Consider the following 57,510-nt stretch of genomic DNA (forward strand, 5'->3'; position numbering starts at 1 on the left):
GATTGGCTATTGCTTTGCCAGAATCAACCAGCTCCACATGCTTCTGTAAGCAATTCTTGATATCGTGAGCTATCAACGGAAAATGTGTACATCCCAACACTAGCCTATCAACAGTGGCTGGAATGTAAAGCCGGTCTATTTCCGCGCAAAGTGCCTCTTTATCCAACTCGTTATGCCAATAAAAGTGCTCAGCGATCCTTACAAGCTCCGTTGAATGCAAAGTTTCAACTTTACAACCTGAGGTAAAATCCATGATGAGCTTATGTGTATAAGCATTATTTGACGTTGCCGGTGTTGCCAATAGTGCGATGTGCTTGGTCTTTGAACTAGACGCAGCAGGCTTAACAGCAGGAACAACACCTATAATTGGAATCTGGGTATGTTTTCTGGCTTCTTCCAACGCGTATGTTGAAGCGGTATTACATGCAATAACGATAAGATCAACATTGCCCAAGTATTGCTGTTGCCAACGAATAAGTCCCTTGATACGTGATTTGATTAGCTCTTGAGGCTGAAGGCCATATGGGAGAAAAGCGTTGTCCATAACATAACTAAATGAAACCCCCTGCAAACATGCCTTTAAGTGCGACAGCACACTGGTGCCACCGATCCCCGAATCGAAAACCAAAATATGCGACAAACTTCATACCTCAAATCAATGAAGTATGAAGTTTGCCATGAGTCCTCGCGAAAATAAACTGGCTTAGCTTGTTTGTTTTTGCTCAACTTGCTCTTTATTTAGTTCATTCAGTTTACTAAAAAAGCTACTAGCATAATCCAAAAATTCATTTAGTCTCGACTGACCTTCATTCATCCAAGCAAGCAGGTTTGGCAACTCATTATCGGCATTGAGTCCCTTAGCTTGCTCTTGCACATCTGCTAACTGCTTATTCAGTGGCATAAATGCCTTCTCTAAGTCTTTCATTGGATTGCCTTGCTGATATTGAGCAATCGCAGCAGATGTTTTACTTTGTCTTAAATCCATCGTGAAATTAGTGATCTGATCTGAGTTTAAGCTAAGCGACTTTGCCAAATCGAAAGCTTCATCGTATTCACCACCGAAAAAAGAATCACTGACATTACGGATATCTTCCATCATATCGTTAATTGCCTGCTGCTCCTCTTCGTTCAGCTCACCATTTACCTTAATTGAGAAACTGACTTCGTGAGAGGACTTAGTGCCATATGCCATGCCATAATCATTACCTTTTTGCGCAACACTCGCAGCGGCTCCCTGAGCATACGCATCGGAGAATGAAATAACGACTTCATCCCCTTCAGCTGTAGTAAATGCATATTCAGCCTGATTAGAAAGACTCGCAAACTGTGCGGCACTGATCGCTAATGCCTTTGACGACTTTTCTTCAAATAATTCTTTTTCAAAATCATCTAAACCTTTAAAAATCCCTTCTCGTGATTTTTCAATACCATCTTCGATGTCGGAATTGAAAGCGCCCATGCCTTTTAACTCTTCGCTGGCTTCATCAATACCCTGCAGCACGCCCTTACGTGCCCCATCTAGCATGGATTTCAATTCGTCATCATTTTTGCCGTCGACTTTGGCTTTCTTCACTGCACCCTGAACAAAATCGAGTACATTTTTGACAATAGATTCAAAATCAAATAGTGGCTTGTCTTTTTTATCTTGTGTCGGCTTCTCAATCCCCAACGCTTCTGCAAGCTTATCATCAAGAATTTTAGCTGCTAGCTTAGATTTATTCCCCGCATAGCTGTCCGAATTAATTTGGATATTTGGTCCTATCCCTTTGCTCTTTCCAGGCTTATGCTGCATCGCTGGATTGAGCAACTGATTTAATTGCCCGATTTTCATGGTATGCCCTCCAATATATTAGTTAGATTATCGGCATATTTGCGCAAAGCTAAAGTATAATGATTAAAAAAACAGCAAACCAGACGCATCAGTGATGCTAGACTGGACAAATTAGCAACGCTCCCTAAAATAGCGCCTCTTAATTCAACATAGATGGTTTTAGCATGGCAGTAATAAAAATTGATGATTCAGCATACGAGCAACAGTTAGCAGATAAAGCTGAGCGTATCACAACACAATTTGCACAGTTTGATGCACCTGCACTTGAAGTGTATGAATCTGCAACTCGCCATTACCGCCAGCGCTGTGAATTTAGAGTATGGCATGAGGGTGAAGATCTGTTTCACATCATGTTTGACCAGCAAACAAAAGAAAAGATCCGTGTTGATAGCTTTGATCCTGGTGCGCCGCTTGTCAATGAAATGATGCAGGTGATGATACATCAGCTGAAAGGCAACGAAATATTGCGTCGTAAACTGTTTCAGATCGACTACCTCACGACACTGAGTGGTGAAGTACTGATCAGCTTGCTTTATCACAAGCAGTTAGATGAAGCGTGGCAAACCGCGATGCAGACATTGAGAGCCGAGTTGCAACAAACCTATAAAGTTGATTTTATCGGTCGTGCTAGAAAACAAAAGGTTGTGTTTGGCAACGACTATGTAACTGAAAAACTAAGCGTTAACGGTAAAGAGTATATTTATCAGCAGGTTGAGAACAGCTTTACGCAACCGAATGCGGAAGTGAATCAGAAAATGCTAGCTTGGGCGCAGTCCATCAGTGAACCGCTAAGCAACGATCTACTTGAGCTTTATTGTGGTAACGGTAACTTTTCAATTGCGTTGGCTGGTTCATTCAATAAAGTGCTGGCTACGGAGATCTCTAAATCATCAGTAAAGTCTGCACAATTTAATATTGCAGCAAACAAAGTCGATAACTTAGATATTATTCGCATGTCGAGTGAAGAGTTTACACAAGCCATGAAAGGGCAGAAGTTTTCTCGATTAGATGGTATTGATTTACAGTCCTATGATTGCCAAACGATTCTTGTCGACCCGCCTCGTGCTGGTATGGATGAATTAACCTGTCGCTTAGTCAGCAACTACGACAACATTATTTATATCTCATGTAATCCAGACACATTAGAGCGTGATTTAGCCTTGTTATGTGAAACACATAAAATCGCACGCATGGCAATTTTCGATCAGTTCCCTTATACCCATCATATTGAATCTGGCGTTTACTTAGTGAGAAAGTGATCTCTAACGATTAACGACTGGCTGCCATCGCTGTGATAAGTGCTGGCAGTTGAGTTTCGCTAAAGACTTGAATACCGGATTGCTGTAATAAAGACGCCGTTAGCCCCTGCCCTACTATTTTTTTACCTGTATGACTACCATCGTAAATCAGATTGCTGCCGCAAGACGGACTGGACTCTTTTAACAACGCAAACTTTATATCGTGCTGAAGACAAGCCGCTAGCGCTTTTTTAGCACCGAGTTCAAACGCGGTGGTAAAATCATCCCCTTGTTTACTCAAAACTTTACCATCTGCTATTTCAGCCGATGGGCGAGGTGTTGGTAAACCACCAGATACTTCGGGGCACAGCGGTAAGACCCAATTTTTTTGCCGCCAATACTGCAAGGTATTATCTTGAAGGCTTTGTGAAGAGGCGTCATACCTCACCGGATAACCTAATAAACAGCTAGAAACTAAAATTTTAAACATAAAAAAGCCCCGCAATAATTGCAGGGCTAGTCTAATACAAATTAGATTTTATTTCTTTGCTAAATAATTCACCAAAGCAGCAATTTGCTCAGGCTTAGTCGTACCAGATTCACGAAGTAATAGCTTGTATTTACCGTTCACCACGAACATTGGTACCCCTGTTAGCGCGCCTTTATCAGAAAGTGTCTTCTGCATTCGTTGCATTTTTGAAGCTTTAGTACGAACAGAGAAACTGGCATAAAGTTTATCAAACTTCTCTTCTTCAACACCTTGTGCAATAAAGATATCTTTTACATCAGCAAGTTCATTGATTTTTGCGCGCTTGCCATGGATATGATTAAACATGGCTGCAACTATCTTGTCTTTTTGTGGCAGCACTTCAGCAGTTGCAAGTGCTTGTGCCAACACCTGTTGGATCTCAGGCTCTCTTGGACCAACAAAATCTATATGGCTCTTTTTAAACTTAACGCCCTCGTCCAGCTTTGGTTTAACGTCAACGATTAAATTTTCCATTGCGTTACAGGCTGGACAATAAAAAGAAAAATACTCCATTACCTCAGGCTTTTTCGTGCCACGCTCGGCAATAACTTCATAATGCACACCTTCTTCAAATGGCGCAGCCTGAGCAAGAAGAGGAAGCATTAGTGCAACCGCTAAGCCTTTTAATACTTTCAACATACTAACTTTCTCCAGTCCTTATTTTTTTAATAGATATGCGATCAATTCATCAAGCTGCTCTTGGCTCTTGATACCTTTCATTTCGATTCTGTATTTGTCATTTACGATAAAAGTTGGAACGCCTGTTAGTGCACCCGCGTCAGAAAACTTATTTTGTGCTTTAAGCATGTTATTTTCAGCACTCACGACAGGCATACTCGTTACAGCCTGCTCAAACTTTTCAGCAGAAATCCCATTTAACTCCATTAGCGTTTTCAAATCTTTAATGTCTAACAGTTTGTTTCTTTCAACATGAATAGTATTGAAAATCTTCTCAGCAATCACATCCGCTTTGCCTTCTTGCTCGGCAATAATATAGGCATAGCTAAGATTACTTTGCGTCTCTGTAGGAATACCTCGTAGGAAGTTTACATGGCTTTTTTCAAAGCGAGCTTCCTTTGGTAAATTCTTTTCAATCGCTTTTGCAATTGGCTCAAAGCGGAAACAGTGAGGACAGTAAAAAGAGAAAAACTCGGTAACTTTCTCTGATTTACTCTGTTCGGTTGTTAAGGTCGTGTAGTGCTCACCTTCGGTAAAGTCTGAAGCCATTGCTGCAATAGGCAAAAATAGTGCGACTAATGCGATTCTGAATTTCTTTAGCATGTTACTCTCTCTAATTTTAAGGAAATAGGCTCAAACTTGGTTCATCTAATGCGGCAAATTGCTCTTTTAACGCTAGGATCTGTTGTTCCCAGTATTTGTCTGTCGCAAACCAAGAAAAGTTCCGTTCGAATGCAGGATCCTGCCAGCGCTGTGCCAACCAAGCCATATAATTCACCATTCTCATGGCACGTAGCGGCTCAATTAACGCAAGCTCTTTTGAATCAAACGGCATAAATTCTTCGTAACCCATAAGCAGGGTGTCTAACTGTACCAATTGCTCGTTGCGGTCGCCATTTAACATCATCCACAAGTCTTGTATTGCAGGGCCTTGCTGACAATCATCAAGATCCACCAACATCAATTGATCTCTAGACCACAATAAATTTCCAGCATGACAATCCCCATGAAGCCGAAGTGTTTTAGTAACTTGATACTTTGAGGTTGCTTTGTTAATAACTTGCTCAAGAATAGTAACAAATGGAGTATGTAGATGACTAGGTACTAGCTGGCTTTTTAGCAGTGTTTGTTGCGCATCAACCAAAAAACGCTGGGTATTGAGCTGTGGTCTATGCTCGAATGCTCGCTCAGCCGACAGACAATGCAAGCGCCCTAGATAGCGACCTAAAATTTCTAAGTGGTCTAGATTATCGAGTTCGAACTGGCGTCCACCAACGCTTGGAAACAACGTATAGCGGTAACCTTCATGAAAGTGCAGACTACGCCCAGCAATAATTAAAGGTGCCACAACTGGCACTTCAGCTTCTTTCGCTGCCAGCGCGAACTCATGCTCTTCAAGAATTTGTTCATCCGTCCAACGCGCTGGACGGTAAAACTTCACTACATAACGCTTGCCGTCCTCAGCACCAAATTGATAAACACGGTTTTCATAGCTGTTCAGGGCCAATAACCCCGTTGTAGGATATATCTCAAGTGCCTCAATCGCATCTAAAATAAGATCCGGTGTCAGTGCGTTAAAACTAAAATCGTTCATAATGTTTATAAAAAAGCGAGGTTTTATACCTCGCTTTTACCTTACTCTATTATCTTCCTTTGAAGAAATTGGTCGGCTGCGCCAGCCGCTCTTCTGGATCTTCTTGGTTAATAAGCACAAACTCAAATTCGGTTACTGGCTTTTTCAAATCATATGGATCAATCACAACAGAGAGTGGCACATCTAATGTCGTGCCTGCAGCTAAGTGCACCTCATGCTTACCGATCACCTGATAATTACTTAGACCCGTTATTGCAATAGAAAATTTCTGCTCAACTTGCGCTTTGTTTATCACTTTCAAGGTATAGGTATTTTCTACCAATCCCTCAATATTGACACGATAAAGTTGATTTCTATCCCGAATAATATCAAGATCCATCGGCTTACGCATCGCAATATTCGCAACTAATGCACCAGTGATAACGACCAGGATCATTAAATAACCGATTAATTTACCACGTACTGGTTTGGTCTTTTCGCTAGATGATTCTAAATTGCGCTCTGTAGTGTAAGCAATTAATCCGCGCGGGTAGTTCATCTTATCCATAACACCATCACAGGCATCAATACACGCACCACAGTTGATGCATTCATATTGCAAACCATTACGAATATCGATACCGGTAGGACACACCTGAACACACAGGTTACAATCAATACAATCTCCTAGACCTAGCTCTTTTGGATCTTGCTTGCGTCCTCGAGGACCGCGACTTTCACCTCGTTCGCTATCATAAGCGACGGTAAACGTATCCTTATCAAACATGGCTGATTGGAAGCGAGAGTAAGGACAGATGTGTAAACACATAATTTCCCTCATCCAACCGGCATTACCATAAGTACAAATGGTAAACACGATGATGCTAATGACGGAATAAAAACCTGCTGAAAAAGTAAGTAAATCAGGGAGCAATGAGCGGATCGGGGTAAAGTAACCAACAAAAGTGATTGCGGTATACAGTGAAAAGAGTATCCAGCTACCGTGTTTTGCCGTTTTTCGCCAAAACTTGTCAAAATCCATCGGTCTCTGATCTAGTTTTTTCCGTTGGTTTGCTGTTCCTTCAAATTTTTCTTCAAACCAAATAAAAATAAACGTCCAAACGGTTTGCGGACAGGTGTAGCCGCACCATACCCGGCCATAGAAGGTGGTCACCAAGAACAGAGCAAATGCCGCTATCATCAGAATAAAAGCAAAGATAGTCAGATCTTGTGGCCATAGTGTCATGCCAAAAATATTGAACTTCTGCTCAAAAATATCGAACAACACCGCTTGATGGCCGTGAAAGTTTAACCAAGGTAAAGCCATAAATGCCAACATACCAATAAAGCCGATACGCCTTCTTAGCAGTTGATGTAGGCCAGACACCGCCCGGACATATATGCGATTACGAGGATTAAAACGATCGGGCGTAGAGCTATTGAGCGATTTCCCTTCAGTGCCACCTATTGGCTTTTGAATTTTTACTTCAGACGGTATGTTTTTAACCTTGATTCTTTCGTTCTCCATGGAAGCTCCTTAGTGCTTTGGAACGAGATGCACTTGCTACAGTGACCTTGAAAAATACAGGCTAAACTATTGCAATGTGCCCCATGACATAGTTTAGCGCTTACTATTATACGCTTTGAAACCCTATGATTAATAGTAAGTTGAGCTAAAACCCACCATAAATGATGAGAGACCTGTTGCGACCTGACAGACAAGTTTATTACACTAGGAACAAGATTTTTGTTAGCTAGATCAAATCAGCGTCAGATTATGAAAAAATTCTTAGTATTAGCCATTATAGTCGTTGCTCTGTTTACTGTGGATCATCCATTGATTAAAGAGCCAAGAGATAGGTTACTCGGTCAAGGCGTTGAAGTGCTAAGCGAGTCCAGCAAAGTACAACGCAGTACGGCTGCAAGAATCGCCAGAGCCAACGTAGTAAAAGCAATTACCATGACAGATGACGAAAAGCGCTATATTGATGAAGCCCTTGCAACAGATGAAAAAGTAAGGCTTTTCCACCTCAAGTATTGTAAAGAAAACGACTATAACTTGTATTTTTACGGCCCCGATCTCGTCAAAATCTGTGAAATTGCAGAGCAAGCCATTCATGAAGCAAAGGGATTATAATGGACTTTAGTCAATTAAATAAAAAGTCGGCAAAATCCTTTAATGATCAAAAAGCACTCATCAAAAAGCTTAGTCAGGGACGTGTTGTCAATTGCCCAAGCTGTCAGCAACCCATAGCACTCAGTTTAAGCCAATCAACGTCAAATAGAGCTGTGGCGCAATGCCAGCAGGGTTGCACATTTATCGAGTTAGATCTCGCATAAAGGTTATTCAAATAGTCCACTATTCACTGCGGCAACTTCGACTAACTCAGCATAAGATGCGGCAAACTCGTCAGCCAATTGCGCTTGAGTTAGTTGAAACTCGACCAGTGACTGTCCTATTTTGTCACAGTAAATCGTTAACTGTTGCTCACCAAGTGCAAAGAGCCCTAGTTGTTCTGTGCTCACTTGCAAAGCTTGTTTAATATCGTCGGCGAGCGGACTGGACATCAATTGCTCGTAAAAGGGCGTTGCCGCCATTAAAAATCCTTCGGCCCAATTAATTTTTTGCTCAAGTGGTGTTTCACTATTCCAAGGCAATTGAAATTCAGTTTCGTATACCTGCTCAGAAATCTCATGATGTAAGGCCATCAATGCAAACGCAATACTCTCATCTAATTCTGGATCCGCATTGGTTAAAGTCTTAAGCCACTTATCAACCTCAATACCGTTCGGGTCTATGCAGGTAGCAAATAAATATCCTTGTAAAAAAGCGATATCAATAGAAAGCTTGCGCGCAGAAAAGTAGTTTTCTAAATTCAGCTGATCAGCTGCAGTAAAAGAGAAGTCGTGCATAGTGTTGCCTTGAACTTAGGCGCCGTATCAGCGCCTACAAAAATACTTTTATATTAATAACTAACCTGAGATTAGATTAACTAAAGTCTGATATGACAGAAGTATATTATAAATTTACCGGGTAACGACCTTCGCCATCCGGTCTACCCAAAAACTTAACCGCATCGTGTACTTCTTTTGGTAGACTTGCATCTGGCTTAATATTACCAGATACGCGAAACTGGAAATTGGCAGCAAGTGTCGCATCAGCCTGTAAGCCCAGACGATTTTCAGGGTCAACAAGCACGGCAATATCTCCTGATTTACAATCGAGCTGGCCACTAAGGTCGCCGATACTAAACCAACCATTCATGCCTTTAACATCAATATTTGGACTACTTATCTCACCATTTAGCCCTTCACAGTATGGTGCACCACTTTGGTACTTTTTCACATTGACGATAACACGCCCTTTGGCATCAACCGGCAATGGCAGGGTTACTTGATCCATAGCCTGCTCAACACTGAAACGAAGTGAGGCATTATTTACCATCACTGATTTACTGACTAAATTCGATGAGAAATTAGCTTTTCCTGAGATCTCATTTTTATCTCTCGCATTACCAAACTGTACATTGCCTGCCAGATCACCGAGTAGTAAAGCCGACGGTTCAAGCTCCCACTGAACCTGATTCAATTGAATGTTATTGAATCTCACACCGCTCACTTGACCATGCCAAACAGAACCATTTACTGCACCTAGCTGCAAATTAGCTGGCAATTGACCTTTAAAAACTTGCAGCAACACCGCTGCTGGCATAGTAAAAGCACTAAAAATAATAAATGCGAGTAAAAATATAATGAGTAGAGATAGTGTTTTTTTCATAATTATTTCTCTAAAACCAAGCGACTAACACGCACAAAGCCAGGTAAATTCCCTTGTGTAAGGTCTAGGTTTTCTACTTTTACTCCATGCTTATTTGTCAGTTCATCTATCCAAGCAACAAGTTTATTAAATTCCACATCATCGATGGTTAAACGCAGGCTTTCGCCACTAGGTTGCATTTTACTGATATCGATTTGAAAGCGGCCACGGGTGTTATTGACTATCTGGCTGATATTACCGCCGCTAATCACCTGTGCAGGGCTGTTAGATTTCAGCTTATTCACGCTTTGACCAACCCAATTTACGAGCTCGTGATTACGTTTTAGCTTAGCTTCGGCATCGCTGACAGCCTGATTTAAAGGTTTGAATATACCCATTATCAGAACAAAAACGACAAAAATAACGCCGGCAACGATCAGCAGTTTTTGTTCTTGCTCTTTTAAACCACGCCAATAGTTAACTGCTTGCTGCTTCATGCTGCACCTCGAATACGAATTTCACCCACCACAAAGTCACCATCATTGTTCAGGGCCCCCTGTTCAACGCTTACACCGCGTTGCTCTAAAATTGCTTTGACCTGACCAAATATCTGGAACTCTTTTGCGCGCGCTCTAATTCTGAGTTCATTCCTACGTTTGTCGTAACGTAGCGTTTCAGGAGCGAAAGCATCAACCTCTTCATAAATGGCCACAAAATGATTTGTTAATTCGAGCAAGCCGCCTTGCTCCGTACCAGATAAAGCATCAAGCTCATTTTGGATCTGTTTTTTCAATAAATGCGGACGCACTACTTTATTTGGAAATGCCTGTTGATACATAGCAACCGCTTGGGTTTCTAGCTGATTAGCTTGATGACTTATTACATACAGTTGAGTGCCTTTAATTGCGATAAAGCTCACTACTGCCACGCTCGCCGCTATTAAGCCACTGCGCCAATCACGCCACCACTGCGGTTGCTTTTTCTTCGCAGCGAACCGACCTTGACGCAAATTAAAATCAATATTTGATAATGATTTCGCGAAGATGGCTAAAGGTAAATCGTAATCTTGTTGTTGCGCAGTGAGCGCTATCGTTTCTGAGAAATCACTTGCAGGGCTAAAATGCGCCAGCTGCTCAACACCCGCAATGGCGAGGTACTCGTTAACCCAGCTAAGTTCAGCAGTGCCAACTTGCCAAGCATTGTGTTTGAATAGCCATTGCTGCCCTAACTGCACGGCACTAGTCATCTCTTCATGAAGCGGCAGACATAAGGCGTCTGGTAGCGCTTTACTTACACTGATCCCTGCGTCATCGAAGGCACTAAACCAGCTTTGTAGCCAACTGCTATCACAAATCGCAACATCGATAGTATGTGTGTCGGCTTTCATACCCGGTTTACCAATTGCGATAAATAGCGCATCGATGTCGGTCGCGACATGTTCCTCAAGCATAAATGGTAAGGCTTGCTCTAGTTTCCTATTCCATTTTGCTGGTAATTCTAGCGTGCGTAACTGCACCGCTGTCGCTGGTAGTAACAAAACAACTGGTCTCGTTTGCGCTTTTTCGGCAAGGCTACCAAGCTGTTCACTCCCTTCTAATTCACCACTGGCAATAATTTGTTGTTGTTCTGTTGACCACACTAACCAGTGTATTGTCGCCTGGTGTGACTGATCCACACGGATCAATAATTGTTCTGTCACTCTACGCCTCCAAATTTACGAGCAAGCACGTACGCTTTACCATCTTTTGTTTCTATAATTGATGTGAGAGAAAAGCGTCGCTCATCAAACACAGCTGTTGCTCGCAACTGAAAATAATTGCTGTTAATCGTAAAAATTTTGGAAGTCTTGTTAGGGTCTTTGACCCCTTGATTCGCGACTTCCGTGTAAAATTCATTAATATCGGTAAAACCTTTTTTTGGTCTTGCAGAAATAATAGCTTCAGCACCTGACTTCGATAAACCAGGTATAAGCGCACTGAGTAAAAGCGCTTGTTCTGGCAATATCGTATTGACGTTTACCGCAAGCTCCTCACTTCCGGGGATCACGCAAACATAAGGCTTAATCTTTTCCATCACCAGCGGGTTAAAGCCCTTAATCACGCGTAGCTCACTAACAGACGCCATCAAATTATTAGCCGTTAAATAAGGCGTCTGATTAGACATATACTCGTCTTCTTCTGCCCCTGAGCGGTAAGTAATGCTATCTTCGTCAAGCCAATCGTAGACACTATCAGCAAGGGCTTCCTCGCTTTCGTTACTCGGCAAATCCTCAATATTCTTCAAAAGCTCCAATAGCGCAGCATGGGCTGGGTTAGTATTCTTTCCACCAATCTGCTGACCACCTTGGTCATTTCCATTTGTTTGTGACTTTGCTCTCAAAGCATTCAGGTTTAGGCATGCCTGTAAGTCTGTAACTTTACCGCTCAACGTACCATGGTCAACAGGGTAAGGCACTTCTTCACGAGCCCAAGGCTGGTCTAGATTAACGGTATCAGGATCATCTTTTTTCGCTTGTATCAACGCTCTTTTGACTAATTCCTCAGCACCATAGCTATACCACTTGGCTTGTTGCTGAGTTTGAATATTCGAGGCCTTTTGTACCTGCACCATTAAACTACTCGCCATTTCAGCGGCAATTGTCGCTGCCAATGCAACGATGAAAAGTACGATAACAAGCGCTGCACCTTGCTGCTTCATGGCTGTTGCCCCTTATCATCAGCAACACCACTGCCTGGCGTTAAAAATAAACGGCTTATTGGATCCGAGTCTTTTCTTTGCAACGTCACTTTAATCGCTTTAGGTAACGATTTCGACTTCCAATCAGCTTGCCATTTTAGTTTGTCGTCCAAAAATTCAAACTTTAATTCTTCGACATCTTCCAAGATGACCTGCGCGCGTGGCTCTGTTCCATCTAGCTGATCAACGTATATTCGATAAATACGCTCAAGCTTGTCATCGATAACCCGATAGCCCACTGCCTGCAGTTCAGAGCGAGGCAATAAACTAATAGGGTTAGTCCAACCATCACGAACAAAAGCGATACCATCATATTGGCTCTCAAGCTCATACCGGCCATGGATGATATAAGTTGGGCTAAAATCCCCTGCTTCATTTCTGACTTCTCGCTTAGTGATCTGATTAAAATCCTGATCCATCAAGCGGAAAGTCGTTTGTAGACCTTCAATTTCGGCAATTTTTTCCGCTGATGCAGCTTGGGCCTTCAGCGTTGAATCTAAAATTTGGTGAGTCGCCGTCACCACCACCGCTAAAATAGCCAGTGCCAACAATACTTCTATTAGCGTGAAACCACGCTGAGGTGTATGCACTGTCACTACTTACTCCGGTACATAAAAGTGGTGATGTCATACACTGAGTTTTTGAGTTCAGGTTCGCGGAAAACGTGCACGGTGAGCTTTACAAAGCTAGGATCTGCGGTTTGTTGGATATGCTGTTGCCAATACCAAGTGACCCCGGCCATTTCCTCTTCGCCTTTGTTACCATTCTTCCCATGCCAGTCATCGCCTTGCGCACGCAAAAATACCAAGCGATTTTCTGCCACCCACGACGCATAGGTCTGCTCTTCAAGCGAGCCGATATGGTTTATATGTTCGCTTGTTGCTTGCATTGCAGCAATACCAGCGACAGCACAAATACTGAGCGCAACCATGACTTCAAGTAAGGTAAAGCCCAAGCTTTTTCTAGCGTTCATTCTTCAGGTTCCCGCTTCAGCCCTACTGGTGCCATAAATTCACCTTCGACAAAAAATATTGGCTCTTGAAGCTCTTTATTTTCCACACTTAATCTAAATGCGCTGACTTCACCGGAAGATAAAATAAGTACTTGCGGGATCTTGAGCTTTTTAAGTTCAAGCAAATTGTCGTCGTCGCCGCCACTCATCAACTCTCGCCAATTTGCTTGCTCAAGTAAGTTATCTTGAGACCAAGGCAGATCTTCTAATATTAATTCCACTTTGTACTGCTCAGGCAGCTCAATTGGTTTGTAGATATCGTCGGCTTCGAAAGTTCGCCACTTCTCACCGTCAAAAACCAAAAACTCAATCACACCTTTATCTAAGTGAAAACCAAGTTCAACCTGATTTAGTACTGCAAATTCTGATGCAAGATTAATCGTCCCCTGCACACGCATAGCCATGGTTTCGAGCTCTTCCTCATCACTATCACTGACGGTATAAGTAATGAGGTTTACTGAAAAAGCAATGATCACCAAGACAATAAGGACTTCTAGTAAACTGAAGCCCTTTACCTTAGCTAATGCCGGTTTATGCAGAGGTGCTAACATAGATTAACGTTCGTCTTCCGTATCCCAGTTACCGATATCATCATCAGTTCCAACTTCGCCATCCGGACCCATTGAAAAGATATCGATTTGGCTCATTTCGCCAGGACTTACTAATTGGTAAGGATTACCCCATGGATCTTCTGGAAGCTTAGAAATAAAGCCACCTTCAGGGAAACGTTTTGGTACCGGGTCAATATTGGTTTGCGTTACCAAAGCTTCCAAGCCTTGCTCTGTAGTTGGATAGCGTTTGTTTTTTAGTTTGTACATCTTCATTGCGTCTTCAATCTGACGAATATCTAGACGTGCCTTTTCTTTTGCTGCTTCTTCTTGTTGACCCATCACGTTAGGCGCAACGATAGATAAGATCATACCGATGATAACAAGTACCACCATCACTTCTAGTAGTGAGAAACCTGATTGTTTTTTCACAATGTTTACCTCAATGCTGTTATTGATGACCATGCAAAAACATGCGATGGCCTTTCCTTTTTGACTACAATCCTACGGCTTTGTTCATCGCCATAATCGGCTGAAGAATCGCCATAACTATAAACAGTACAATAATTGCCATCGTCGCTATCATCGCAGGTTCTAGCAACTTCAGCGAGACATTTACCATACTTTCAAATTCTCTTTCTTGGTTATTCGCTGCACGCTCAAGCATCTGTTCTAATTCACCCGACTTTTCACCGCTGGCAATCATGTGCAGCATCATAGGTGGGAACATTTTGGTCTGTTGCAACGACGCTCTAAGGCTTGCACCTTCACTCACACGAGTCGCCGCTTCTGCAACGGAGGCTTTGATTTTTTCGTTCTCAAGTACTTGGCCTGAGATTTTCATGCCCTCAAGTAGCGGAACAGAACTCGATGAGAGAATACTTAAGGTACGCGCAAATCGTGCAGTATTGACACTGCGAGTTACCTTACCAAGACCTGGTAAACTCAGCAGCTTACTATCATACCAAAAGCGGATCTTAGGTTTTTGTAATGCTTTTTTAATCGCGTAGGTGCCAATGACAACCACTGCCAATGTGATCATCCAGTAGTTTTGTACAAAATTACTGGCAGCCATAACCCACTCTGTTGTCCAAGGCAGTGCTTGCTTAGATTTCTCAAAGGTCTTCAAGATCTTTGGTACTACCGTTCCCAATAGAATGGAAACAATCGCGATAGCAAAAATGACCAAAATAATGGGATACACCATCGCTTGCGTAATTTGGCTGCGCATATGCTGGCGCTGTTCAGTGTAATCGGCCAAGCGATTTAGTACTTCATCTAAGTGCCCTGACTTTTCTCCAGCGGCAACCATTGAGCGGTACAAGTGATCAAATACGTGAGGAAACTCCGACATACCATCTGCAAGTGTATAACCTTCAACGACTTTTGATCTTACCGCCATCAGCATACGCTTTAGTCTTGGCTTTTCGCATTGCTCAGCTACAGCCATCACCGCAGCTTCAACAGGTAAAGAGGATTGGATCAAGGTTGCCAACTGGCGCGTGATCAAGGCAAGATCTGATACCGAGGGACGGTAGCCTTTAAAAAGCGTAAAACCACCACTACTTTGGTTTTTATCTTTCTCCGCAGCAGGCAAAACTTCAAGTGGCATCATGGCTTTTTCTCTTAGCATCTGCCTAACTTGCTTCGCCGTGTCTGCTTCTAAAATTCCTTTCTTCTCTTTGCCTTTATCATCTAAGGCGCGGTATTCAAACGCTGCCATTAGCCTTCCTCACGTGTTACACGCATTACTTCTTCTAAGGTTGTTTGACCAGCAAGTACTCGCGAACAGCCATCTTGTCGGATGCTTGGCGTACGCTTACGAATATACTTCTCAACCGCCTGCTCACCTTTACCGTTATGAATAAGTTCACGGATGGGCTCATCAACGATGAGAAGCTCATGAATACCTGTACGGCCTTTGTAACCATTGAAGTTACACTCTTCACAGCCGACTGCACGGAAGATTTGCGTGCCACTGTCTTTGGCCACACCCAGTAGTTCACATTCTCGTTCATCCGCCAAATGCGCTTCTTTACAGTTAGGGCAAAGCGTTCTTACCAATCGCTGTGACAGCACGCCTAGCAGTGATGAACTCAAAAGAAACGGCTCAACACCCATGTCTTCCATACGCGTGATAGCACCGGCGGCTGTATTCGTGTGTAGTGTGGATAATACCAAGTGACCGGTCAAAGATGCTTGAACACCAATTTGCGCGGTTTCTAAATCTCGGATCTCACCGACCATCACTACATCGGGATCTTGACGTAGGATTGCACGTAAACCTCGAGCGAATGTCATATCCACTTTTGGATTCACTTGTGTTTGGCCAATGCCTGGGATCTCATATTCAATCGGATCTTCAACCGTTAAAATATTGCGATCCTTAGAATTGATTTGTGTCATGCCTGCGTACAGGGTCGTACTCTTACCTGAACCCGTTGGACCAGTAACCAGTATAATACCGTGAGGCTTGGCTATGATCTCTGCAAACGCATCGCGGTTTGCTTGGGTCATGCCCAAATCTTCGAGATCTAATCGCGCATTATTTTTGTCTAGTAGACGCAGCACCACTCGTTCACCAAAGCTTGATGGCATCGTTGATACACGCACATCCACGGCTCGTCCCGCGATCCGCAGACTAATACGACCATCTTGCGGCACACGTTTTTCTGCGATGTCGAGCTTAGCCATTACTTTGATACGAGAAACTAATAATGAAGACAATTTACGGTTTGGCTTCAAGACTTCTTTCAGTACACCATCAACCCTAAAGCGAATAACTAGTTCTTGCTCGAATGTTTCGATATGAATATCCGATGCACCTTCTTTTATCGCTTCACTCAACATGGCATTAATTAGCTTGATGATAGGCGCATCATCATCCGCTGCAAGCAGGTCTTCTGTTTGTGGCAATTCTTCAGCAAGCGAGAACAAGTCCATCTCGTTGCCGATGTCTTCCATCATCTGTTGTGTTTCAGAGCTGTCTCTTTGATAAGACGCCTCAAGCATATGCTCAAAGCGTTCTTCATCTAAAGCTTCGAGATGTAATGTCTTTCCTGCAACTCGGCGTACCTCCATCAACGTTTCAAGATCGAGCGTACCTTTGTGAAAGAGCTTAGCCTGATCGCCATCAGGGCTGAGTAACACCCCTTTGCGACGTGCAAACGAAAATGGCAAACGTAAAGTGATTGCTGGGACGGGCGGCATTTCAGCCACCTCACCTAGTATTGGCTCAGCGCTTTGCAGCTGCGCTGCCATCTCTTCAGCTTCAGCTCCTAAATCCGGCGTGACTTTCTCATCAATCATTTTCACGCTCTTTTTTGTTTTGTTCTTTTAAGAACTCTTCATACGTAGGAGGCAGAGTAAGCTTATCATCCCACTTAGGTAAGATTGGCGTGTCTTCAAATGGCATTAGCTCAATGCCATCTTCTCTTTGTTTATGCTGCTCACCACGGATAAAGTTATATTTTGAATGGCTAATTTCATTCATACTGCGGCTATCACGTACAATAGTCGGACGAATGAATACTAATAGATTGCGTTTTTCCTTTTTAGTCCCTGTTGATCTAAATAGGTGACCTAATATTGGAATGTCACCCAATAGTGGTACTTTAGATACACTTTCTTGAACGGTTTCATCAATCAGACCACCTAAGATAACCATGCCGCCATCATCAGCGATAACCGTGGTATTGATAGCACGTTTAGCCACTCGAATATCCACCGACGTCGCACCTTTCACGCTTGATACTTCTTGTTCTATCGTCAGTTGAACCGCTGTGCCATCGTTAATCTGAGGGGTTACTTTTAATTTAATACCCACTTCTTGGCGGTCTACCGTTTGGAACGGGTTTGAATTATTGTCGTTCGCCGTTGAACCCGTAACAATTGGCACTTCTTCACCGACGATCATGGACGCTTCTTCGTTATCCATAGTCGTAACCGATGGCGTGGCAAGAATATTTGAGTTGGTATCAGTAGTTACCGCTTGAATGATTGCACCCCAATCATTCTTGACAATACCTGCGGCTAACCCATTAATACCGCCTAGAACTTTGGCAAGCCCAGTCAAATCGCCCTTAACAGTCTCATCATATTCTGTTGTTTTTCCAGATTCTGTACCTGTTATATTTTTAGTGACTGTTTTGTCACGAGCTTGCTCAGCAGCAACCGCTATGGATCCAATTGGTGCAGTTGTACCGTCATTAAACTGTAGCATACCGCCTTTTTCAGAGATCCATTGTAAGCCAAGGTTAATACCATCGGCTTCAGAAACCTCAACAACAATCGCTTCAACCAATACTTGGGCACGACGGATATCCAGTTTTTTAATAACTTGACTCAGTGAACGCATAGTGTCTGGCTGCGCCGTTATCACCAATGAGTTTGAGTCTTCATGCGCCTCAATGCTGGTTTCATTTTTGCTACTACTGCGAGTTCTTGCTTGCTGACCTGCGGCTTGCTCTTCTTCAATCGATTTACTCACGCCTTGAAGAACCTTAACCAGATCTTCAGCTTTTGCGTAATTCAGATAGAAGACCTGAGTATTGCCTTGGGATTGCAACTCGTCGTCTAAACGCTTTATAAGCTCAGCAGCTCGGCTACGCGCCTGTGACTCGCCGCTGACAATGACGCTATTAGTGCGGGTATCTGACACAATTTTCGGGATAAGGAAGTCTGGTACACCGCCTTTCCCTGAGTCTTGAAAAATCTTTTCAACGACTTTAACAACATCTTCAGCAGTGGCATGCTTCAGCTTAACGATATCAACACGTTTATCACCTGCTTGGTCAACCGTTTTGATTATATCAACTAGACGATTCACCGAGGACGCGTGGCCAGTTAGCATCATCACGTTTGCTGAATTTAGATTGGTTACGTGACCACCATCTTTTTGGTCACTGAACTGACGAATAAGTGGACCAAGCTCTTGCACGCTAACGTTCTTCACGCGAACAACGCGTGTTACCATTACGTCACCATTACCTAGCTCTTCACCAGATACCAAAGGTACATTTGACTTTTTACCATCAGAACTACGAACTACCTTAAGCACACCGCTATCCATTTCAATAACAGAATAACCGTACACTTCCAGCACGTTTAAAAAGAACTGATAATAAAGCTTTTCATCCATCAGCTCATAACTGCGAACATTGATATTACCGCGCACGTTAGGGTCTATGATGATAGTTTTATTCAGCTTATCACTAACGATATTAATGAATTCATTAATATCAGTGCCTTTGAAGTTCGCGGCATATTCAACCGCAGAAACAGAAAGTGAAATACCAGCAGCAATCAAGAGCGTTGCATACTTAGCTAACCCTTTTTTGGTTTTTGTGAGGTGTAGCTTTTTACCCATTATTCTAAAACTCCAAAATTAGTAACTTTACAGGCTAAACTGCACATCCATCACTTGACCGTCTCGCTCAATCGTGATGTTCGCATCTGTGCTCGTTCTAAGTTCATTAATAGCTGACATAGCCTGTTTCATATCCGTGAGCTGAAACCCATTAATTGCGATTGCTAAATCATTAGCTTTAAGCCCCACCTGTTCGAACAATTCAGGATCCTTTCCAGGTGAGAGACGATAGCCAATAACTTCGCCGTTACGCTGTTCCGGAGCAATCTTAATATAATCAAATAATTTACCTGGATCGCTGAGCAATTCCTGGCGACGATTTGCTAGTTCATTTCGAGATGGGGTTGGTGAAGCTGTGCTGTTGACGATTTTCTTTGACTTTGTTGGCATCGCCACAGTGCGACTAAACTCTATACCATCTAACATCAGCGTTTCAAAACGCCCACTGACATCCAAAATCACACGATCAGGTAACACTCGGGCAAGCTTAGCGCGAGTGCCTGTGATTGGTGCATCAACTGAGTAGGTCTCCTGGCGACCCTGAGACTCGATAATAGCAAGACCCGCACCATCATCTTGGCTTACCGCTACGATACCGGTTAGCCTAACGTTAAGCGTTGTTTCTGGTGCATCAGAAACCACGGGCTGTGGTTTGGTATCAGGCTTAGCATTTGCCTCACCAAACAAATTTTGAGCGACAATTCCTTGGCTTGTGATACCGCTACTTGATTGACTATACAGTTGTGATGCTGGAAGCAAGGGTTGTGTTTGTGGCACTGGCCATAACAACCAAAATAATTGCGAAAAGAGAAACGCAACGTAAACAACCGACAGGACAACAATGATACGACTCAATTTTGCGTGAGGCAAACCAAGCCAAAACTTCTGAAGCTGTTGTAACTGTAATTCCATATAATACTTTTCTTATTTTCTTGAACGCCCCAGTGTACCGCCTCGAAATTTTTTCAACAAGCGTGCATTTGTTAAACTTTTAATTAAATAGGTACACCGTAGGCCAATTAACTGAATCTAAACTTAACCTTGGAACATAGACACTCATATTAGTTCATTTTTTAGGTAAAGTGCGATTAACTCACAAGTTTAGTGCCTGTCATCTACTTTGTTTGCATAACGAAATATGCTAAATTTGTTAGGTTAAATTTCACACTAGCAAATAGTTAACGAATTGTGACAAAACTCCAACAGGAAAACAACCAATCTGAACAGAAAGTTCGTATTGATAAGTGGTTATGGGCTGCTCGCTTTTACAAAACACGAGCGCTTGCTCGCGATATGGTCCAAGGTGGCAAAGTACATTACAACGGTCAACGCTGTAAACCAAGTAAAACGGTTGAAGTCGGCGCGGTAGTGAAATTAGCCCAAGGATATGAAGAGAAAGAAGTAACCATACTCAAAATCATGGAAAAGCGACAAGCGGCTCCAATTGCTCAAACTCTTTATGAAGAGTCTGAAGCAAGCATTGAAAAACGAACGCAAAACGCGTTGGCGCGCCAAAACAATAGCTTGTTTGCGCCTCGTCCTGCCACTAAGCCGGACAAGAAACAACGCCGTGAATTACTTAAATTGAAATCAAACTAGGATTTTCATTGATGCAGACTGATTTACTTCATCGTTATATTTTTGACAAGCTAGACGTACGTGGTGAGCTTGTACAAATAGAACAGACTTTTACTGACATCATTAGCGGTCACAACTACCCAGAGCCTGTGCAACACCTATTAGGCGAGTTATTGGTTGCAACCAGTTTACTGACCGCTACGTTAAAATTTGAAGGTGACATTGCGGTTCAGCTCCAAGGTGATGGTCCAGTAAAATATGCGGTGATCAATGGTAATCACAAACAACAGATGCGTGGCGTGGCAAGGCTGCAATCTGAGGTTTTGGGATCATCTATACCTGAGCTCATGGGCAAAGGGTATATGGTTATCACCATTACACCGACAAAAGGCGAACGCTATCAAGGCATAGTTCCCCTTTCTAAAGAATCACTTGCCGAATGTTTAGAAGAATACTTCGAGCAATCTGAGCAATTGAAAACCCGTTTATGGTTCGCAACAAGCCTAGTCGGCGATAAAGTGAAAGCGGCAGGTCTGTTTTTACAAGTACTGCCCGTCAATAAAGAAAAGTCTGTTGCCGATTTCCAACATCTTGAAGCACTAAGCGACACGATTAAAGATGAAGAGCTACTAGATTTAGACGCCAATACCGTACTAACTAGACTGTATCACGAAGACAATCCTCAACTTTTTGAACCGCAAGCTATCTCGTTTGTATGTGGATGTAGCCGAGAGAAAACCGAGAATGCGCTGGCCAATGTCGGACTAGAAGCCTTGATGGAAGACTTGCAAAAACACGGCGAGGTCAATATTAGCTGTCATTACTGCTTGAAAAACTACGTTTTTAACGAGCAAGATATTAAGTCGTTATTTAATTAAGTTGCGCTTTAGCCCTTAATTACAAAATGAAACCGCCATTTTTGGCGGTTTTTTTATGGCTATTGGGTGATACCGGTGTCATAAAACATACAAAAGTTATGACACCGGTATCATTGAAATTATTCAAGTTTTTTGACGTTTTTATGTAATTTTAAGCACTCTAAAGGCTCGAATATCTCAATTTCATCTGTTACTATAAATTTAGCTAAGGGCAAGAGTACCCCAGAGCTATCCCGTTCAACTCTCACTTTTTAGGTATAAACATGACTTCAAGCGCTACTCGTTTTGTCGATTTAACCGCAGCTGAACTTGTCGAACACGCTATCCGTCGTGGCGAGGGCACTTTAGCCGCAAATGGAGCTTTTGTTGCAAAAACTGGTCGTCGTACTGGACGTTCACCAAACGACCGTTTCATCGTAAAAGAATCAAGCACAGAAAATGACATCCAATGGGGTAACGTAAACCGCCCATTCGAAGGTGCTAAGTTTGATGCTTTATGGGCTCGCGTAGAAGCGCACGTTCTTGAAAATGACCACTTCGTCTCTCACTTAGAAGTCGGTGCGGATCCAGAGCACTATTTACCAGTCGTTGTAACGACTGAAACTGCTTGGCACCACATTTTCGCTAAAAACATGTTTATCGAACCTAACTCTTATAACAAAACTGATTTACCTGAATGGCAGGTGATGAACGTTCCTTCTTTTGTTTGTGATCCTGAGCGTGATGGTACAAACAGCGATGGTACCGTTATCATCAACTTTGCACAGCGCAAAGTGCTTATCGCAGGTATGCATTACGCCGGTGAAATGAAGAAGTCGATGTTCTCTGTACAGAACTTCTTACTACCAGCAAAAGGTGTGCTACCTATGCACTGTAGTGCAAACGTTGGCGAAGCTGGTGACACAACGTTATTCTTTGGTCTATCAGGAACAGGTAAAACTACGCTTTCTGCGGATCCTAAGCGTTTTCTTATCGGTGATGATGAGCACGGTTGGGCACCTGGTAGCGTATTCAACATTGAAGGCGGTTGTTATGCGAAATGTATCGACCTGTCACAAAAGAACGAGCCTGTTATTTGGGATGCAATCCGTTTTGGTACTATTTTAGAAAACGTCGTGCTAGATGAAACGCGTACTCCTGATTATACCGATTCAAGCTTAACGCAAAATACGCGTGCAGCTTACCCTCTTGAGCATGTTGAAAAGCGTAAAGTTGAAAACCGCGCGGGCGAGCCTCGTGCAGTTGTATTCTTAACTTGTGACGTGAGCGGCGTATTACCTCCAGTTTCAATCCTAAGCGAAGAAGCTGCAGCTTATCACTTCCTTAGTGGCTACACAGCGAAAGTAGGCTCAACTGAGATTGGTTCAACTTCTGATATCGAATCAACTTTCTCAACTTGTTTTGGTGCTCCTTTCTTCCCGCGTCCAGCAGGCGTGTACGCTGAGCTACTAATGAAACGCGTGCGTGAGTTTGGCGCTAAAGTTTACCTAGTAAACACAGGTTGGACTGGTGGTCCTTATGGCATTGGTAAGCGTTTTGACATTCCAACAACTCGCGCCATGATTGATGCAATCGTAAACGATACATTAGAGGGCGTTGAGACACAGCACATTGAGGCACTAAATTTAGATGTACCAGTGGCAGTGGAAGGTGTTGATAGCAAGCTACTTAATCCGGTAAATACATGGCAAGATCAGGCTAAGTATGCGGAATATGCAGCTAAACTTGCGGCTGACTTCAAAGAAAACTTCGCTAAATACGATGTTTCTGAAGCAATCAAAGCAGCAGGCCCTCGCGGCTAACCTAAGAAAGATTCCTTTATCAAAAGCGCCCCTTGTTTGGGCGTTTTTTTGTGCCTGATTTTTTACACATGAATATCTTTCAACAAACTTATTATTAACATTTAGGTACATACATGCTTATATATTGCTGATTATTTAAACAGCACGTATAAGGAAAACCATGAAATTACAATTAAAAAAGAAACAACTAAAATCGCTGCAAGCGAAAGATCTAAACAATCAGGCGACCAGAAAAATTGCTGCCGCGGGCGCGACTTTTGGCTCTAGAGTTGATTGTGGCAGTTGGCAAATTTGTGATACTCACGTTGCGATTTGTGAGTCAATGGGACTTTGTCGTTCAGTAGATATCTGCTAATAACGCGATAACCAAGTCCTTTAATAGGGCGAAAACTCGCCCTATTACGACGTACTCCAAAGCTTATTTAGCACCAACTTTTTAAAGGTTAATACAAATTGTTTCATTGTGATTGGAATGATAGCCACAAGCGCAATTCCCTTATCAAAGTCAGGGTTAACACAACAGTAAAGTGCAATCTCAGTTTTGCTGCTTTCTCTAAAGCGTGCGATTTCAGCCTCGCTGTAATTGGTTTTGCGTCCAACAGCCTTCAAACACCTTAGGCCATTATAAGGGCTTACCAAGCCAACTGGATTGATGGTGTCATAGAGCGTTGCTATCGCGCTATTTTGAGGCAAGTTATTTGGATAAACTTCGGCGATATTTTTTGCCATGGCCCTGAACATGGCGGGACTGAGCATGGTATCTGCATATAACAGTTGTCTACGTGGGTTACGTATATAACGTTTTAATACTTCTATAAGAGAAAACCTAAAGGTGCTGTTTTTCCCTCTAAAGGCAGGTAAAAAAGCAGCTGAAGCGCCAACAATACAAACATCCTTGTTGCTATCATCAAAGGTCAATAAGCAATAGCCGACAATGTCACCGCCTGATAAAAACAACCGAAGCCTGCGCTTTGTACTTTCACCTTTTTCAAAGTACAGTGCAAAGTAATGCTCTACCTCTACATTAGAAAAGCTTGTCGCTATCACTCGCTTCAATTGGTTTAAATACGGTGTATCTAACATTCCCTTTTGATAGCTTAAATCCCTATGCTTTATTGTGCTCAATTTGCTCGCCTACTCTTTTGAAAATCATGCTTCCTCAAGCTTTCCCCGATAAGCTGGCAAAGAAACCTCCGCGATCAGACCACCACCATCTCGATTTCGTAGTCTTACTTTACCGCCGTGTGTGGTCACGATACGTTTGATAATGGCAAGCCCTAAGCCACTCCCCTCACTCCCTCTAGCCTGATCTCCCTGTTTAAATGGTTCGAATACAGACTCTAACTCTGACTCAGGAATACCTGGCCCTCTGTCCATTACTTTTACGATAACAGCACGGTGCTTGGGGCTATACTCTGTCGTCACCTCAATATCTTGTTCAGAATAACGGATCGCATTTTCAATCATGTTAGTAAACACTCGCTTTAACGCGACGGCATTCATCATTACCGCTGGTAAGTATTCCTCTGCTTGCAGGTGAATTGGTCGCTGATGCTGCTGCTCTGCATGAACAACTTCTTCAATAACCGTGTTAACATCGTCTGGCGACATTTCCGCACCGTTGTGATGACGGAGATATTCAATGAATTGGTCAATAATCGCATTCATATCTTCAATATCGTCGATTATCCCCTCGCGCAGGTAGTCTTCTTCATCCGACATCATTTCAGTTGCTAGACGAATTCGGGTTAAAGGCGTACGTAAATCGTGCGATACACCAGCCATTAACAGTCGTCTATCACTTTCTAGGTCTGCGATCCCTTTAGACATTTTATTAAACGCCCGAGTCACCTCTATGACTTCCGTGGACCCTTCTTCAACAAGCCGGGTTGAAAAGTCCCCGACCCCTACTCGACTAGCAGCAATTTGTAGTGATTTTAGCGGTTTATTTAGATGCCGAGCAAAAAGCCAACCCCCTAACACACTTAAGAAACCAATACTGGAGAGGTAGAAAACTAAAAACTCCATTTTTGTTTCACTGAGTCCGCTAAGCGGCACTCTTACCCAATATCCTGGCGCTTGTGGTGGCTCAACCCAATAAACAACCGGATCTCCTTGGCTTATCCTGACTCGCGCAGAGCCATTAAGTTGCTCCGACATACTACGAGACAGCAATGTATATTCTTTGGCCTGCCCCAGCCCATTTACATACGCCTCTCTTTGTGTCATCACCTCAATGCCGGTTATCTCAAAAAATTTTCGAGATAGTGTATTGTCCACTTCAACACCATCTTCCCAATCAATGAAGACCGTTTTAACCTGCTTAGCGAGCATCAGATTCACTTGTTCAAAGGTTGGTTTGAAGACGTATAAGGTAACGGTAATGTAAGACACGACTTGATTTATCAATAGTAACGCGCCGACAAAGAAGACGGTTTGCCCAAATGCACTACGAGGTAACATGCTGGCTACTTCACGCCGTCAGGCACAAATACATACCCAAGACCCCACACCGTTTGTATATAGCGAGGATTAGAGGCGTCATCTTCAATCATACGACGTAAGCGCGAAACCTGAACGTCAATGCTACGCTCAAGTGCGCTATAATCACGCCCTCTAGCAAGGTTCATTAACTTATCTCGACTAAGCGGCTCGCGAGGGTGACTCACCAGTGCTTTAAGTACCGCAAACTCACCTGAGGTAAGTGAAATTGTCGCTTCTCCATGTTGCATCTCTCGCGTCGCTAAATTAAGGGTAAAGTTACCAAAGCTCACTTCATTTTCTTCTGCCGCAGGCGCACCTGGTACTTCTTTGGCACGACGACGAAGAATGGCTTTTATTCGCGCCAGCAGTTCTCTTGGGTTGAATGGTTTTGGAATGTAATCATCCGCGCCAAGCTCAAGGCCAATAATACGGTCAACTTCGTCACCTTTCGCCGTCAACATAACAATTGGGATCTCATTCTCTTTTTGTCTTAAACGACGACAGATGGAAAGGCCATCTTCTCCAGGAAGCATCAAATCTAACACCATTAAGTGAAAGTTTTCGCGTTCAAGTAGTCTATCCATTTGTTCAGAATTGGCTGCGCTGCGGACGATAAATCCCTGCTCAACGAGATAACGCTCTAAAAGACTGCGTAAACGCATATCGTCATCAACTACGAGCACTTTGGTGGTTTCATTTCCCATTTATATTTCTTCTATTTATTAATTTACTAAAGCTTGCTGATCTGCGACATTTCGTGCACAAATCATCATCCTGTTCATTTAACGCTCATGGCGATAATGGACCATGATATTATTATGCTTAAATATAATTGAATTTGGTGCTTTTCGACACCATACATTGATACTAGATTGTTACCGAACATTACAAGGGTTTAACCCAAAATACCTGAGAAACATGAAAACGAATTTGATCACGCCCGAAGGATACCGCCAACTGCAGCAAGAACATGATCATCTGTGGTTTGAAAAGCGCCCAGAGATCACCAAAATTGTGAATTGGGCAGCGAGTTTAGGCGATCGCTCCGAAAATGCCGACTACACCTTCAATAAACGTTTATTAAGGCAAATAGATAGACGGGTGCGCTTTTTACGAAAGCGTATGCCCGAACTAAAAGTCGTGGAATATAGTCCCGAACAAGAAGGTAAAGTATTTTTTGGCGCTTGGGTAGAAGTAGAAAGCGAAGAAGGCGAGGTTCGTGCATTTCGGATTGTTGGACCTGATGAAATATACGAACGCAATGACTACATCTCCATCGATGCGCCAATGGCTAGGGCATTGCTAAGCAAACAAGTCAATGATGAAATTACGGTCACCACACCGCACGGCCGAAGACTTTGGTATATCAACCAAATCGAATATCGCAGAAACACCGAACAATGATAACATTGAGCTAAATTTTGTTTGCCCGAGATGAGTATTATCTAGGCAACACAGACCGATTAAGAAGAGTATAAGGATTTTGCATGAGCAATATCACACAACGTTTAGCAACTGAGCTTAACGCCAGAGAACAGCAAGTTAATGCTGCTATTAGTTTGCTAGACGAAGGGGCAACCGTTCCATTTATTGCACGTTACCGTAAAGAGGTAACGGGTGGCTTAGATGACACTCAACTGCGTTTGCTTGAGCAAAGGTTAGGTTACTTACGAGAACTTGATGAACGTCGCGAGTTTATTTTAAAAACCATCGATGAACAGGGTAAACTCTCTGCTGAGCTAAGTGCAGAAATACAAGCCGCCGACAGTAAAACCGTACTCGAAGATTTATATCTCCCATACAAACCAAAGCGCAGAACAAAAGGCCAAATCGCGATAGAAGCAGGTTTGGAACCCTTAGCTGACGCTTTATTTGCAGATCCAACGTTAGACCCAGAACAACAAGCGACTCCTTTCATTGATGAAAGCAAAGGCGTTGCTGACAGCAAAGCGGCTTTAGATGGCGCTAAATTCATTCTCATGGAGCGTTTTGCAGAAGACGCTAAACTACTTGCTAAGCTCCGAGCACACCTTAAAGACAACGCGCAAATCGAAGCAAGAGTCATCGCAGGTAAAGAAGAAGCAGGAAGCAAATACCGTGACTACTTTGAACATAATGAGCTACTAAATAAAATTCCATCACACCGTGCGCTGGCGATGCTAAGAGCACGTAACGAAGGCTTTTTGCAGTTATCTATCAACCCGGAACCAAGTGCAGAAGACGCCGCTCAATTTTGTGCGCAGATCATTGCCGATCATTACCGCCTAGCCGTCTCTGGTAAAGCTGCCAGTGATTGGTTGATGGGTGTAGTCCAGTGGGCATGGAAGATTAAAATCGCCCTGCACTTGGAAAACGAATTCTTAGGGTCAATGCGTGAAAAGTCAGAGCTAGATGCTATCGAAGTTTTTGCGAAAAACCTAAAAGATCTGCTGATGGCTGCGCCTGCAGGTGCAAAAGTGACAATGGGTATCGATCCGGGGTTACGTACCGGATGTAAAGTCGCTATTGTCGATGCCACAGGCAAACTGATTGCAACGAGTACTATCCACCCTCATGCCCCTCAAAACCAGTGGGATAAGTCGCTGAAGACACTAGAGCAAATGTGTCGCCAATACAAAGTTGAGCTTATTGCTATCGGTAACGGAACCGCGTCTCGCGAGACCGACAAACTGGCCGCAGAACTGCTAAAAAGCGCCACCGAATTAAAACTTAATAAAATCATGGTGAGTGAAGCTGGCGCATCGGTGTACTCTGCCTCTGAATTTGCCGCAAACGAATTTCCAGATCTTGATGTATCTCTACGTGGCGCAGTTTCTATTGCAAGAAGATTACAAGATCCGTTAGCAGAGCTTGTAAAAATCGAACCAAAATCAATCGGTGTTGGCCAATATCAGCATGATGTTTCTCAAAGCCAGTTAGGGCAAACGCTAACTGCTGTGGTCGAAGACTGCGTAAACTCAGTGGGTGTCGATGTGAACACGGCATCGATACCATTACTAACGCGCGTCTCGGGCTTGAATAAAACATTAGCCAGTAACATCGTAAAATACCGCGACGAAAATGGCTCTTTCACGGATCGCAAAGCGCTTAAAAAAGTTGAGCGATTAGGACCTAAAGCATTTGAACAAGCAGCCGGTTTCTTACGTATCGCCAATGGCGACGATCCACTGGATGCATCAGCAGTGCATCCTGAAGCTTACCCTGTTGTCAAAGCGATTTGTAAAAAACAAAATCTAGAAGTGAATACCCTTATCGGTAATCGCGAAGTCTTGAATGGCCTTGTGGCAAATGACTATGTAGATGATAAGTTTGGGGTACCAACGGTCACTGATATTATCAAAGAATTAGATAAGCCAGGCCGAGATCCTCGCCCAGAATTTAAAACGGCGCAGTTTAAAGCTGGTGTTGAGACAATCACAGATCTTAAAGTCGGTATGATTTTAGAAGGTGTGGTCTCTAATGTTGCCAATTTTGGGGCTTTTGTGGATGTAGGTGTACATCAAGATGGACTTGTTCACATTTCAGCACTCACGGATAAGTTTATTTCCGATCCACGTGAAGTCGTTAAAGCGGGAGATATCGTTAAGGTCAAAGTGATTGAGGTTGATGTGCCTCGTAAACGCATTAGCTTTACCATGCGCTTAAACGATGAAATATCTCAAGCTCCAGCGCAAAAACAAAACGCTAAGCCGCACAAAGGAAAACCGGTGCCTAAGTCTTCTAAGCCAAAGTCACGAGATGCAGGTAACGCCGCGATGGGTAATGCGTTTGCTGAAGCCTTCGCAAAGCTGAAGAAGTAATCTCAACAGAACAGTGAACAAAGAAAAGCGCGGCCTTGGTCGCGCTTTTCGTTTGTCGGGGGTTTTAACTCGTTTTCACTGCAATGACCCGCGGAGGAGAAGGCCAATACCTACGGTTAAATTTGCACTGATAGCGATGCGGGTTGGTTAGGCATCGCTACATGTTGATAAAAATTTGAGATCCTGAGCGATCTTGCTTGGATTTCAGGGTCAGCTTCAATTGGCATCGCAACAGCGTAAGGATCTGCATCCTGCTTAAGCTTGGCTTGCTCCTCTTCACTCTCTGCTTTTGCCTGCTCACCACTCAAGCGGCGAGTTTGAATGTTTTGTACCCGCTTGCTATCACTTTGCTCTTCACCACTGATAGAAGCTTTTGCCAACTCAGCCTGCGCCGCCGAGAGTTTTTGAGTCGCATCTGCTGCGATGGCTCTGTCAGCGCCAGATGGTTCTGCTGGTGCTAACGCTGCCGCTCTCACCGTTTGCATTTTTTCAATCGTGCCCTGCGGATCACCTTCCAGCGGCGCAACGTCGATCATCACCTCGCCGCCAATAGCATAGTTATTGCCATCAGGACCGCGCTGATATTCATAACTCGGTGAGCCGGCATATTGCCCGCCTACTCTGGCATGAGCCTGCTCATGTAATCTTACTTCTCTATCTCGAGATTTTAATTCTTGAACGATCTGCTCATCTTGCTCGGTTTGTTGCTGCTCTTGTTCATTCTTTTCTTTTTCTTGGCCTTCGCCTTTTTCACCTTGCTCTTTGCCTTGAATGGTTTTGCTTTGCTCTGTTTTACCATCAGAGCCGTAAACTTTTGCATCGTCTACGTTAGAAGAGCGGCCTTTTTCAGAATCGGAAAGGTTGCGGTTTTCAGTAAATGAAGAGTTAGTTGGTGCAGGTTTTGGGATCGCTTCACGCAGCTGATTATCGCGTACAACCGTTTCGGTGTACACGTTGGCAGTGTTTAAATTCATCGCCGGTGGTGGCGTTACTATGTTCATTACACTTTAATATCAATCAACGTACCTAACACTTCATCTGCAGTGCGAATAGTTTGCACATTGGCTTTCGCGTTAAACTCTTCAACTTTTAAGGCTACCACTGATTCGGTCAAGCTTGGCGTCTCACTCACTGGAGCCGTCACAGCTTCACCGGCACTAGCACCTTGCAACTGCCGCCCAGCTGCACGTTCAGAATCACTTTGTTGATCGATGGCAGCGCGGTTAATATCAGCACTTGCTTGGGCAATCCCCTGAGCAGCGCGGTTATAACCGTCAATTCCATTATTTAACACATCACCTATTGGCATATTCGCACCTAGATAAACCTTTTCTTACTGACTAATTATTGCGCAAAATATCAACAAAGAAAAGTAAAAGCGGCAATTTTTTGCCGCTTTATTACTCCAAATATTTAAACAATTGATTTAAGGCGTGATAAAAAGGCTTCTTTATGAGAGATAAAAGGCGCATGAGAGGCCTTTGCAAGCGTATGAGCCTTAAAATTTGGATTTAATGCCTGCATTTTCTCGACTGCCGCTTGTGGAACAAGAGAGTCTAAACGGCCGAATATACCTATTATGGGAAGTTTCAGCTGTGAAAATTCACCACGTAAATCCTGCGATTTCAATATCTCCAACCCACCAGCTAGAGCTTTCGCCTCCGCTTCTGGCAGAGTACCCAGTAACGCTTTAAGTTGTTTGATGTCTTCTCTGGCATGTTCACTGCCCATCGCTTGAATCGCTAAAAACCTTTCTATCGTTTTTGCGCTATTGGTTTGCAGTTGAGTCTCAAAGTTGTTTAGCACCTTAGGGGCTATTCCGGGCCAATCAGCTTGCTCACAAAAAAATGGCGTTGAAGCGACCAAAATAACCTTGCTAACTTTGTCTGGAAAATGAGTAGCTAAATACAATGCAAATAACCCCCCCAAAGACCAGCCTATCAACACGCTTTGTGGCATCAGCTGCTCAGCAATAAGTAAAGCGTTACGCTCAAGAGAATAATCGCCCTCGGCGCTTGGTGTACCACCAAACCCAGGAAGATTGACCGCTTTAATTGGTGTTGTAGGTGCTAAAGCTTCCTCGCATAACTGCCACACCGCTTTGTTCATCCCCCAACCATGGAGCAGCACAACTTCATTTTGCATTTATCTGTTCTCTATACCAAACTTGACGCCATGATAGCTAACCCGGGATGGAAAGCAATGATCCAACTTAATCGGTTATTACCTAAAAAGTGGTGTCAGCCTTGTGTATGTTGTGAACAACGCACAACAGAAGCCTTGCTTTGTCCACACTGCTTACAAGCCTGCTTAGACTTTATGGAACAAGAGATTAATCTACTTAATTACCCTAATATCCAACGCATGGTCAGCCTTGAAGACTGCGATGGGTTAACCGTGGCGAGTTGGTACCGCACGCCTATAAATACATGGTTGCAAGGAGTAAAGTTTAACCACAGCAAAGCCTATCAATGTGCCTTGAATCTGCTGGCTCAAACACTATGGCAGCGCTTCAGTGAAGAAAATGGCTTCCCTGTAGACCTAGTTTGTTGTTTGCCACTACACCGAAGACGGTTAATCCGACGAGGTTACAATCAAGTTGAGCAAATTTGGCAAGGGCTACCAATCACCCAGACAATACTCAAAAGAACAAAGCACACCAAGCCGCAATCTGAGCTGACCAAAGCTAAACGAAAACGTAATTTAAACAATGCCTTTGTGCTCAACCAATCTGTTGAGGGAAAAAATATCATATTGCTTGAGGATGTGATCACAACGGGCGCGACCATGAATGCAGCGGCAAAAGTGTGTAAACAAAACGGGGCGAAAATGGTGTGGGCAATGGCTATCAGCCTCACACCATTCGACGCTTAAAAGCGTATTATTTGCTTGATATCACGACAATAGATATCAATCAAATTGCTAAAAATCTCATTGCACAGATAAACTGTTCTGGACCTTATATGCCGTGTGCAAAAAACAGCGCGTTATTTAGCAGTCGGCTAGAACCGAACCAAAAGCCACGAAATACCGGGTTGTCAGTCATTCCAACAGCCACCCCACGTCCAGACTTTGACGCAATCAAGACAGAGGAACCTGCGATCTGCTCAACGTTGATATTATCAGTATACCCTGCCAATAAAGGCTTTTGAGTGTACGTCAACGACTCGATAAATGGCTTATTATTACGATGCATCACCCAAGTACTATTTTTAAAGACAGGTAATTCCCGGTTCTCGAAGCCAAAAGACAAGGGATGACTTAAATCCAAACGCGCATCAAAAATCGCGCCGGCGATCCGCTGCTTTGCCGAAAGGCTATCTTGATCTGCAAAGGTGAGATTTTTGCTGTCAAACTGGGCTCGCATTTCTTTGCTTGAAACCATTTTAGCGTCTAGTAGTTGCTGTTCGATTAGCCACTGTGCACCACGCTTTTGACCCCAAATCACACCGCCTTTAGCAACCCAACTCAAGAGCTTGGCTTTGCTCTTGTCACTTAAATCTCCATATTTACCATCAGCCAATAAAATATGGGTGTAGCGTGTAAGATCGAGTTTCTCGATATGCTGCTTTTCCACAATCGACGGGGCTAGTTTTAAATGCCTATCCAAATGATACCAAAGCTCACCCGCTTCATATTGACTTACACCCGCACCACCTATGATGAGGACTTCTGGCTTTTGCAGCTGCAGCATTTGTCTTGACCCAAAATCGACGCCACTTTGTGTCATGCCTGTAGTCACACTATATACTGGAAGTGAAAGCTCTCTGGCGATTGTTTCAAGCTCAGTAAACCAGTCCGCTTGCTGTTGAATACCACTTGCTATCACCAATGTACCGGCCTGAAAGTCATGAGAGCCTGAGGTGGTTGATGCTGAAAATGGTGACATTGCAGCTGCTACTTTCACTCCAGCCCGTAAGAGGCGATTTGCTAATTGTGGCGCCAGGTAATGATGCCATTCTATGGTGTAAGCATAACTTCCTGCAACGGGAGCCAATATATTTGAGTCAGTGCTCGATTCACCTTGAAGCTTTAAACCCCAGCCACTTTTTACTGCGGCAAAATCTAAATCATAAGCATACGACATCGTCCAACCTGAAACATCGTAGAACGTGTTGTCCTTAAAATGCGTCTGTGTGCTAAATAGTGCTTTTATCAAGCGATATTGCGGCTGAGCTAGTGGAATGTATAAATCCCCTTGCTGATATTCGGTGTTATCAACTTCTTTGGCTTTTGAGAGGTATTTCACCTCTATCTGATGCTGTTTCAATAAATCCACAAACGCTTGAAAACGGTAGTTATCTTTGCCGCGAGCAACAACGTAACCGTTAATTTCATCTTTACTCGCAAGCTCGTTCGCTTGTTGATAAAACTGCTGCTGATAATCAAGTAAAGCGCGTCGATGCGTTATGCTGGCTTGGAATGTCGAGAGACTCGTCGTGACTTGATTTTTAATCGTTTCAGGAAAACTCAACACGCCATACTGAGTTTCTTGTGCATGCCCTCTACTACTAGCTTGTTCGAATAAAATGCCAACCGCACCATTTACGTCGGGGTACGTAGAACCTTTGCCATAATAAAAGTCATCAAAACTCTCTTGAGTAAAATATAACTCCCCTTGCGCATCAAGAGCTTTGGCATGAAACTTACCAATCTCGTTGGTTAGCGCTACGTTTTGTAATGGGGTAATTGGGTGAGTTCTTGATGGGATCCCTGGTTGGAAAAAATACGTACTATTTGGTCCCATTTCATGAAAATCGGTCAGTACGTTTGGTTTCCAACGATGGAACGCTTTGATCCGTGCTTTTGACTCAGGATGTTGTAGTAGTAACCAGTCACGATTGAGGTCAAACCAATAATGGTTAGTGCGACTAGAAGGCCAAGACTCATTATGCTCACGATGTGCAGGATCGGTTGATAGAGACATGCTCTTATTGGCGTTTGCCCATGTAGCAAAACGTGATAAGCCATCAGGGTTCAAAGCTGGATCTAACAATATCACCGCATTATCAAGGAGCTGCGTAACAGACTCGCCCTGCGCCGCAGCTAAATAATATGCCATGAGTACCGCGGCATTGCTTCCTGAAGACTCATTACCGTGCACGCTATAGCCCATCCACATCACAACTGGCTGGTCTGAACGGCTTTGGCTACTGCTCAATGAAGCAATATGATCTTGCTGAATACGCGCCAAGTTTTGTTGGTTTTGTGGCGAGCTCGCTTTTAGGAGTAACAAAGGACGTCGCTCATGGCTAAACCCGATTGTTTCGACACTCAGTCTTGGACTTTCGCTTGCAAGGGTATGTAGATAATTAACGATTTGATCGTGGCGCAAATGCCACTGCCCAACTTCATATCCAAATGCTTGTTTTGGCGTAGTTATTGTGGGATCAAATTTTACTTCATCGCCAAAATAATAGGCAATGGGCTTGGCCTGCAAGCTAAAGCTCAACAGCACGATAATACAGCTTATTAACCGCATGATAATGTCCTTTAATTCCGATTACTTTTCAAGCTAACAAGCACACCGCCGATTGCCAAATTTTTACGCCGAACACTAGCGACAACACGACGAGGAGAGTATGATACGTATTAACCGAGTAATTTAGTCAAGTATAGAGCGAATTATGATCCATATTTCAGATTCTGCCCAAAGCCATTTCGCGAAACTATTAGCCGATCAGGCTGAAGGCACCAATATTAGGGTTTTCGTGGTTAATCCAGGCACCTCTCAAGCTGAGTGTGGCGTGTCATATTGCCCAGCAGATGCCGTTGAACAAAGCGATATCCGCTTACCGTTTAATGGTTTTGAAGCCATCGTTGATGAAGAAAGTGCACCATTTTTAGAAGAAGCCGATATCGATTTCGTTACCGATAAAATGGGGAGTCAGTTAACGCTTAAGGCACCAAATGCCAAAGCTAAACGATTACGTGACGATGCGAGCCTAGCTGAACGCGTAGAGCACATGCTTGTGACAGAAGTAAATCCACAGTTGGCCAATCATGGTGGTCAAGTTAGCCTAGTAGAAATTACCGCAGATGGTATTGCAGTACTTCAATTCGGCGGTGGTTGTAACGGCTGCTCAATGATTGATGTCACATTGAAAGAGGGCATCGAAAAAGAGATGATCGCTAAGTTTGAAGAAATCAATGGCGTACGTGACATCACAGAGCACGCGCGTGGCGAACACTCTTACTATTAATGAGCAAAACCCTCATTTATCGCTTAGGGTCTCACCCTAAGCGAAGCCTCAAATTTTTCCTTTTTGGCCTTGTTATTGTGTTACTCGCGGGTGCTTTTATAGCACTGGGTTATTATCAAGATCATCGCTTTCAAATCGCAGGTTTAGTGCTTTTACTTCCTGGTTTGTGCTGTGCCTTTTACGGTTATATTGGTATTTTTGCTAACCGCTTTTCTCAAGTGATAGAAGCCAGAGAAAAACGCCGCCAAGCCCTAAAAGATAACGACCCATTTGCTTAACGCAGCTCCATTATTCGAGTAAAGCAGCTTCTCGAGAGAGCTGATGGTATTTATATGCCAAAGTCAATCCACGCAACCCCATAAAACAACTCATCGCAAGCCAGAGCGCATGATTACCGAGTGGCAATGCAATTAAAAACGGCAAGAAGAAACCGAATACCGCAGAAACTAACATGCTGTTTCGCATTTCTTTAGCACGAGTAAGCCCCACAAAGATACCGTCAAATAAAAAGCAACTCATGGCAATCAAAGGTAATAGCACCAACCAAGGTAAGTAAGTGCCTGCTAACGTTATCACTTCGGGGATATTGGTTAATAAGCTAATGATCCAGCCACCAGCTAGATAAAAAATAGCGCTGTATAAAAGCGCAAATGCGGCCCCCCAAAACAGGCTTACTTTTACCCATAATTGCAATTGCCCTAACGAGCTTTGTCCTTTTGCTCTGCCGACCTTAGCCTCCGCAGCATAAGCAATACCGTCCATCGCAAAGCTGACTAACATCAAAAAATTCAGTAAGACAGCGTTGGCCGCTAGTGTGATCTCACCAAGCCTTGCGCCATAGAAAGTCATGAAACTAAAGCAGAGTTGTAAGATCAAGGAACGAATAAAAATATCACGATTCAAGGTGAGTAAACTGATCCACTGTGCGCGCTTTGGTAGAGTGAATTTCAACGTAATACCGTGACGCTTTGCGACCAATGCGCTCAAAAACAAGGATAAGCCTAATGCCGAATAGTCTGCAATCAGTGAAGCCCAAGCTGCGCCTGCTACTCCCCACTCAAATCCGACAACAAATAAAATGTCCAAAGCTATATTCACTATGTTTGTGAACAACACCAGATAGAATGGCCCTCGCCCGTAATGCATCCCAAGCATAAAGCCCAGCAGCACAAGGTTTAACATTGCTGCAGGCGCACTAAATACACGGATTTGAAAATATAATTTTGCTTGCTCAAATACTTCACTAGAAGCATTTGAAAGCTGAGCAATAACTTGGATCAGCAGAGGAGATAACACAATCAAACTCATGGCGAAGAGCAGCGCAATGAGCATACTGGTATATAGTGAACGTGTTAGCTTGTCATGGTCTTGCTGGCCGCTTGATTGAGCGATCACTCCTGTTGTACTCATTCGCAGAAAACTTGCAAGCCAAAATAGTACCGAGATAGCGCTAGAGCCAAGCGCAATCCCAGCCAAAAAATGCGCATCCCCCATATGACCAATTACTGCTGTATCGACTAATCCTAACAGTGGCACCGTAATATTTGATAGTATCATCGGACCTGCAAGTAGTAAGAGGCTCAGATGTTGCGCTTTATGGCATTTAAGAAATTGATACAACATATTATTTTTGGTTTGGCCCTATTTTCAGCAAATAGTTGGAGTGCGGTTATCTTACAGTATCATCACGTGAGTGAGAAACTCCCAGCGGTCACCAGCGTGAGTGAAGAAACCTTTAAATCTCATCTTAACCACATTAAAGAACATGGTTTTTCGGTGATACCTTTACCACATTTGTTAGATAGCCTGAAGTCGGGTAAGTCTCTACCAGAAAAAACGTTGGCTATCACCTTTGATGATGGCTATGAAAACAATATCACTGCGGCGGCCCCGATCCTGGAATCTTTTGGCTTTCCCTATACGATTTTCGTCAACCCTCAACTTATTGACGAAAAGAAAAGCTATGTCATGACGTGGGATGAACTGAGGGCATTAGCAAAACGCGGGGCTATTATCGCAAATCATAGTGCTAAGCACGATTACCTCCATCTCAAACTAAAAAATGAAACAGTGGCACAGTGGCGTGCGCGTGTTGAGCACGATATCACATGGTCACAACAGCGAATTAAAGAAGAAATTGGCCACGATTACCCCTACCTCGCATACCCGTACGGCGAATTTAATCATGAATTACAAAAGCTAGTAGCAGAGCTTGGACTTATTGGTATTGGGCAACACTCTGGTGCGGTTGGTATTTCTTCAGATTTTACACGTATCGCTCGCTTTCCCGCATCGGGAAACTACAGCAACTTAGAAACATTAAAAACTAAGCTCGAGACCAAAGCGTTCTCTCTACAAAAATTAGATTACCTTGATAGCGTCACGAACAATAAATCCCCAGCAATCACGTTGCATTTTAACAATAAGGATTTTCATCAGAGTCAATTTGCATGCTACGTTTCAGGTGTTGGGCAAGCTGAGCTGACATGGCTATCAGAAACCAGCGTACGTATCCAAACCCCGAAAGCACTATCCATAGGACGGTCACGATATAACTGTACTGCGCCTTCAATCAAAGACACAGGACGATATTATTGGTTTTCACAACCTTGGGTTATTGAAAAATAACAGCTTTGGGTAGGAACAAATTAGCTCTTACCCTTACTTTTTAACCGCGCTCAACATGGTTTCGGTCACTTTACTCAAAGGTACCAGACTTTGCACTGCACCAAGCTCGTACGCTGCTCTAGGCATTCCCCATACTACACAGCTTAGTTCATCTTGTGCAAACGTCTTGGCACCAGCGACTTTCAAAGCTAGCATTGCTTTTGCTCCATCACTACCCATTCCCGTGAGCATAGCAGCACAAACATGCTTCCCCATTGGCACAAGGGAGTTAAATAACACTTCAACTGAGGGTTTATGACGATTAACAGGCTCAGTATCATCTAATCGGCAGACATATCCGGTTGCAGTGTGTGCCACCTGAAGATGTTTGTCTCCCGGTGCTATGAATACATGACCTGGTAATAAAACATCTCCATCTTCCGCTTCTTTGACTGATACCGCACAGGTGCGATCCATTCTTTGCGCAAATGAAGTGCTAAAAACTGGTGGGATATGTTGGGTGATAACAACAGGGGGCGCGTGTGTTGGTAATCGCATAAGCACTTCTCTGATCGCTTCAGTTCCTCCAGTTGAGGCGCCTATGGCTAAAATAGTATTACGCGAAAATGTATAATTACGGCCAATTTCTAATTCGCTTTCCTGTTTTGGTGCTTTAAAAGCCCTCACTCTTGCACCAGCCGCTACTCTAATCTTCTTAACCAGTAAATCGGAATAAGACATTAAGGTATCAGCAACATTGCTAGTGGGCTTAGAAATAAAATCAACTGCACCTAACTCTAGTGCTTCTATCGTGGCGGGTGAGCCCTCTTGGGTCAACGTAGAGATCATCACAACAGGCATAGGCCTTAAACGCATTAAGTTTTTAAGAAAATTAATGCCATTCATTTTTGGCATTTCTATATCCAAAGTTAATACGTCAGGCGAAGTAGATTTAATGAGCTCTCTAGCTTCATAAGGGTCTTCCGCGGTGCCAACGACTTTAATACCATCCGCCTGACCTAGTATTTCTTTTAACAACCCACGAATTAACGGCGAGTCGTCAACAATCAGAACTTTGATCATATTTCACACCTAAAATAGCTCAATATCCGTTTTATTGTCTTGAGCCTCAATGTCATGTAAGTAACGCACTTCACGTTGTTCAATTGTGTTATTGTGCATGGTTCGTAACTTTTTCACTTGCGCTTTGCCACTTTGAGGATGAAAGATAACTTTTCTTGGCCAGGGGCCACCTACATCCTGTGAAATTAAATTCAAACTTTCCTCTTCCACATAGGCTTGAGCAAACCTGATGTTCCCTTCCCCAATATCAGTCATTGCGCTAATAATTTTTCCACCGCCAAAAAGTTTGATTTTTAAATTGCTTCTAGACGCCCCATTTTTGAGTACTTCATTTATCAGATACTCCATCGCCCAGTTACCATAACGACAATTTAGGTCATCCGCATGCACTTCTCGTAGCGCTTTCGCTCCGGGTAACATAAAGTGATTCATACCACCTATCCCCAATTTCTCGTCATATACGCAAGCTGCAATACAAGACCCTAATACCGTCGAAATCAATTCGTCCTGCTTAGATACATAAAACTCCCCAGGTAGTACTTTTGCAACGACTTTAGAACGTCCTGAATCCCAGAAGCGTTTTACATGTTCGAATCCTCTGAGAACAGGACTAAACTCTCTCATTCAACTGGCCTTTTTGATAAATGGTTTTACCTAGATTTTTAAATTCCAGATGCTCTTTTCCCATCGTCTCGGAGTGCCCGATAAGTAAGTAACCATTGGGAGCTAACATGTCATGATATTGCTCAAACAACTTATCTTTGGTTTCTTTATCAAAATAAATCAAAACATTACGACAGAAAATAACATCAAAGGGTCCTTTCATTGGCCATGGCTCTAGAAGATTAAGTCGTTTAAAATGGATGAAAGATTGCAATTTAGGCTTCACTTTATACATTGCTCCATCTGCACTTCTAAGAAACCATTTTTTGAGCTTATCTTCATCTAAACCCGTGACGTTATTTGCCGTATATTCTCCGAGACTCGCTTTGCCCAAGACGTTGGAATCTAGATCTGTTGCTAGCACTTTGACGTCCCAACCACTTGGAAAAGCATTCGCAATGGTCATCGCGATACTATAAGGCTCTTCACCTGTAGAGCATCCAGCAGACCAGATTCGGACTCTTCTGTCGTGTTTGTGCCTGGCAATAATTTCAGGAACTATTCTTTTCGTTAAGAACTCGAAGTGATGATTTTCTCGAAAGAAAGAAGTTAAGTTAGTTGTTATTGCATTAATAAAATGGCTAAACTCAACATCTTGATTTTCTTCCAAAAAAGACAAATACGCCTCAAATGATTTTAGCCCGTTGGCTCTTATGCGCCTTGCCAACCTTGAGTAAACCATTTCCCTTTTATGCGGCCCGAGTACTATGCCGCATGTGTCATAGACCCGAGCCGAAATTTCGGAGAAATCCTTATCGGTCAACAGAAACTCTCGCATCGTCGTATTCCTTCAGCCAACCCCACTAAGGAATTGGTCTATTACCAAACCCTAAAACTCTTCCCACTCTTCCGAGTCATCAGCAAACTGATTACTTCTCGTGTTTTGCTGCGGGGGCTTATTGGAATTCATTGTCCGTTTTGGTAATTGTTTTTCTGGCGCTTTATAGTTCTTCGGTGACTCAGATATTTCTAAGCTACGGTGTGAAGATTCATCAAGAGTGAAGAAGTTTAATAATCTTCTCATATCATTTGCTTGCTCAGCCATCGACTCCCCTGCGGCTGACGCTTCTTCAACTAAGGCAGCATTTTGCTGCGTCATTTCATCCATTTGTGACACTGCTTTATTAACCTGCTCAATACCTGAACTCTGCTCAATCGACGCTTCAGCAATGTCAGAAATCATGTTTGTCACCCGCTTAACGGACTCAACTATTTCTTTTAGTGTTTCACCTGACTCATTAACCAGTAACGTACCATCTTCAACCTTACTTACACTGTCTCTGATCAGGTCCTTAATTTCTTTAGCTGCTGCGGCAGAACGCTGAGCTAGATTACGAACTTCACCAGCAACCACAGCAAATCCTCGACCTTGCTCTCCAGCCCGAGCTGCTTCAACGGCTGCATTTAATGCCAATAGGTTTGTCTGGAAAGCAATTTCATCAATAACACCTATAATGTCAGCAATTTTCTTACTTGAATCATTAATTTCAGACATGCTTTCAACTGCGCGTGTGACTACTTCACCGCCTTTGGTCGCCTTGTCACAAGTATCTTCAGCCAACTCATTAGCTACTTTCGCGTTATCTGCATTTTGTCTAACTGTGCTCGTCATTTCTTCCATGCTAGAAGCAGTTTCTTCTAGCGAGGAAGCTTGCTCCTCGGTCCGCTGACTCAAATCTGCGTTTCCTTGAGATATTTCATCTGCACCACTGGCAACTAGATTTGCAGATGTACGTATGCGACCAAGCATTTCGGTTAACTTCTCAGCAGTGGTGTTTGCGTCTTTTTTGAGCTTTTCATAAGCCCCGCGATAATCGCCTTCAATACGCCTAGTCAAATTACCAGTCGCCAATGCGTCTAACATATCTCCCATGTCTGTAACAGTCTCATCGACAGTAGACACTAAACTATTTAACCCTTTGGTTAGTCTTAAATAGAAGCCATCTTTCCCATCTTCTGATAAACGAACACTAAGGTTACCAGCGTTAGCCGACTGAACGAGGCCATTCACCTCTTTCTCAATCGTAACTTCTTTGGTTCTATCTTCCCATTCGACAACGGTGCCCACGCGTTCATTATTGCCATCAAATATCGGATTGGCGACTAGACCAAAGGTTCTTCCGCCGACAACGATTTCCGTTTTATACTCAGTTTCGAGCCGAGAAAGCATACTGCGTTGATGACTTGGGTTGCGGTGGAATACATCAATATTCGCCCCCATAAGATGGTTACTGTCAAAATTAGGCAGGTCACGCCTTAGATCGCTCTCAGCATTTCTCATCATATCTTTCACTGCGCGATTCAAGTAAACGATCTCAAACTGCTCATTTGCTATCATCGTATTCGTTGAAACGTTGTCTAATGCTCTTCGGACGCGTAAGTTTTCAGCTGCGGCAGTTTTCTCTTCTTCTTCACGAACTAAACGCTCTGTTTTGTCGTCCCACTCTACAACGGTACCAATCCGCTTTTTCTCTTCATCAAACACCGGGGTCGCAATTAAACCAAAGGTGAAGCCAGCAACTTTGATATCTGTACTGTATACATCACTCAGTTTCTCAAGCAGATTTCTTTGATGGCTAGGGTTCGCATGAAACACATCAATACATTGCCCTACAAGCGTATCCACATCAAAGTTCGGTAATGATTTTCTAAGCTGCGTTTGATTGTCTCTCAACATTCGCACAACCGAATCATTAACATAAATAATATTCAATCCTTCGTCCGCTAGCATCACGTTTGCCTGACAAACGTCCAGCGCGCTCGATATACGAGCATTGTGACTCGCCAAGTCCGCCTGCTTTTTCTCTAGCGCTAATTCTCTTGTAAGGTCTTTCCACTCAACTAAAGTCGCGATCCTTTGCCCTTCATCATCGAAAACAGGCGTGGCAATAAGATCAAAGGTCAAACCTGCCACTTTGATTTGTGTGACATATGGACGGGTCAAATTAGCTAGGATGCCTCTCTGATGGCTGGGGTTTTTATGAAATGTATCAATGTTTGCACCAATCAAATTATCAACATTAAAGCCAGGCAATTCTTGCTGTAACTTAGCCTGATTTTTACGCAGCATGCTGGTTACGGAATCGTTCAAATACACAATATTGAGAGAAGCATCTGCAAGCATAACATTGGCCTGACAGACCTTTAAAGCTAGCAACAAACTATGGCTATGATCTTGACTATCTACTGCGTCACCATTTAATAAATTAGCAACCGCTTTGTATAAAGATGATTGACGTGACGCATTACTTGCATTGAGTAAACTAGCATCTTTACTCTCTATCGCGGGAACAATTTCCTCAACATCTTGTAACTTAGAAAGCAGAATGTTTGCGCTTTGCTTAAGTAGTAAAATTGCCAGCACCACACTGACAGCTGCTATAACCATCGCCACATAGGCTTGTGTAGACATATTAATATTCAACATTTGAACACTAATTGCCAAGCCCACAAATATTATGGCACCCGCAATCAGAACCCTATTGTTGAGTTGACTTGCTAATGCTTGATCGCTCATGTTATCCCCCGACAACCAATTGCTCATTCTGCTTGACTTCAAGATCTAATATCTTCTTCAAATTTAAAAGTACGACCATTTTTTCACCAACATTTACAAGTCCCTGTACAAATTGACTATTTTCCGAGTCTTGAAAATCTGGCACATCCTTCGCTGTTTCTTCGTTGATGCTGTATACGTCAGAAACAGCATCAACAACTAACCCCATAATTTTTGTTGCCTCTTTTATTACAACGGAGACAACGATAACCACAGTTAGAGCTCCATATTCGATTTGCGGTAAGCCGAATCGAATCCTTAAATCTATGATTGGTACTATCGTGCCACGTAAATTAATCGCACCGTTCACATACTTAGGAGCATTTGGAATTGCAGTGACTTCTTCCCACCCTCTGATTTCCTGTACGGCCAGAATATCCATGCCATACTCTTCGCCCGCCATCATAAAGGTGAGAAATTGTGTATCGTCATCTCTGTCTGCAAGCATGACTTGTTCATTAATCGAGGCTTTTTCAGTGATCATGACACCACCTCATCTAACTCTTGTTCTACTAATAATTCTTGAGTTCCTGGACGCTTTAAGCCACTTAGCTTGATAAGACCACTAATATCAACAATTAAAGAGACTCTGCCATCACCTAAAATTGTCGCCCCTGAGATCCCATTTACTTTCTGATAATTCGCTTCGAGACTTTTAATAACGACCTGTTGTTGCGCCAGTAAATCATCTACCAACAACCCCACTTTGTGATTATCACTCTCAACAACCACTAACAGTGTTTTATCCAACTCTTCTATTGCACCACCATGATTAAATAATTGATATAGCCTTAGTATTGGTATGTATTCATCTCGTAACCGTAGCACCTCTAAGCCATTACCTACTTTGCTCACTTTTTTAATATCTATTTGTAAAGACTCAACAATAGAAATAAGTGGAATGATGTAGGTATGCTTTGCAACTTTAACCAGTTGACCATCAAGAATGGCCAGCGTTAATGGCAATCTAATTGTAAACGTTGAGCCAACCCCTTTTGCTGAAGTTACTTCAACGCTGCCGTTTAATGCTTGAATATTTCTTCGAACAACGTCCATACCCACGCCGCGACCAGAGATATCACTCACTTCATCGGCTGTTGAAAACCCAGGCCTAAAAATAAGTTCATTAACCTCTTCAATAGTCAGCTCATCAGTTGCTTGAATTAGGCCATTGGCAATTGCTTTACTTTTTATTTTTTCGGTATTCAAGCCTCTGCCATCATCCATGATTTCAATCACAATATTTCCACCTTGGTGGAAAGCATTCAGTGTCACCGTACCCACAGGATCTTTTCCGGCTTTTATTCTGTCTTCCGGTGTTTCTAAGCCGTGATCCAAAGAGTTTCTTACTAAATGAACCATAGGATCGGAAATTTTTTCCATCACGGTTTTATCTAATTCTGTTTGCTCTCCTAGCAGTTTTAGCTCAACCTGTTTGTTCAACTTCTGTGATGTGTCTCTTACTAAACGAGGAAATCGGCTGAAGACAAAACTAATAGGTAACATCCTGATCCGCATTACATTTTCTTGTAAATCTCGCGTATTATGGGCTAATTGAGCGAGGCCTTCTTGCATCGCAGCAAGCGTATTTTCGGTCGGTTCTTGCTCGCCTAATTGAGTCAACATAGCTTGGGTAATAACCAACTCCCCTACCATATTGATAAGCGAATCAACTTTATCAATCCCAACACGGATCGAAGTCGATTCTGCTGATTTCTTGCTAGCCTCAGGCTTAGCCTTTGTCGCTGTCGCTGAGGATGTTTTTGGTACATCAATATTTTGAGTGTCGTTGCTCGACGCTTCTTTCTTCTCACTCTCTGGTTCTGGCGTTGTGGAGACACTCACATCATCTTCAAATAAACCACCACATAAGGTAATAGAAATTTCAGCATCATCCTCAACCCACTCAAATACTTCTTTAATCGCCGACTCTGGATGACTGGTTGTTAAGTATAACCGCCAACTGAGGTAGCAATCCTCTGGATTGAAGTCATCAATTTCAGGTATTGCATCACAAAACGCATGAGTTTCTAAATCCCCCAATTCTGATAGCTCACTTAACATATAGAGCGGTTCGTTACCGGTTTTAAACAAGTGGGGGAACGGTTTAAAGTCTATTTGATAGGTTTGAGATTCTTGCCCTTGAGGTATGCTATCGGCAGTATCTGAGCTAACACTCTCTTTACCACCTAAAATCTCTTCAAATTTAACTTTCAACTCATTCGCATTGGAAAGATCTGGCTCTTCTTCGGCTTGTAATGCGGTTAGTAAGGCCCTTAAACAATCAACGGATTGGAGCAGCAAATTGACATGTTCAGCGGTCAACTGTCGACGCCCATCCCTGATTTGATCGAGTAAGGTTTCCAACACATGCGTGAAGTTAGCGACAGAAGTAAAACCAAATGTTCCACTGCCACCTTTGATGCTGTGTGCTGCGCGAAATATAGTATTGATCGTTTCTGAGTCTTCATGGCCTGGCTGTAAATTCAGCAGCTCAGCTTCCATTATGTCTAGGCCTTCAAAGCTTTCTTCAAAAAAGACATCAAAAAATTGGCTTAAATCAATACTCATATCGACGCCTCTCTGTATCTATCTTATGACTTTTTTCAATACCGCTAGTAGTTGTTCAGGGTTGAATGGCTTCACTATCCAACCAGTTGCTCCCGCCGCTTTACCTTCTGTTTTTTTATCTAACCCCGACTCGGTGGTCAGCATTAGTAAAGGGGTGAACTTATAGTTGGGTAGGCTACGCAGCTCTTTAATAAGTGTGATCCCATCCATTACAGGCATGTTTACATCAGAGATCACGGCATCGAACCCTTGTTGCTTGGCAATAGATAGCGCTTCACTGCCATCTTTGGCTTCCGTAACATCAAAACCTGCTTTTTTCAAAGTAAAGCCAACCATTTGGCGCATTGACGCCGAATCATCCACAGCTAAAATCTTTTTCATATTCACCTCTTAATTTTCAATACTATGGAATAAATAATGGGTTAATCCCAACTCATTGACAGCCTGCGCTAAAGCGTCACTTTCACCATGCCATACAATTTTATGTTCTAACGAGAGCAAGTGTTTCTGTACGGCACAGAGCAGTTGTATAGATGCTGTATCGGCTCTTTGCACTTCACTAATATCAATCGTGATGTCTGATGTTTCCATAGAGTCTTGGAAAATCTGATGGTACAGGCTTTCCACATGGTTAATCGCCATTTCAGGTGGAAGTTTCAACATGAGCTGAAGACTATCCTTGTAAAAATGAGTAATAAAATTAGCTTAGACCGTGATGGTAAAAATGCCACAAAGATTGATTAAAAATCCGCAAATAATTAAAGCGTTAGAGGTAAGATAGTGCAGCGACACTAGGGTCGACCAGTGTCGCTATAAGACTAATTGATGATCTTCTCAAGGTCAGCAAGAAGTAGTTTGTCATCGATTGTAGGGACAGCTCCCACTGTATGTGTAGGTTTGAAAATAGCCTCAAGCTGACCTTTTGGGTTAATTAATGCTACAGACGCACTATGATCAATATAATACTCTTCTGTCTGTTCCTGATTTATTGCGTATATTAAACCGAGATCTCTCACAAACGGAAATAAAGCAGAATGCTCGGCAGATACCGCTTTAAAATCAGGATCAAAGTGCTTGATGTAGGCCAAACGCTTTTCTTCAGTATCTCGGTTGGGATCGACCGATACAAACCATACTTGTAAGTCACCTTTATTTTTTACAGATTGATATACGTGAGTTAATTTCAACAGCGTCATAGGACACACGTCGGGACAACTCGTGTAACCCAAAAATAGCAAATTCCATTTATCGGTAAAGTCTTGGTTTGAGACTATCGCACCGTGTTGATCCCTTAATTCAAACGCTTTAACGTCCTTAGGCTTTGGGTACCAAACCACTTTTTCCGACACATCTGGTGCAGGCCCACAACCAAACAAAGTTAACATAGAGATAATTAACAGAAATTTTTTCATATAAATGCTTTATCCACAAAAAGTGCAATGAACACTATCAAAAGATGCCAGATAGAGAAATAAAATACCCTCATAGCATACTCTAAACTATTTGTTCTCATAAGCTTTGTCGCTTTGTAAATAAAAGCGACATTTGCCATACCAGAGACCAACAAGTAGATCCAACCAGACATTCCCACTAGATAAGGGAGCAAACAGACTAAAGTCAAAATGATGGTATAAAATAGCACACAGAGTTTTGTAAATTCGTTTCCATGCGTTACTGGTAACATGGGGACTTCGGCTTTTTCGTAGTCTCGTTTACGAGCAATAGCTAATGCCCAAAAGTGGGGAGGTGTCCAAGCAAAAATGATCATTACTAACAACCAAGGCTCTGCACCAAGCTGACCAGTCTCACTGACCCAACCTAACAGGGGTGGCATCGCTCCTGCTAACCCCCCAATTACTATGTTTTGAGGTGTTGCGCGTTTTAACAATAACGTATAAATCACGGCATAACCGAATAGCGCGGCTAAGGTAAGTAGCGCACATAACTGATTGGCGAAAATAGTTAATAGAGCATACCCAGAAATTGCGAGGCCTATCGCAAAGATTAAAGCTGATGATACAGAAACAGAGTCTGTCGCTAACGGTCGGTTTCGTGTTCGCGCCATCTTTTTATCTATTTCTCTATCCACGATATGATTTACAGCTGCAGCACTACTCGAAAGCAAACCAATGCCAAACAAACTCATTAATTGTGCCAATAATGTTTTATCACTTTGTGGTGCTAACATCATCCCGACCCAAGCGGTAATAACCAACATACATACTACTTTGAACTTACACATGCCAAAGTAGGCTTTGAATAAAGTAGTTGCTTTTTGAAGCTCTGAAAAACTAGTTAATTGAAGCATGTTTTACTCCTACTTTTTGCGCCAAGCTGATAAAGAAACACAATTTCACCATTGCTAATAACACCATTGCTGCCATGAAGTTATGGAATAAGGTCAACAACAGAGGAAATTGGAAGTGTACGATTGCCCCCCCCACCAAAACTTGTATAGAAACTAAAGCTAAAACGACAAGCGCTGAATGTCGGAGTAAGTGGTTTTGACCAGCTCTAAGGAGTGGCCAACATGCAGCAAGTAGCGTTAAAACGGTAATAACTGCCCATATCCGATGGATAAAGTGAATAGATACTCTAGATTCGAATGGTAAAACACCAAACTCATAAGTCGCTGAAGCTTCAGGAAGCGTAAATAAGCTCTGCCAAGAGAAAAGCTGAAGATTGTCACATAGCGGCAACCCTGTACAATGTGGAGCAGCATAATTGGCGGCAAGCCACCCACCAAGCGCAATTTGTATAATCAACACACCAAGAGCCACATAACATAAGCGATAGGTAGGCTTAGTTACACTAGCAGTAATAGTGGTGTATTTCAGCCTTAGAACCAGTAACACCAGCAATGCAAGAATACAAAACCCACCTAGTAAATGACCCATCACAATGACTGGCTGTAAATTCATCGTCACGGTCCACATCCCGAGTGCCCCTTGAAATAACACAAGCAATAGCAGTAGATAGTAGTGACGGTTAGGGCTTTCTGTATTTTGCTTTTTGAACAGCCTTATGCATGCAAGTGCCAAAATAAGTAACCCGAGGAAGCTGGCAAAATAGCGATGGATCATTTCAATCCAAGCTTTTTCTGCTTCCACTTCTAAATGTGGAAAATTGTCTTTAGCCGCAGATAGTTCATGAGTCTCATTTGGTACTGTTAAAAAGCCGTAACACCCAGGCCAATCTGGACACCCAAGTCCCGCATCACTTAAACGTGTGAAGGCGCCAAGTGTCACTACAGTTATTGCGACGAAACAGGCAAATATTGCGATTTTTATTTTTACCTTGGACATATTTACCTCCTAACTTGAACGAGAGTAATTCAATAATTTCTTCAAATCACTCAGTAGCCCTTTTTGCACATTTCGCATTTCTTCTAAGCTTGCTACTGGTGCATACTTGAGTACAAATAACCCTGTTTTATCAACCAAATAGAGATAATTTTCGTCTAACTGGTTGAGGTATATCGGCAAAGAAGTAGCGTACTCAATACCTTTTTCATTTCGCTCTTGTAATACCACAAGCGATACTTTCTGTTGGTTTTTCCCCAGCGCTAAATACAAATTAGGTAAGCTATCTAGTAGTAAAGAACATTGCTTATTACACTGTTTTGGTCGCTGGTAAACGATACTCCACTCAGTATCTAAAACCAGCTCTGATTGGCGAACCTCCTGGCTTAAAAATTCACCGTGATTAGTCGTGCTATGTGGTATCCAGCCGACCTTCAGGGCAACAAATGCCAACAGTAAGGGGAATACGAACAGCCCTATAAACCATGCCGCACTTTTAGACATTTTTATTCTCCTTTTTTGAAAGTTTCCAGCCAATTACTACCGCAGCCAAGGCAATAAGCAACCACTGTAAAGCATAAGCTTCATGTTTTTGCGGTGACATTACTACCGGTTGATAATGGGGCTCAGTCCCGGCAAATCTGTTTTTAGTCATGTAGGCAATTAGAGGTAAAAGAGGTTTACCTGACTCCGCAGATAAGTAATCAACATCAATATATTGGATCACAGATTGTTTTGTTGCCTCCTCTGCCGCAGACTTAGCTAAGGTGAACCGCTTACTAGCACTAGATTTGATATAGACAGGTAGAGAAACGGTACCACTTGGAAGAGAGAAAACGGTAGGCACGCGACTAGCTTGCTGTGGCACAAAACCCAAATTCACAGCTAGATACTCATCAGTTTCGGAAATTTTAATAATGCCAATTACATCAAAACCGACTCGGCCTTTCACGACTTGATTATCTAAATACCAAACCGCATCGCCTACAAAATTCCCTGTAATCGACACTTCAGCATTAACATATTGCGTTAGCTGCTGGGATGTTACTTGCTGCTCATTAGCTACGCCTAGCGATTTTTCAATCTCAACTTTATGCTGCAACACATGTTTTTGCTGTGCTCTTTGCCACTGCCAATAAGAGAGCGAGCCACATAAAAGAACAACTATTAATGCTGCCAATATGGGGGGTTTTGATCTACCTTTAAAAAGTGCACCTAAATCCATCGGACACCCCTTATGATTAAAATTATTATTGTTGTACTGCTACTACTCGTTTTTCTAAATCTATTTAGAGCTATGCTAGTCATGCTCAAGTCAGAGCAACAAGAGTCGATGGCGAGGCTATTGCAACAAAGAGTTTATGCATCAATAGCTGTAGTACTTCTAATCTGTCTTGCTGCTCAATTTGGCTTTATAAAACTACACTCTTCACCCGTTGTTACAACACATAAACAAATACAAACAGGCACAACCAAACAACATCAACAAAATGCCAATACCAAGCCCCAGCTTGAAAAGCAAAGTGGTTCTTAGCGGTAAAGTGGCCCTTCAACACCCTGATCCATATAACGAAAAGAATAATCGCGCCAAGAGTGACATGAAAGCCATGAAATCCTGTCAGTAAAAAGAATGTATTACCGTAAACCCCCGACTGGAGAGTTAACCCCAGATCTTGGTAAGCGTGAATATACTCTTCCACTTGCAAGGTTAAGAATGCGACGCCAAGTAGTACTGTTAATCCCAAGAACGCCTTTACTTTCGCCCGTTGCTCTTTTTCTAAAGCTACATGAGCAAAGCTAAGGGTTACTGATGATGCTAATAGAATAATCGTATTGATCAGTGGAAGTCCCTGCCAACCCATAGCTTGAGTGACAGTTCCATCTGGAGTTGTGAGCAATGGCCATACAGCTTCAAATTGAGGCCATAAAACCTCATTGGTACTGGCATTATTACTTGCACCGCCTAACCACGGCACAGCTATCATTCGTGCATAGAAAAGTGCACCAAAAAAAGCAGCAAAAAACATAACCTCGGAAAAGATAAACCATCCCATTCCTTGCTTGAACGAACGATCCATTTGGGCAGAATATAACCCATTTTGAGATTCTTGGATCACATTCCTGAACCAACCAAAAATCATATAGATCAGCACAGCAATACCCACGAGCAGTAGCATTACTCCACTATTACTGGTTGATTTAAGTTGAATAATCGTTAAGCCAGCGCCAACAGCGATAAAGAAAAGTGCAAAAGCCCCGACGATTGGCCATGGACTTTGCTCAGGCACGTAATATTTTTCTTGTTCATGGTTCATATTTGAACTCCTCTCGAGCAACTAGCATATTCAGTCCATCACTGTCTTGTTTGCTAACTCGCTCTGTAATATCAAACAACGTATATGAAAGCGTGAGTTCCTCAACATCACTTGGTAGCTCCGTATCTACATAAAACCTCAAGACAAACTCAACTTCTTCTTTGCCTTTCATTGATTGCTGATCAAAACAAAAGCAGGCCATTTTGTGTAAATACTTTGCAGCTTTCCCCGGGGACACTGAAGGGATCGCTTGCAACACACGCTCACTATCACTCAAGTTTTTTGCAATAAATTTGACATCGGTTAGCTTACCGGGTTGAACACTAACCGAATGCTCGACTGCATCGACCTTAAATGGCGCCTGGCTTTGACTATGCGTTGTGAAGCTCACATCTACTTGTCGACTTTGTGCAATTGACTCGCTCTGCTTTGCGATTTCCATGGATGGCTTACCATTTAGGCCTGTGACATCACAAAAAACGTCATATAGAGGAACCAGTGCAAAGGCAAAAGCAAACATACCTAGCGTCAACAAAATAAGCTTCTTAAGCAGGCGGCCATGTTGCATTACTTAATCTCCGGTGGCGTTGAAAAGGTATGATAAGGAGCCGGAGATGGTACTTGCCACTCTAATCCCTCTGCCCCATCCCATACTTTCCCGGAGGCCTGCTCTCCACCTTTTATACATTTATAAACCACTGCAACAAACAACAGTTGAGAAAGACCGAATGCAAACCCTCCGATACTAATGATCGCGTTGAAATCAGCGAACTGTAGAGCATAGTCAGGGATCCGCCTTGGCATGCCAGCAAGACCAACAAAGTGCATTGGGAAGAACAATACGTTCACACTAACCAAGGAGAGCCAAAAGTGAAATTTAGCCAATTTGATATCAAACATGTGCCCCGTCCACTTTGGTAACCAATAATATGCGGCGGCCATTATTGAGAACACAGCTCCCGTAACTAACACGTAATGGAAATGCGCGACAACGAAGTAGGTATCGTGATATTGGAAATCGGCGGGAGTAATCGCTAACATCAAACCGGAAAATCCACCAATTGTGAAAAGTACGATGAATGCAATAGCAAAAAGCATCGGCACCTCAAAACTAATAGCACCTCGCCACATTGTAGCTACCCAATTAAAAACCTTAACGCCAGTAGGCACTGAAATGAGCATAGTTGCATACATAAAAAACAACTCACCAGCTAAAGGCATACCCGTTGTAAACATATGATGAGCCCAAACGACGAACGACAGCAGTGCAATTGAAGCGGTTGCATAAACCATTGATGCATAGCCAAACAGTTTCTTTCTTGAAAATGTCGGTACTATCGTAGAGATTATGCCGAAGGCAGGTAATATCATGATGTACACTTCAGGATGACCAAAAAACCAGAATATATGCTGGAACATAACAGGATCACCACCACCTGCTGCATCAAAAAAGCTCGTTCCAAAGAACTTGTCGGTCAGCACCATAGTTACGGCGCCTGCAAGTACCGGCATAACAGCTATCAGAAGAAATGCAGTTATCAACCAGGTCCAGACAAATAAAGGCAACTTCATCCATGTCATACCTGGAGCTCTAAGATTGACGATGGTCACGATAACGTTGATAGCACCCATAATAGAGCTAATGCCCATTATATGAACAGCAAAAACAAAAAATGCAGTATTGTCATTGCTGTACGTTGTAGATAGTGGCGCATAAAAAGTCCAACCGAAAGCAGGCCCGCCGCCTTCCAAAAATAATGACATCAGTAAAATTGCAAATGCAAAGGGTAGTATCCAAAAACTCCAGTTATTCATTCTCGGTAACGCCATATCAGGAGCACCAATCATCATTGGGATCATCCAGTTGGCAAGACCTGTAAATGCGGGCATTACTGCGCCAAATACCATTATTAGTCCATGCACTGTCGTCATTTGATTAAAAAAATGCGGATCTACAAGCTGTAACCCAGGTTGGAAAAGCTCGGCTCGGATCACCATCGCCATAGCACCGCCAATTAAAAACATGGTTAGTGAGAACAATAAATACAGTGTTCCAATGTCTTTATGATTGGTGGTAAACAGCCAGCGCTTTAAGCCTTTGGGAGCTGTATGGTGTGAATGTTCGTCTACGATGGCACTCATTACTTACCCTCCTCTAGTGTATCTATCTCACGCTGTATTTGGCTTGGCTGAATAACATCGCCAGTGTCATTACCCCAGCTATTTCTTTTATAGGTGATCACCCCCGCGATCTGCTTAATTGTTAATTGCTTTGCGAAAGATTGCATCGCAGTTCCTGGGCGGCCTAAAAGTAGAATATCTATATGAGCTTTAATATCTCCAGTGACGACTTTACTTCCTTTCATTGCAGGGAAGACTCCTGGTAGCCCAAGCCCAGTTGGTTGATGGCAAGCTGCGCAATAAGCCATGTAAGTTTGTTCCCCAACCTCCATTAACTCTTCTTTCGAAAGAGTTTGTTGCGCAACTGCCTGTGACTCCGCCTCTGCTTTTGCTTTTTCAGCTTTAGCATCGTTAAGCCAACTATCAAATTTATCAGGACTTACGGCCTCGACGACGATTGGCATAAAGCCATGATCTTTGCCACATAATTCAGCACATTGGCCTCTATAAATTCCCTCATCGTTTACCTTTGCCCATGCCTCATTTATAAATCCCGGATTGGCATCCTTCTTCACCGCAAAATCAGGCACCCACCAAGAATGGATGACATCATCCGAGGTCATCAAAAAGCGGACTTTCCTATCTGTAGGAATAACTAAATGCTTATCAACTTCAAGCAGGTAATTTTCATTTTTTTCTTTAAGATCACTAATTTCATCTTTCGAAGTAGAGAGCAAAGAATAGAACTCAACATCATGCCCCATATACTCATAGTGCCATTTCCACTGAGAGCCTGTGACCTTAATGGTCAGATCAGCTTTACTCGTGTCTTCCATAGCAATAAGCGTTTTTGTGGCTGGTATTGCCATACCAATGAGTATCAGGAAGGGAATTGCAGTCCAAAGTATTTCCACTTTGGTGCTTTCATGAAATTGCGCCGCAACGACGCCTTTTGACTTTCTGTGTTTTATAAGCGCCCAAAACATAATCCCAAATACAATCACTCCAATGACACAACATATTAGAAATATGGTCATGTGAAGCTCATACACTTGATGACTAATGTCTGTAACACCTTGCCTCATATTATAAGCGCTGTTAGCAAGTGAGGGCATGGCGATTAGCACCGCGATGAATGCTACAACTAATCGACAAATTTTCATTTGACGTCTCCTTCAAGACAACTCGTGGTTGTCTCTTGTTATTATTGGATGACTGTCATATTGTCTATTTGTACATAGACTTACTGCACGACTATTAACCAATTAGTCAAAAAACAAACAAATTGCAAGATTTTCGAGAAGACCGACTTTAGAATCAAAACTGGGGACTATAGGGAGTAAAACGAAGAATGATGAAAAATAGTGTATAAAGATCAGAAAACTAAAAATATTACTAAATGATTAAAGTCACTATAATTATCTAACTTTCACACAGTTAGAAAAGTTAATTATTACTTTCTAAACAAAATATAGTTAAAGCAAGCGCAACTTTATATTTAACGCTACGCTCGCTCTCATAAACTACATCCAGTCTGCACTTCGGATAACACCGACAGCTAACCCTTCAATGGAGAAATTTTGATGTTCTAGATCTACTTCAATCGCTTTAAATTCTTCATTCTCAGCATGTAAAAAAACTTTCTTTCCTTTCTTTTCAAGGCGTTTAACAGTCACATCTTCTTCTACACGAGCAACTATCACTTGCCCATTTTCTGCCACTTGAGTTCTGTGAACAGCCAATAGGTCACCATCTATAATACCAATATCCTTCATGCTCATACCATTAACTCTCAAAAGGTAATCAGCATTAGGTTTAAAAAAACTAGCATCTACATTACAGTGGCTTTCTACATGTTGCTCTGCCAAAATAGGCTCACCAGCAGCAACACGACCAATAATAGGCAAACCAAGTTGTTCTGATTCATCCTCTACAAGTCGAATCCCTCGGCTTGCGCCTGGGACCATTTCGATAACTCCCTTTTTCGCAAGCGCTTTCAGGTGCTCTTCCGCTGCATTTGCACTCTTAAAACCCAAAGCATCAGCTATTTCAGCACGAGTTGGAGGCATGCCTGTATCTTTTATGAATACTTTTATTAATTCAAAGATTTGTTCTTGTCGTTTTGTTAGAGGACGCATTAACTGGTATTCCATACAGTGGTTTATTTACTGTAAGTATATACAGCTCAAAAAAAATCGCAAATGTTTCTTTCTTCGCCATATTTTAAGTGTATTTATTGATAGCATTAATTAGATCAGCATTAAACAAGAAGCTTCAGAGCATAACCTACGACTCTACGAAATAAGGATTATTAAGTTTTAGGGCTGATAAATCACCTCCTACCATTTTGCACTGTGCTGATACTGTGGTAAGAGTGAGTTTATCTCGCGAGGTTTTCTATATCCCAAACAGCAAAAAACCCTTCGCATTACTGCAACGGGTTTTGATGTACATGGTTTTTTGCTGGAACTTCATTGCAAGCCATCGGCGGGTAAACCGCCTCCTACCAGAATGGCTTACTTTATGGCAGCAGGCTCATGTTGTGGGAGCGAGTTTATCTCGCGATGTGTTGATTGGCTTGTGAGGGTTTCTATATCTCAAATCTCTATACCCCAAACAGCAAAAAACCCGTCGCATTACTGTAACGGGTTTTTATGTGCATGGTTTTTTTGCCGGAACTTCATTGCAAGCCATCGGTGGGTGAACCACCTCCCACCATGTTGCACTGTGCCTATACTGTGGTAGGAGCGAGTTCACCTCGCGAGGTTTTTTCCAGAACTTCATTGCAACCCCTCGGCGGGTAAACCACCTCCCACAATGTTGTACTGTGCTGATACTGTGGTGGGAGTGGGAGTAGGAGCGAGTTTACCTCGCGAAATTTTCAAATCACACATAGCAAAAAACCCGTCGCATTGCTGCAACGAGTTTTGATGTACATGGATGTTCGAATGTCGATGAAGTTCATGGATGAACGCTTTTCATCAACCTCTTATTTAGCCCTGGCTCGCTACGAAGTAGGATGTTCTCATTTTTTAAATAGAGAGTCACATGGGTGATCCACACTATCATTGACCGGGGCCGACCCTTCGGCTGTTTTGTTTCACTTCTGAGTTTGGGTGACGAGAAACCGAAGCACCGCTTCGCAGTTCGAGGAAGTGAGCGCAAGGACGCGCGAAGGGGAGATGCTACATGGAAGTACTTTACCCCAAACAGCAAAAAACCCGTCGCATTGCTGCAACGGGTTTCTCTTATTTGGCCCTGGCGATGTTCTACTTTC

60 protein-coding genes and 1 rRNA gene (2 of these 61 running past the window's edge) are annotated in these 57,510 nt (G+C 42.8%); 14 read left to right on the top strand and 47 right to left on the bottom strand.

Annotated features, from left to right (window positions below):
• Positions 1-640, bottom strand: the 5' portion of a protein-coding gene (gene murI / locus QSH61_RS17165) for a glutamate racemase (RefSeq protein WP_206471515.1). 137 nt of this gene lie to the left of the window's left edge; the window shows 640 of its 777 coding nt (coding positions 1-640); it begins with the start codon at positions 638-640; its stop codon lies beyond the left edge, outside the window.
• A gap of 63 nt (positions 641-703) precedes the next feature.
• Entirely contained in the window at positions 704-1,831 is a 1,128-nt protein-coding gene (locus tag QSH61_RS17170) for a DUF5610 domain-containing protein (protein WP_206471516.1), read from the bottom strand.
• Positions 1,832-1,995: 164 nt separating this feature from the next.
• On the opposite strand from QSH61_RS17170, the gene trmA reads away from it, so the two are divergent.
• On the top strand, positions 1,996-3,090 hold the full coding sequence (gene trmA / locus QSH61_RS17175) for a tRNA (uridine(54)-C5)-methyltransferase TrmA (protein WP_010604384.1): 1,095 nt from the start codon (positions 1,996-1,998) through the stop codon (positions 3,088-3,090).
• Positions 3,091-3,100: 10 nt separating this feature from the next.
• Here trmA and QSH61_RS17180 read toward each other — a convergent pair whose 3' ends face one another.
• Genes QSH61_RS17180 through ccoG form a run of 5 tightly spaced genes read right to left on the bottom strand, consistent with a single transcriptional unit; the run spans position 3,101 to position 7,377 of the window.
• The gene (locus tag QSH61_RS17180; protein WP_069023300.1) at positions 3,101-3,559 is read right to left on the bottom strand and encodes a 2-thiouracil desulfurase family protein; all 459 of its coding nucleotides are present in this window, start codon (positions 3,557-3,559) and stop codon (positions 3,101-3,103) included.
• 48 nt (positions 3,560-3,607) lie between these two features.
• Complete coding sequence (locus tag QSH61_RS17185) at positions 3,608-4,237, bottom strand: thiol:disulfide interchange protein DsbA/DsbL (RefSeq protein ID WP_010604382.1); 630 nt, start codon at positions 4,235-4,237, stop codon at positions 3,608-3,610.
• Positions 4,238-4,255: 18 nt separating this feature from the next.
• Positions 4,256-4,879: a thiol:disulfide interchange protein DsbA/DsbL gene (locus QSH61_RS17190; RefSeq protein ID WP_206471517.1), complete on the bottom strand. Its 624-nt coding sequence runs from the start codon at positions 4,877-4,879 to the stop codon at positions 4,256-4,258.
• 16 nt (positions 4,880-4,895) lie between these two features.
• Positions 4,896-5,870: a serine/threonine protein kinase gene (locus tag QSH61_RS17195; RefSeq protein ID WP_206471518.1), complete on the bottom strand. Its 975-nt coding sequence runs from the start codon at positions 5,868-5,870 to the stop codon at positions 4,896-4,898.
• A gap of 49 nt (positions 5,871-5,919) precedes the next feature.
• A complete protein-coding gene (gene ccoG / locus QSH61_RS17200; protein WP_102057652.1) occupies positions 5,920-7,377 on the bottom strand; it encodes a cytochrome c oxidase accessory protein CcoG in 1,458 nt (485 codons plus the stop codon).
• Between the two features lie 249 nt (positions 7,378-7,626).
• On the opposite strand from ccoG, the gene QSH61_RS17205 reads away from it, so the two are divergent.
• Positions 7,627-7,986 (top strand): hypothetical protein, encoded by a 360-nt coding sequence (locus tag QSH61_RS17205; protein ID WP_026001103.1) that lies wholly within the window; start codon positions 7,627-7,629, stop codon positions 7,984-7,986.
• Positions 7,986-8,189 (top strand): hypothetical protein, encoded by a 204-nt coding sequence (locus QSH61_RS17210; RefSeq protein WP_010604378.1) that lies wholly within the window; start codon positions 7,986-7,988, stop codon positions 8,187-8,189. Before QSH61_RS17205 ends, QSH61_RS17210 begins: the two co-directional genes overlap by 1 nt.
• Positions 8,190-8,192: 3 nt before the next feature.
• Here the strand turns inward: QSH61_RS17210 and QSH61_RS17215 are convergent, their stop codons facing one another.
• The 13 genes from QSH61_RS17215 to gspC all read right to left on the bottom strand — a co-directional run bounded on the left by QSH61_RS17215 (position 8,193) and on the right by gspC (position 20,182).
• The gene (locus tag QSH61_RS17215; protein ID WP_174171060.1) at positions 8,193-8,762 is read right to left on the bottom strand and encodes a UPF0149 family protein; all 570 of its coding nucleotides are present in this window, start codon (positions 8,760-8,762) and stop codon (positions 8,193-8,195) included.
• A 106-nt stretch (positions 8,763-8,868) separates the two neighbouring features.
• Positions 8,869-9,627, bottom strand: coding sequence for a type II secretion system protein N (locus QSH61_RS17220; RefSeq protein WP_010604376.1), 759 nt, complete (start codon positions 9,625-9,627; stop codon positions 8,869-8,871).
• A gap of 2 nt (positions 9,628-9,629) precedes the next feature.
• Positions 9,630-10,103, bottom strand: a complete 474-nt coding sequence (locus QSH61_RS17225) for a type II secretion system protein M (RefSeq protein ID WP_010604375.1) — start codon at positions 10,101-10,103, stop codon at positions 9,630-9,632.
• A complete protein-coding gene (gspL, locus tag QSH61_RS17230; protein ID WP_206471519.1) occupies positions 10,100-11,305 on the bottom strand; it encodes a type II secretion system protein GspL in 1,206 nt (401 codons plus the stop codon). The genes QSH61_RS17225 and gspL overlap by 4 nt, the downstream gene beginning before the upstream one ends.
• Positions 11,302-12,303 (bottom strand): type II secretion system minor pseudopilin GspK, encoded by a 1,002-nt coding sequence (gene gspK, locus QSH61_RS17235; RefSeq protein WP_206471520.1) that lies wholly within the window; start codon positions 12,301-12,303, stop codon positions 11,302-11,304. Before gspK ends, gspL begins: the two co-directional genes overlap by 4 nt.
• Positions 12,300-12,938, bottom strand: a complete 639-nt coding sequence (gene gspJ / locus QSH61_RS17240; protein WP_010604372.1) for a type II secretion system minor pseudopilin GspJ — start codon at positions 12,936-12,938, stop codon at positions 12,300-12,302. The genes gspK and gspJ overlap by 4 nt, the downstream gene beginning before the upstream one ends.
• Positions 12,938-13,315, bottom strand: coding sequence for a type II secretion system minor pseudopilin GspI (gspI, locus tag QSH61_RS17245; RefSeq protein WP_206471521.1), 378 nt, complete (start codon positions 13,313-13,315; stop codon positions 12,938-12,940). Before gspI ends, gspJ begins: the two co-directional genes overlap by 1 nt.
• A complete protein-coding gene (locus QSH61_RS17250; protein WP_010604370.1) occupies positions 13,312-13,905 on the bottom strand; it encodes a prepilin-type N-terminal cleavage/methylation domain-containing protein in 594 nt (197 codons plus the stop codon). Before QSH61_RS17250 ends, gspI begins: the two co-directional genes overlap by 4 nt.
• A gap of 3 nt (positions 13,906-13,908) precedes the next feature.
• Positions 13,909-14,334: a type II secretion system major pseudopilin GspG gene (gene gspG / locus QSH61_RS17255; RefSeq protein ID WP_026001105.1), complete on the bottom strand. Its 426-nt coding sequence runs from the start codon at positions 14,332-14,334 to the stop codon at positions 13,909-13,911.
• A 64-nt stretch (positions 14,335-14,398) separates the two neighbouring features.
• The gene (gspF, locus tag QSH61_RS17260; protein ID WP_206471522.1) at positions 14,399-15,625 is read right to left on the bottom strand and encodes a type II secretion system inner membrane protein GspF; all 1,227 of its coding nucleotides are present in this window, start codon (positions 15,623-15,625) and stop codon (positions 14,399-14,401) included.
• The gene (gspE, locus tag QSH61_RS17265) at positions 15,625-17,112 is read right to left on the bottom strand and encodes a type II secretion system ATPase GspE (RefSeq protein ID WP_174171065.1); all 1,488 of its coding nucleotides are present in this window, start codon (positions 17,110-17,112) and stop codon (positions 15,625-15,627) included. The genes gspF and gspE overlap by 1 nt, the downstream gene beginning before the upstream one ends.
• 91 nt (positions 17,113-17,203) lie before the next feature.
• Positions 17,204-19,270, bottom strand: coding sequence for a type II secretion system secretin GspD (gene gspD / locus QSH61_RS17270; RefSeq protein ID WP_010604368.1), 2,067 nt, complete (start codon positions 19,268-19,270; stop codon positions 17,204-17,206).
• A gap of 27 nt (positions 19,271-19,297) precedes the next feature.
• Positions 19,298-20,182 carry a type II secretion system protein GspC gene (gspC, locus tag QSH61_RS17275; RefSeq protein ID WP_010604367.1) on the bottom strand — a complete coding sequence of 295 codons (885 nt, stop codon included), beginning with the start codon at positions 20,180-20,182 and terminating at the stop codon, positions 19,298-19,300.
• 276 nt (positions 20,183-20,458) lie between these two features.
• On the opposite strand from gspC, the gene hslR reads away from it, so the two are divergent.
• From hslR to QSH61_RS17295, 4 genes are all read left to right on the top strand, one after another.
• Positions 20,459-20,869 (top strand): ribosome-associated heat shock protein Hsp15, encoded by a 411-nt coding sequence (gene hslR, locus QSH61_RS17280; protein WP_010378496.1) that lies wholly within the window; start codon positions 20,459-20,461, stop codon positions 20,867-20,869.
• An 11-nt stretch (positions 20,870-20,880) separates the two neighbouring features.
• Positions 20,881-21,726 (top strand): Hsp33 family molecular chaperone HslO, encoded by an 846-nt coding sequence (hslO, locus tag QSH61_RS17285; protein ID WP_010604366.1) that lies wholly within the window; start codon positions 20,881-20,883, stop codon positions 21,724-21,726.
• A gap of 263 nt (positions 21,727-21,989) precedes the next feature.
• Positions 21,990-23,528 carry a phosphoenolpyruvate carboxykinase gene (locus tag QSH61_RS17290; RefSeq protein WP_206471523.1) on the top strand — a complete coding sequence of 513 codons (1,539 nt, stop codon included), beginning with the start codon at positions 21,990-21,992 and terminating at the stop codon, positions 23,526-23,528.
• Positions 23,529-23,688: 160 nt separating this feature from the next.
• Positions 23,689-23,883, top strand: a complete 195-nt coding sequence (locus tag QSH61_RS17295) for a hypothetical protein (RefSeq protein WP_010604365.1) — start codon at positions 23,689-23,691, stop codon at positions 23,881-23,883.
• A 44-nt stretch (positions 23,884-23,927) separates the two neighbouring features.
• Here QSH61_RS17295 and QSH61_RS17300 read toward each other — a convergent pair whose 3' ends face one another.
• The 3 genes from QSH61_RS17300 to ompR are packed head-to-tail and all read right to left on the bottom strand — an operon-like array spanning position 23,928 to position 26,716.
• A complete protein-coding gene (locus tag QSH61_RS17300; RefSeq protein WP_248298652.1) occupies positions 23,928-24,653 on the bottom strand; it encodes a hypothetical protein in 726 nt (241 codons plus the stop codon).
• A 24-nt stretch (positions 24,654-24,677) separates the two neighbouring features.
• Entirely contained in the window at positions 24,678-25,991 is a 1,314-nt protein-coding gene (gene envZ, locus QSH61_RS17305) for a two-component system sensor histidine kinase EnvZ (RefSeq protein ID WP_010604363.1), read from the bottom strand.
• 5 nt (positions 25,992-25,996) lie between these two features.
• A complete protein-coding gene (gene ompR / locus QSH61_RS17310) occupies positions 25,997-26,716 on the bottom strand; it encodes an osmolarity response regulator transcription factor OmpR (RefSeq protein WP_010378483.1) in 720 nt (239 codons plus the stop codon).
• 214 nt (positions 26,717-26,930) lie between these two features.
• Here ompR and greB point away from each other — a divergent pair, with 214 nt between their 5' ends.
• Positions 26,931-27,416 carry a transcription elongation factor GreB gene (gene greB / locus QSH61_RS17315; protein ID WP_206471524.1) on the top strand — a complete coding sequence of 162 codons (486 nt, stop codon included), beginning with the start codon at positions 26,931-26,933 and terminating at the stop codon, positions 27,414-27,416.
• Positions 27,417-27,499: 83 nt separating this feature from the next.
• Positions 27,500-29,812, top strand: coding sequence for a Tex family protein (locus QSH61_RS17320; protein ID WP_174171057.1), 2,313 nt, complete (start codon positions 27,500-27,502; stop codon positions 29,810-29,812).
• Between the two features lie 116 nt (positions 29,813-29,928).
• Here QSH61_RS17320 and QSH61_RS17325 read toward each other — a convergent pair whose 3' ends face one another.
• From QSH61_RS17325 to bioH, 3 genes are all read right to left on the bottom strand, one after another.
• Positions 29,929-30,813 carry a putative metalloprotease CJM1_0395 family protein gene (locus QSH61_RS17325; RefSeq protein ID WP_206471525.1) on the bottom strand — a complete coding sequence of 295 codons (885 nt, stop codon included), beginning with the start codon at positions 30,811-30,813 and terminating at the stop codon, positions 29,929-29,931.
• Positions 30,813-31,121, bottom strand: coding sequence for a hypothetical protein (locus QSH61_RS17330; protein WP_102057660.1), 309 nt, complete (start codon positions 31,119-31,121; stop codon positions 30,813-30,815). The genes QSH61_RS17325 and QSH61_RS17330 overlap by 1 nt, the downstream gene beginning before the upstream one ends.
• A gap of 104 nt (positions 31,122-31,225) precedes the next feature.
• Entirely contained in the window at positions 31,226-31,957 is a 732-nt protein-coding gene (gene bioH / locus QSH61_RS17335; RefSeq protein WP_206471526.1) for a pimeloyl-ACP methyl ester esterase BioH, read from the bottom strand.
• Between the two features lie 57 nt (positions 31,958-32,014).
• On the opposite strand from bioH, the gene QSH61_RS17340 reads away from it, so the two are divergent.
• Positions 32,015-32,686: a ComF family protein gene (locus QSH61_RS17340; protein WP_206471527.1), complete on the top strand. Its 672-nt coding sequence runs from the start codon at positions 32,015-32,017 to the stop codon at positions 32,684-32,686.
• A gap of 85 nt (positions 32,687-32,771) precedes the next feature.
• On the opposite strand, the gene QSH61_RS17345 is transcribed toward QSH61_RS17340, so the two are convergent.
• Positions 32,772-35,294, bottom strand: a complete 2,523-nt coding sequence (locus QSH61_RS17345; RefSeq protein WP_206471528.1) for a M14 metallopeptidase family protein — start codon at positions 35,292-35,294, stop codon at positions 32,772-32,774.
• Positions 35,295-35,439: 145 nt separating this feature from the next.
• Here QSH61_RS17345 and nfuA point away from each other — a divergent pair, with 145 nt between their 5' ends.
• A complete protein-coding gene (gene nfuA / locus QSH61_RS17350; RefSeq protein ID WP_010378467.1) occupies positions 35,440-36,015 on the top strand; it encodes a Fe-S biogenesis protein NfuA in 576 nt (191 codons plus the stop codon).
• Positions 36,015-36,293: a hypothetical protein gene (locus QSH61_RS17355; RefSeq protein ID WP_174171052.1), complete on the top strand. Its 279-nt coding sequence runs from the start codon at positions 36,015-36,017 to the stop codon at positions 36,291-36,293. The genes nfuA and QSH61_RS17355 overlap by 1 nt, the downstream gene beginning before the upstream one ends.
• A gap of 10 nt (positions 36,294-36,303) precedes the next feature.
• On the opposite strand, the gene QSH61_RS17360 is transcribed toward QSH61_RS17355, so the two are convergent.
• Positions 36,304-37,572 carry an MATE family efflux transporter gene (locus QSH61_RS17360; RefSeq protein WP_248298653.1) on the bottom strand — a complete coding sequence of 423 codons (1,269 nt, stop codon included), beginning with the start codon at positions 37,570-37,572 and terminating at the stop codon, positions 36,304-36,306.
• Between the two features lie 27 nt (positions 37,573-37,599).
• On the opposite strand from QSH61_RS17360, the gene QSH61_RS17365 reads away from it, so the two are divergent.
• Positions 37,600-38,643 (top strand): polysaccharide deacetylase family protein, encoded by a 1,044-nt coding sequence (locus QSH61_RS17365; protein ID WP_206471529.1) that lies wholly within the window; start codon positions 37,600-37,602, stop codon positions 38,641-38,643.
• Between the two features lie 33 nt (positions 38,644-38,676).
• Here QSH61_RS17365 and QSH61_RS17370 read toward each other — a convergent pair whose 3' ends face one another.
• From QSH61_RS17370 to QSH61_RS17430, 13 genes are all read right to left on the bottom strand, one after another.
• Positions 38,677-39,705 (bottom strand): protein-glutamate methylesterase/protein-glutamine glutaminase, encoded by a 1,029-nt coding sequence (locus QSH61_RS17370; RefSeq protein ID WP_206471530.1) that lies wholly within the window; start codon positions 39,703-39,705, stop codon positions 38,677-38,679.
• Positions 39,706-39,714: 9 nt separating this feature from the next.
• Complete coding sequence (cheD, locus tag QSH61_RS17375; protein ID WP_206471531.1) at positions 39,715-40,329, bottom strand: chemoreceptor glutamine deamidase CheD; 615 nt, start codon at positions 40,327-40,329, stop codon at positions 39,715-39,717.
• Positions 40,316-41,146: a CheR family methyltransferase gene (locus QSH61_RS17380; RefSeq protein ID WP_174171049.1), complete on the bottom strand. Its 831-nt coding sequence runs from the start codon at positions 41,144-41,146 to the stop codon at positions 40,316-40,318. Before QSH61_RS17380 ends, cheD begins: the two co-directional genes overlap by 14 nt.
• Before the next feature lie 51 nt (positions 41,147-41,197).
• Positions 41,198-43,885 (bottom strand): methyl-accepting chemotaxis protein, encoded by a 2,688-nt coding sequence (locus QSH61_RS17385; RefSeq protein ID WP_174171048.1) that lies wholly within the window; start codon positions 43,883-43,885, stop codon positions 41,198-41,200.
• Position 43,886: 1 nt separating this feature from the next.
• The gene (locus tag QSH61_RS17390; protein ID WP_010604350.1) at positions 43,887-44,408 is read right to left on the bottom strand and encodes a chemotaxis protein CheW; all 522 of its coding nucleotides are present in this window, start codon (positions 44,406-44,408) and stop codon (positions 43,887-43,889) included.
• On the bottom strand, positions 44,405-46,495 hold the full coding sequence (locus QSH61_RS17395) for a chemotaxis protein CheA (protein ID WP_206471532.1): 2,091 nt from the start codon (positions 46,493-46,495) through the stop codon (positions 44,405-44,407). The genes QSH61_RS17390 and QSH61_RS17395 overlap by 4 nt, the downstream gene beginning before the upstream one ends.
• An 18-nt stretch (positions 46,496-46,513) precedes the next feature.
• Positions 46,514-46,876, bottom strand: coding sequence for a response regulator (locus tag QSH61_RS17400; protein WP_010378447.1), 363 nt, complete (start codon positions 46,874-46,876; stop codon positions 46,514-46,516).
• A gap of 9 nt (positions 46,877-46,885) precedes the next feature.
• The gene (locus QSH61_RS17405) at positions 46,886-47,158 is read right to left on the bottom strand and encodes an STAS domain-containing protein (protein WP_010604348.1); all 273 of its coding nucleotides are present in this window, start codon (positions 47,156-47,158) and stop codon (positions 46,886-46,888) included.
• Positions 47,159-47,313: 155 nt separating this feature from the next.
• Positions 47,314-47,907, bottom strand: coding sequence for an SCO family protein (locus tag QSH61_RS17410; protein ID WP_206471533.1), 594 nt, complete (start codon positions 47,905-47,907; stop codon positions 47,314-47,316).
• On the bottom strand, positions 47,904-48,803 hold the full coding sequence (gene cyoE, locus QSH61_RS17415) for a heme o synthase (protein ID WP_029215745.1): 900 nt from the start codon (positions 48,801-48,803) through the stop codon (positions 47,904-47,906). The genes QSH61_RS17410 and cyoE overlap by 4 nt, the downstream gene beginning before the upstream one ends.
• The gene (locus QSH61_RS17420) at positions 48,787-49,800 is read right to left on the bottom strand and encodes a COX15/CtaA family protein (RefSeq protein ID WP_206471534.1); all 1,014 of its coding nucleotides are present in this window, start codon (positions 49,798-49,800) and stop codon (positions 48,787-48,789) included. The genes cyoE and QSH61_RS17420 overlap by 17 nt, the downstream gene beginning before the upstream one ends.
• Before the next feature lie 9 nt (positions 49,801-49,809).
• Complete coding sequence (locus QSH61_RS17425; RefSeq protein ID WP_102057668.1) at positions 49,810-50,301, bottom strand: redox-active disulfide-containing membrane protein; 492 nt, start codon at positions 50,299-50,301, stop codon at positions 49,810-49,812.
• Positions 50,294-51,022, bottom strand: coding sequence for an SURF1 family protein (locus QSH61_RS17430; RefSeq protein WP_010604343.1), 729 nt, complete (start codon positions 51,020-51,022; stop codon positions 50,294-50,296). The genes QSH61_RS17425 and QSH61_RS17430 overlap by 8 nt, the downstream gene beginning before the upstream one ends.
• Positions 51,023-51,034: 12 nt before the next feature.
• Here QSH61_RS17430 and QSH61_RS24350 point away from each other — a divergent pair, with 12 nt between their 5' ends.
• Entirely contained in the window at positions 51,035-51,331 is a 297-nt protein-coding gene (locus QSH61_RS24350) for a DUF2909 family protein (RefSeq protein ID WP_081489941.1), read from the top strand.
• On the opposite strand, the gene QSH61_RS17435 is transcribed toward QSH61_RS24350, so the two are convergent.
• The 6 genes from QSH61_RS17435 to rrf form a co-directional block, all read right to left on the bottom strand.
• Positions 51,237-52,112: a cytochrome c oxidase subunit 3 gene (locus tag QSH61_RS17435; RefSeq protein ID WP_102057670.1), complete on the bottom strand. Its 876-nt coding sequence runs from the start codon at positions 52,110-52,112 to the stop codon at positions 51,237-51,239. The genes QSH61_RS24350 and QSH61_RS17435 overlap by 95 nt on opposite strands.
• Positions 52,102-52,680, bottom strand: coding sequence for a cytochrome c oxidase assembly protein (locus tag QSH61_RS17440; protein WP_102057671.1), 579 nt, complete (start codon positions 52,678-52,680; stop codon positions 52,102-52,104). The genes QSH61_RS17435 and QSH61_RS17440 overlap by 11 nt, the downstream gene beginning before the upstream one ends.
• Positions 52,680-54,254, bottom strand: coding sequence for a cytochrome c oxidase subunit I (gene ctaD, locus QSH61_RS17445; protein WP_102057672.1), 1,575 nt, complete (start codon positions 54,252-54,254; stop codon positions 52,680-52,682). The genes QSH61_RS17440 and ctaD overlap by 1 nt, the downstream gene beginning before the upstream one ends.
• Entirely contained in the window at positions 54,254-55,396 is a 1,143-nt protein-coding gene (gene coxB, locus QSH61_RS17450; protein WP_206471535.1) for a cytochrome c oxidase subunit II, read from the bottom strand. Before coxB ends, ctaD begins: the two co-directional genes overlap by 1 nt.
• 360 nt (positions 55,397-55,756) lie before the next feature.
• The gene (gene lexA / locus QSH61_RS17455; protein ID WP_102057673.1) at positions 55,757-56,371 is read right to left on the bottom strand and encodes a transcriptional repressor LexA; all 615 of its coding nucleotides are present in this window, start codon (positions 56,369-56,371) and stop codon (positions 55,757-55,759) included.
• Between the two features lie 1,118 nt (positions 56,372-57,489).
• Positions 57,490-57,510 (bottom strand): 5S ribosomal RNA (gene rrf / locus QSH61_RS17460) (it continues 93 nt past the right edge of the window).

This window comes from Pseudoalteromonas sp. JC3, assembly GCF_030291895.1.
In the GTDB taxonomy this organism is placed as follows: Bacteria; Pseudomonadota; Gammaproteobacteria; order Enterobacterales; family Alteromonadaceae; genus Pseudoalteromonas.

Coding starts and splice junctions, on each gene's coding strand:
- QSH61_RS17330 (WP_102057660.1), bottom strand. CDS start 31,121: ATGCCAATAGGTGATGTGTTAAATAATGGAATTGACGGTTATAACCGC.
- ompR (WP_010378483.1), bottom strand. CDS start 26,716: ATGGGAAATGAAACCACCAAAGTGCTCGTAGTTGATGACGATATGCGT.
- QSH61_RS17205 (WP_026001103.1), top strand. CDS start 7,627: ATGAAAAAATTCTTAGTATTAGCCATTATAGTCGTTGCTCTGTTTACT.
- QSH61_RS17195 (WP_206471518.1), bottom strand. CDS start 5,870: ATGAACGATTTTAGTTTTAACGCACTGACACCGGATCTTATTTTAGAT.
- QSH61_RS17425 (WP_102057668.1), bottom strand. CDS start 50,301: ATGTCTAAAAGTGCGGCATGGTTTATAGGGCTGTTCGTATTCCCCTTA.
- QSH61_RS17340 (WP_206471527.1), top strand. CDS start 32,015: ATGATCCAACTTAATCGGTTATTACCTAAAAAGTGGTGTCAGCCTTGT.
- coxB (WP_206471535.1), bottom strand. CDS start 55,396: ATGAAAATTTGTCGATTAGTTGTAGCATTCATCGCGGTGCTAATCGCC.
- greB (WP_206471524.1), top strand. CDS start 26,931: ATGAAAACGAATTTGATCACGCCCGAAGGATACCGCCAACTGCAGCAA.
- bioH (WP_206471526.1), bottom strand. CDS start 31,957: ATGCAAAATGAAGTTGTGCTGCTCCATGGTTGGGGGATGAACAAAGCG.
- ccoG (WP_102057652.1), bottom strand. CDS start 7,377: ATGGAGAACGAAAGAATCAAGGTTAAAAACATACCGTCTGAAGTAAAA.
- gspK (WP_206471520.1), bottom strand. CDS start 12,303: ATGAAGCAGCAAGGTGCAGCGCTTGTTATCGTACTTTTCATCGTTGCA.
- QSH61_RS24350 (WP_081489941.1), top strand. CDS start 51,035: ATGATTAAAATTATTATTGTTGTACTGCTACTACTCGTTTTTCTAAAT.
- hslO (WP_010604366.1), top strand. CDS start 20,881: ATGCAGACTGATTTACTTCATCGTTATATTTTTGACAAGCTAGACGTA.
- QSH61_RS17215 (WP_174171060.1), bottom strand. CDS start 8,762: ATGCACGACTTCTCTTTTACTGCAGCTGATCAGCTGAATTTAGAAAAC.
- gspF (WP_206471522.1), bottom strand. CDS start 15,625: ATGGCAGCGTTTGAATACCGCGCCTTAGATGATAAAGGCAAAGAGAAG.
- cyoE (WP_029215745.1), bottom strand. CDS start 48,803: ATGCTTCAATTAACTAGTTTTTCAGAGCTTCAAAAAGCAACTACTTTA.
- QSH61_RS17365 (WP_206471529.1), top strand. CDS start 37,600: ATGTTGCGCTTTATGGCATTTAAGAAATTGATACAACATATTATTTTT.
- QSH61_RS17435 (WP_102057670.1), bottom strand. CDS start 52,112: ATGAACCATGAACAAGAAAAATATTACGTGCCTGAGCAAAGTCCATGG.
- QSH61_RS17360 (WP_248298653.1), bottom strand. CDS start 37,572: ATGATACTATCAAATATTACGGTGCCACTGTTAGGATTAGTCGATACA.
- ctaD (WP_102057672.1), bottom strand. CDS start 54,254: ATGAGTGCCATCGTAGACGAACATTCACACCATACAGCTCCCAAAGGC.
- QSH61_RS17290 (WP_206471523.1), top strand. CDS start 21,990: ATGACTTCAAGCGCTACTCGTTTTGTCGATTTAACCGCAGCTGAACTT.
- nfuA (WP_010378467.1), top strand. CDS start 35,440: ATGATCCATATTTCAGATTCTGCCCAAAGCCATTTCGCGAAACTATTA.
- QSH61_RS17405 (WP_010604348.1), bottom strand. CDS start 47,158: ATGTTGAAACTTCCACCTGAAATGGCGATTAACCATGTGGAAAGCCTG.
- QSH61_RS17190 (WP_206471517.1), bottom strand. CDS start 4,879: ATGCTAAAGAAATTCAGAATCGCATTAGTCGCACTATTTTTGCCTATT.
- QSH61_RS17295 (WP_010604365.1), top strand. CDS start 23,689: ATGAAATTACAATTAAAAAAGAAACAACTAAAATCGCTGCAAGCGAAA.
- QSH61_RS17355 (WP_174171052.1), top strand. CDS start 36,015: ATGAGCAAAACCCTCATTTATCGCTTAGGGTCTCACCCTAAGCGAAGC.
- QSH61_RS17345 (WP_206471528.1), bottom strand. CDS start 35,294: ATGCGGTTAATAAGCTGTATTATCGTGCTGTTGAGCTTTAGCTTGCAG.
- QSH61_RS17385 (WP_174171048.1), bottom strand. CDS start 43,885: ATGAGCGATCAAGCATTAGCAAGTCAACTCAACAATAGGGTTCTGATT.
- QSH61_RS17220 (WP_010604376.1), bottom strand. CDS start 9,627: ATGAAAAAAACACTATCTCTACTCATTATATTTTTACTCGCATTTATT.
- QSH61_RS17390 (WP_010604350.1), bottom strand. CDS start 44,408: ATGATCACTGAAAAAGCCTCGATTAATGAACAAGTCATGCTTGCAGAC.
- trmA (WP_010604384.1), top strand. CDS start 1,996: ATGGCAGTAATAAAAATTGATGATTCAGCATACGAGCAACAGTTAGCA.
- gspI (WP_206471521.1), bottom strand. CDS start 13,315: ATGAACGCTAGAAAAAGCTTGGGCTTTACCTTACTTGAAGTCATGGTT.
- QSH61_RS17250 (WP_010604370.1), bottom strand. CDS start 13,905: ATGTTAGCACCTCTGCATAAACCGGCATTAGCTAAGGTAAAGGGCTTC.
- QSH61_RS17180 (WP_069023300.1), bottom strand. CDS start 3,559: ATGTTTAAAATTTTAGTTTCTAGCTGTTTATTAGGTTATCCGGTGAGG.
- QSH61_RS17170 (WP_206471516.1), bottom strand. CDS start 1,831: ATGAAAATCGGGCAATTAAATCAGTTGCTCAATCCAGCGATGCAGCAT.
- QSH61_RS17225 (WP_010604375.1), bottom strand. CDS start 10,103: ATGAAGCAGCAAGCAGTTAACTATTGGCGTGGTTTAAAAGAGCAAGAA.
- gspC (WP_010604367.1), bottom strand. CDS start 20,182: ATGGAATTACAGTTACAACAGCTTCAGAAGTTTTGGCTTGGTTTGCCT.
- QSH61_RS17370 (WP_206471530.1), bottom strand. CDS start 39,705: ATGATCAAAGTTCTGATTGTTGACGACTCGCCGTTAATTCGTGGGTTG.
- QSH61_RS17420 (WP_206471534.1), bottom strand. CDS start 49,800: ATGTCCAAGGTAAAAATAAAAATCGCAATATTTGCCTGTTTCGTCGCA.
- QSH61_RS17185 (WP_010604382.1), bottom strand. CDS start 4,237: ATGTTGAAAGTATTAAAAGGCTTAGCGGTTGCACTAATGCTTCCTCTT.
- QSH61_RS17440 (WP_102057671.1), bottom strand. CDS start 52,680: ATGCAACATGGCCGCCTGCTTAAGAAGCTTATTTTGTTGACGCTAGGT.
- lexA (WP_102057673.1), bottom strand. CDS start 56,371: ATGCGTCCTCTAACAAAACGACAAGAACAAATCTTTGAATTAATAAAA.
- QSH61_RS17430 (WP_010604343.1), bottom strand. CDS start 51,022: ATGGATTTAGGTGCACTTTTTAAAGGTAGATCAAAACCCCCCATATTG.
- gspE (WP_174171065.1), bottom strand. CDS start 17,112: ATGCCGCCCGTCCCAGCAATCACTTTACGTTTGCCATTTTCGTTTGCA.
- QSH61_RS17380 (WP_174171049.1), bottom strand. CDS start 41,146: ATGCGAGAGTTTCTGTTGACCGATAAGGATTTCTCCGAAATTTCGGCT.
- gspD (WP_010604368.1), bottom strand. CDS start 19,270: ATGGGTAAAAAGCTACACCTCACAAAAACCAAAAAAGGGTTAGCTAAG.
- cheD (WP_206471531.1), bottom strand. CDS start 40,329: ATGAGAGAGTTTAGTCCTGTTCTCAGAGGATTCGAACATGTAAAACGC.
- QSH61_RS17400 (WP_010378447.1), bottom strand. CDS start 46,876: ATGAAAAAGATTTTAGCTGTGGATGATTCGGCGTCAATGCGCCAAATG.
- QSH61_RS17210 (WP_010604378.1), top strand. CDS start 7,986: ATGGACTTTAGTCAATTAAATAAAAAGTCGGCAAAATCCTTTAATGAT.
- QSH61_RS17325 (WP_206471525.1), bottom strand. CDS start 30,813: ATGAACATAGTAACGCCACCACCGGCGATGAATTTAAACACTGCCAAC.
- QSH61_RS17395 (WP_206471532.1), bottom strand. CDS start 46,495: ATGAGTATTGATTTAAGCCAATTTTTTGATGTCTTTTTTGAAGAAAGC.
- QSH61_RS17410 (WP_206471533.1), bottom strand. CDS start 47,907: ATGAAAAAATTTCTGTTAATTATCTCTATGTTAACTTTGTTTGGTTGT.
- envZ (WP_010604363.1), bottom strand. CDS start 25,991: ATGTTACCTCGTAGTGCATTTGGGCAAACCGTCTTCTTTGTCGGCGCG.
- QSH61_RS17320 (WP_174171057.1), top strand. CDS start 27,500: ATGAGCAATATCACACAACGTTTAGCAACTGAGCTTAACGCCAGAGAA.